The sequence below is a fragment of the Croceicoccus mobilis genome (assembly GCF_001661965.1).
GTDB classification, from domain to species: domain Bacteria; phylum Pseudomonadota; class Alphaproteobacteria; order Sphingomonadales; family Sphingomonadaceae; genus Croceicoccus; species Croceicoccus mobilis.
In genome coordinates this window covers 56,396-112,110 of the sequence record NZ_LYWZ01000002.1, presented here as the reverse complement: position 1 = coordinate 112,110, position 55,715 = coordinate 56,396, and the positions used below count along the sequence as shown (strand labels likewise).

The 55,715-nt window shown below is 64.1% G+C and carries 59 protein-coding genes and 1 tRNA gene (2 of these 60 running past the window's edge); 42 read left to right on the top strand and 18 right to left on the bottom strand.

The window, feature by feature from the left end; translation table 11 throughout:
* The 8 genes from bioB to A9D13_RS00735 form a co-directional block, all read left to right on the top strand.
* Positions 1–426: the 3' end of a biotin synthase BioB gene (gene bioB / locus A9D13_RS00765; protein ID WP_066768707.1), read on the top strand. It extends 591 nt beyond the left edge of the window; 426 of the gene's 1,017 nt are visible here — the last part of the coding sequence; its start codon lies off the left edge, out of view; the stop codon is at positions 424–426.
* Positions 423–716: a hypothetical protein gene (locus A9D13_RS00760; protein ID WP_156521846.1), complete on the top strand. Its 294-nt coding sequence runs from the start codon at positions 423–425 to the stop codon at positions 714–716. Before bioB ends, A9D13_RS00760 begins: the two co-directional genes overlap by 4 nt.
* Complete coding sequence (locus tag A9D13_RS00755; protein ID WP_066768696.1) at positions 706–1,053, top strand: lysozyme inhibitor LprI family protein; 348 nt, start codon at positions 706–708, stop codon at positions 1,051–1,053. Before A9D13_RS00760 ends, A9D13_RS00755 begins: the two co-directional genes overlap by 11 nt.
* A 20-nt stretch (positions 1,054–1,073) precedes the next feature.
* The gene (locus tag A9D13_RS00750; RefSeq protein WP_066768692.1) at positions 1,074–3,116 is read left to right on the top strand and encodes an acetyl-CoA carboxylase biotin carboxylase subunit; all 2,043 of its coding nucleotides are present in this window, start codon (positions 1,074–1,076) and stop codon (positions 3,114–3,116) included.
* A complete protein-coding gene (locus tag A9D13_RS00745; protein ID WP_066768690.1) occupies positions 3,117–3,488 on the top strand; it encodes a tRNA-binding protein in 372 nt (123 codons plus the stop codon).
* A 5-nt stretch (positions 3,489–3,493) separates the two neighbouring features.
* Entirely contained in the window at positions 3,494–3,934 is a 441-nt protein-coding gene (locus A9D13_RS00740; protein WP_066768684.1) for a DUF488 domain-containing protein, read from the top strand.
* A gap of 91 nt (positions 3,935–4,025) precedes the next feature.
* The gene (locus A9D13_RS21220) at positions 4,026–4,160 is read left to right on the top strand and encodes a hypothetical protein (protein WP_268235853.1); all 135 of its coding nucleotides are present in this window, start codon (positions 4,026–4,028) and stop codon (positions 4,158–4,160) included.
* A gap of 90 nt (positions 4,161–4,250) precedes the next feature.
* On the top strand, positions 4,251–4,541 hold the full coding sequence (locus A9D13_RS00735) for a hypothetical protein (RefSeq protein WP_156521845.1): 291 nt from the start codon (positions 4,251–4,253) through the stop codon (positions 4,539–4,541).
* 50 nt (positions 4,542–4,591) lie between these two features.
* Here the strand turns inward: A9D13_RS00735 and aroB are convergent, their stop codons facing one another.
* Both aroB and A9D13_RS00725 read right to left on the bottom strand, forming a co-directional pair.
* Positions 4,592–5,710 carry a 3-dehydroquinate synthase gene (gene aroB, locus A9D13_RS00730; RefSeq protein WP_066768680.1) on the bottom strand — a complete coding sequence of 373 codons (1,119 nt, stop codon included), beginning with the start codon at positions 5,708–5,710 and terminating at the stop codon, positions 4,592–4,594.
* A complete protein-coding gene (locus A9D13_RS00725; protein WP_373288770.1) occupies positions 5,707–6,357 on the bottom strand; it encodes a shikimate kinase in 651 nt (216 codons plus the stop codon). Before A9D13_RS00725 ends, aroB begins: the two co-directional genes overlap by 4 nt.
* A 105-nt stretch (positions 6,358–6,462) precedes the next feature.
* On the opposite strand from A9D13_RS00725, the gene A9D13_RS00720 reads away from it, so the two are divergent.
* The 5 genes from A9D13_RS00720 (at position 6,463) to A9D13_RS00700 (ending at position 12,153) form a co-directional block, all read left to right on the top strand.
* On the top strand, positions 6,463–6,642 hold the full coding sequence (locus A9D13_RS00720; protein ID WP_066768677.1) for a hypothetical protein: 180 nt from the start codon (positions 6,463–6,465) through the stop codon (positions 6,640–6,642).
* Positions 6,639–8,558 (top strand): hypothetical protein, encoded by a 1,920-nt coding sequence (locus A9D13_RS00715; RefSeq protein ID WP_229665535.1) that lies wholly within the window; start codon positions 6,639–6,641, stop codon positions 8,556–8,558. Before A9D13_RS00720 ends, A9D13_RS00715 begins: the two co-directional genes overlap by 4 nt.
* Positions 8,559–8,562: 4 nt before the next feature.
* Positions 8,563–9,465: a tyrosine recombinase gene (locus tag A9D13_RS00710; protein WP_066768675.1), complete on the top strand. Its 903-nt coding sequence runs from the start codon at positions 8,563–8,565 to the stop codon at positions 9,463–9,465.
* A gap of 48 nt (positions 9,466–9,513) precedes the next feature.
* Entirely contained in the window at positions 9,514–10,473 is a 960-nt protein-coding gene (locus A9D13_RS00705) for an acetyl-CoA carboxylase carboxyltransferase subunit alpha (RefSeq protein ID WP_066768673.1), read from the top strand.
* Between the two features lie 162 nt (positions 10,474–10,635).
* Positions 10,636–12,153, top strand: a complete 1,518-nt coding sequence (locus A9D13_RS00700; protein WP_229665536.1) for a M48 family metalloprotease — start codon at positions 10,636–10,638, stop codon at positions 12,151–12,153.
* Positions 12,154–12,284: 131 nt separating this feature from the next.
* On the opposite strand, the gene A9D13_RS00695 is transcribed toward A9D13_RS00700, so the two are convergent.
* Both A9D13_RS00695 and A9D13_RS00690 read right to left on the bottom strand, forming a co-directional pair.
* Entirely contained in the window at positions 12,285–12,458 is a 174-nt protein-coding gene (locus A9D13_RS00695) for a Flp family type IVb pilin (RefSeq protein WP_066768671.1), read from the bottom strand.
* A gap of 132 nt (positions 12,459–12,590) precedes the next feature.
* Complete coding sequence (locus tag A9D13_RS00690) at positions 12,591–12,782, bottom strand: Flp family type IVb pilin (protein ID WP_066768669.1); 192 nt, start codon at positions 12,780–12,782, stop codon at positions 12,591–12,593.
* 113 nt (positions 12,783–12,895) lie between these two features.
* Between A9D13_RS00690 and A9D13_RS00685 the strand changes: the two genes are divergently transcribed.
* Complete coding sequence (locus A9D13_RS00685) at positions 12,896–13,345, top strand: (deoxy)nucleoside triphosphate pyrophosphohydrolase (protein ID WP_066768662.1); 450 nt, start codon at positions 12,896–12,898, stop codon at positions 13,343–13,345.
* A gap of 88 nt (positions 13,346–13,433) precedes the next feature.
* On the opposite strand, the gene A9D13_RS00680 is transcribed toward A9D13_RS00685, so the two are convergent.
* A tRNA-Arg gene (locus A9D13_RS00680) sits at positions 13,434–13,510 on the bottom strand.
* 233 nt (positions 13,511–13,743) lie between these two features.
* On the opposite strand from A9D13_RS00680, the gene A9D13_RS00675 reads away from it, so the two are divergent.
* The 4 genes from A9D13_RS00675 to A9D13_RS00660 all read left to right on the top strand — a co-directional run bounded on the left by A9D13_RS00675 (position 13,744) and on the right by A9D13_RS00660 (position 17,438).
* On the top strand, positions 13,744–14,445 hold the full coding sequence (locus A9D13_RS00675; protein ID WP_066768660.1) for a cytochrome b/b6 domain-containing protein: 702 nt from the start codon (positions 13,744–13,746) through the stop codon (positions 14,443–14,445).
* A complete protein-coding gene (locus A9D13_RS00670; RefSeq protein ID WP_066768658.1) occupies positions 14,442–15,218 on the top strand; it encodes a molybdopterin-binding protein in 777 nt (258 codons plus the stop codon). Before A9D13_RS00675 ends, A9D13_RS00670 begins: the two co-directional genes overlap by 4 nt.
* A 74-nt stretch (positions 15,219–15,292) precedes the next feature.
* A complete protein-coding gene (locus tag A9D13_RS00665; RefSeq protein WP_066769145.1) occupies positions 15,293–15,778 on the top strand; it encodes a hemerythrin domain-containing protein in 486 nt (161 codons plus the stop codon).
* A gap of 64 nt (positions 15,779–15,842) precedes the next feature.
* A complete protein-coding gene (locus A9D13_RS00660; RefSeq protein WP_066768655.1) occupies positions 15,843–17,438 on the top strand; it encodes a phospholipase D-like domain-containing protein in 1,596 nt (531 codons plus the stop codon).
* Between the two features lie 925 nt (positions 17,439–18,363).
* On the opposite strand, the gene A9D13_RS00650 is transcribed toward A9D13_RS00660, so the two are convergent.
* Complete coding sequence (locus A9D13_RS00650) at positions 18,364–18,843, bottom strand: peroxiredoxin (protein ID WP_066768651.1); 480 nt, start codon at positions 18,841–18,843, stop codon at positions 18,364–18,366.
* Between the two features lie 301 nt (positions 18,844–19,144).
* Here A9D13_RS00650 and ahcY point away from each other — a divergent pair, with 301 nt between their 5' ends.
* The 3 genes from ahcY (at position 19,145) to A9D13_RS00635 (ending at position 21,386) form a co-directional block, all read left to right on the top strand.
* Positions 19,145–20,563 (top strand): adenosylhomocysteinase, encoded by a 1,419-nt coding sequence (gene ahcY, locus A9D13_RS00645; protein ID WP_066769141.1) that lies wholly within the window; start codon positions 19,145–19,147, stop codon positions 20,561–20,563.
* Positions 20,564–20,844: 281 nt separating this feature from the next.
* Complete coding sequence (locus tag A9D13_RS00640) at positions 20,845–21,057, top strand: cold-shock protein (protein WP_066768649.1); 213 nt, start codon at positions 20,845–20,847, stop codon at positions 21,055–21,057.
* 65 nt (positions 21,058–21,122) lie between these two features.
* On the top strand, positions 21,123–21,386 hold the full coding sequence (locus tag A9D13_RS00635) for a hypothetical protein (protein ID WP_066768646.1): 264 nt from the start codon (positions 21,123–21,125) through the stop codon (positions 21,384–21,386).
* 13 nt (positions 21,387–21,399) lie between these two features.
* Here the strand turns inward: A9D13_RS00635 and A9D13_RS00630 are convergent, their stop codons facing one another.
* From A9D13_RS00630 to A9D13_RS00590, 9 genes are all read right to left on the bottom strand, one after another.
* Complete coding sequence (locus A9D13_RS00630) at positions 21,400–22,026, bottom strand: DUF2238 domain-containing protein (RefSeq protein WP_066768643.1); 627 nt, start codon at positions 22,024–22,026, stop codon at positions 21,400–21,402.
* Between the two features lie 27 nt (positions 22,027–22,053).
* Entirely contained in the window at positions 22,054–22,263 is a 210-nt protein-coding gene (locus A9D13_RS00625; protein ID WP_066769137.1) for a hypothetical protein, read from the bottom strand.
* Positions 22,264–22,411: 148 nt separating this feature from the next.
* Positions 22,412–23,671, bottom strand: a complete 1,260-nt coding sequence (locus A9D13_RS00620) for an N-succinylarginine dihydrolase (protein WP_373288771.1) — start codon at positions 23,669–23,671, stop codon at positions 22,412–22,414.
* Positions 23,672–23,687: 16 nt separating this feature from the next.
* Positions 23,688–24,707, bottom strand: a complete 1,020-nt coding sequence (locus A9D13_RS00615) for an arginine N-succinyltransferase (RefSeq protein WP_066768640.1) — start codon at positions 24,705–24,707, stop codon at positions 23,688–23,690.
* Complete coding sequence (locus tag A9D13_RS00610; RefSeq protein WP_066768638.1) at positions 24,704–25,951, bottom strand: hydrolase; 1,248 nt, start codon at positions 25,949–25,951, stop codon at positions 24,704–24,706. The genes A9D13_RS00615 and A9D13_RS00610 overlap by 4 nt, the downstream gene beginning before the upstream one ends.
* Positions 25,952–26,000: 49 nt before the next feature.
* Positions 26,001–26,825 (bottom strand): 16S rRNA (adenine(1518)-N(6)/adenine(1519)-N(6))-dimethyltransferase RsmA, encoded by an 825-nt coding sequence (gene rsmA, locus A9D13_RS00605; protein WP_066768636.1) that lies wholly within the window; start codon positions 26,823–26,825, stop codon positions 26,001–26,003.
* Entirely contained in the window at positions 26,822–27,838 is a 1,017-nt protein-coding gene (gene pdxA / locus A9D13_RS00600) for a 4-hydroxythreonine-4-phosphate dehydrogenase PdxA (RefSeq protein WP_066768634.1), read from the bottom strand. The genes rsmA and pdxA overlap by 4 nt, the downstream gene beginning before the upstream one ends.
* 17 nt (positions 27,839–27,855) lie before the next feature.
* A complete protein-coding gene (locus A9D13_RS00595; protein ID WP_172808062.1) occupies positions 27,856–29,226 on the bottom strand; it encodes a peptidylprolyl isomerase in 1,371 nt (456 codons plus the stop codon).
* A gap of 225 nt (positions 29,227–29,451) precedes the next feature.
* Positions 29,452–31,854 (bottom strand): LPS-assembly protein LptD, encoded by a 2,403-nt coding sequence (locus A9D13_RS00590; protein WP_229665537.1) that lies wholly within the window; start codon positions 31,852–31,854, stop codon positions 29,452–29,454.
* Positions 31,855–32,112: 258 nt separating this feature from the next.
* Between A9D13_RS00590 and A9D13_RS00585 the strand changes: the two genes are divergently transcribed.
* The 5 genes from A9D13_RS00585 to A9D13_RS00565 all read left to right on the top strand — a co-directional run bounded on the left by A9D13_RS00585 (position 32,113) and on the right by A9D13_RS00565 (position 35,523).
* Complete coding sequence (locus A9D13_RS00585) at positions 32,113–33,573, top strand: leucyl aminopeptidase (RefSeq protein WP_066768630.1); 1,461 nt, start codon at positions 32,113–32,115, stop codon at positions 33,571–33,573.
* A gap of 22 nt (positions 33,574–33,595) precedes the next feature.
* Positions 33,596–34,039: a DNA polymerase III subunit chi gene (locus A9D13_RS00580; RefSeq protein ID WP_082922005.1), complete on the top strand. Its 444-nt coding sequence runs from the start codon at positions 33,596–33,598 to the stop codon at positions 34,037–34,039.
* Positions 34,040–34,095: 56 nt separating this feature from the next.
* The gene (locus A9D13_RS00575) at positions 34,096–34,575 is read left to right on the top strand and encodes a hypothetical protein (protein WP_066768627.1); all 480 of its coding nucleotides are present in this window, start codon (positions 34,096–34,098) and stop codon (positions 34,573–34,575) included.
* A gap of 131 nt (positions 34,576–34,706) precedes the next feature.
* Positions 34,707–35,129: a nucleoside-diphosphate kinase gene (gene ndk / locus A9D13_RS00570; RefSeq protein WP_066768625.1), complete on the top strand. Its 423-nt coding sequence runs from the start codon at positions 34,707–34,709 to the stop codon at positions 35,127–35,129.
* A gap of 136 nt (positions 35,130–35,265) precedes the next feature.
* Entirely contained in the window at positions 35,266–35,523 is a 258-nt protein-coding gene (locus A9D13_RS00565) for a hypothetical protein (RefSeq protein WP_066768624.1), read from the top strand.
* Position 35,524: 1 nt separating this feature from the next.
* Here the strand turns inward: A9D13_RS00565 and purN are convergent, their stop codons facing one another.
* Positions 35,525–36,499: a phosphoribosylglycinamide formyltransferase gene (purN, locus tag A9D13_RS00560; RefSeq protein ID WP_066768621.1), complete on the bottom strand. Its 975-nt coding sequence runs from the start codon at positions 36,497–36,499 to the stop codon at positions 35,525–35,527.
* A 164-nt stretch (positions 36,500–36,663) separates the two neighbouring features.
* On the opposite strand from purN, the gene A9D13_RS00555 reads away from it, so the two are divergent.
* Together A9D13_RS00555 and A9D13_RS00550 are read left to right on the top strand one after the other, a co-directional pair.
* Positions 36,664–37,731 (top strand): AI-2E family transporter, encoded by a 1,068-nt coding sequence (locus A9D13_RS00555; RefSeq protein WP_066769127.1) that lies wholly within the window; start codon positions 36,664–36,666, stop codon positions 37,729–37,731.
* Between the two features lie 152 nt (positions 37,732–37,883).
* Entirely contained in the window at positions 37,884–38,282 is a 399-nt protein-coding gene (locus A9D13_RS00550; protein ID WP_066768618.1) for a VOC family protein, read from the top strand.
* A gap of 272 nt (positions 38,283–38,554) precedes the next feature.
* On the opposite strand, the gene A9D13_RS00545 is transcribed toward A9D13_RS00550, so the two are convergent.
* On the bottom strand, positions 38,555–38,986 hold the full coding sequence (locus A9D13_RS00545; protein ID WP_066768615.1) for a DUF3806 domain-containing protein: 432 nt from the start codon (positions 38,984–38,986) through the stop codon (positions 38,555–38,557).
* Positions 38,987–39,170: 184 nt separating this feature from the next.
* Between A9D13_RS00545 and ilvD the strand changes: the two genes are divergently transcribed.
* From ilvD to A9D13_RS00530, 3 genes are read left to right on the top strand one after another with little or no spacing between them, the layout of a single operon-like run.
* The gene (ilvD, locus tag A9D13_RS00540; protein WP_066768612.1) at positions 39,171–41,027 is read left to right on the top strand and encodes a dihydroxy-acid dehydratase; all 1,857 of its coding nucleotides are present in this window, start codon (positions 39,171–39,173) and stop codon (positions 41,025–41,027) included.
* Positions 41,027–42,454 (top strand): bifunctional ADP-dependent NAD(P)H-hydrate dehydratase/NAD(P)H-hydrate epimerase, encoded by a 1,428-nt coding sequence (locus A9D13_RS00535; RefSeq protein ID WP_066768609.1) that lies wholly within the window; start codon positions 41,027–41,029, stop codon positions 42,452–42,454. Before ilvD ends, A9D13_RS00535 begins: the two co-directional genes overlap by 1 nt.
* On the top strand, positions 42,451–43,647 hold the full coding sequence (locus A9D13_RS00530; protein ID WP_066768606.1) for a class I SAM-dependent RNA methyltransferase: 1,197 nt from the start codon (positions 42,451–42,453) through the stop codon (positions 43,645–43,647). Before A9D13_RS00535 ends, A9D13_RS00530 begins: the two co-directional genes overlap by 4 nt.
* Before the next feature lie 3 nt (positions 43,648–43,650).
* On the opposite strand, the gene A9D13_RS00525 is transcribed toward A9D13_RS00530, so the two are convergent.
* The gene (locus A9D13_RS00525; RefSeq protein WP_066768603.1) at positions 43,651–44,082 is read right to left on the bottom strand and encodes an MAPEG family protein; all 432 of its coding nucleotides are present in this window, start codon (positions 44,080–44,082) and stop codon (positions 43,651–43,653) included.
* A gap of 147 nt (positions 44,083–44,229) precedes the next feature.
* On the opposite strand from A9D13_RS00525, the gene A9D13_RS00520 reads away from it, so the two are divergent.
* The 11 genes from A9D13_RS00520 to tsaE form a co-directional block, all read left to right on the top strand.
* A complete protein-coding gene (locus A9D13_RS00520) occupies positions 44,230–45,441 on the top strand; it encodes a saccharopine dehydrogenase family protein (protein WP_066768601.1) in 1,212 nt (403 codons plus the stop codon).
* Between the two features lie 28 nt (positions 45,442–45,469).
* Positions 45,470–46,243 carry an alpha/beta fold hydrolase gene (locus A9D13_RS00515; protein ID WP_066768599.1) on the top strand — a complete coding sequence of 258 codons (774 nt, stop codon included), beginning with the start codon at positions 45,470–45,472 and terminating at the stop codon, positions 46,241–46,243.
* A 34-nt stretch (positions 46,244–46,277) separates the two neighbouring features.
* The gene (locus tag A9D13_RS00510) at positions 46,278–46,688 is read left to right on the top strand and encodes a hypothetical protein (RefSeq protein WP_066768596.1); all 411 of its coding nucleotides are present in this window, start codon (positions 46,278–46,280) and stop codon (positions 46,686–46,688) included.
* Positions 46,689–46,692: 4 nt separating this feature from the next.
* On the top strand, positions 46,693–47,232 hold the full coding sequence (locus A9D13_RS00505; RefSeq protein WP_229665538.1) for an O-acetyl-ADP-ribose deacetylase: 540 nt from the start codon (positions 46,693–46,695) through the stop codon (positions 47,230–47,232).
* Positions 47,229–48,224, top strand: a complete 996-nt coding sequence (locus A9D13_RS00500; RefSeq protein ID WP_066768591.1) for an NHL repeat-containing protein — start codon at positions 47,229–47,231, stop codon at positions 48,222–48,224. The genes A9D13_RS00505 and A9D13_RS00500 overlap by 4 nt, the downstream gene beginning before the upstream one ends.
* A complete protein-coding gene (locus A9D13_RS00495) occupies positions 48,224–49,396 on the top strand; it encodes a carboxynorspermidine decarboxylase (protein ID WP_066768589.1) in 1,173 nt (390 codons plus the stop codon). The genes A9D13_RS00500 and A9D13_RS00495 overlap by 1 nt, the downstream gene beginning before the upstream one ends.
* Positions 49,397–49,786: 390 nt before the next feature.
* Positions 49,787–50,680, top strand: coding sequence for a helix-turn-helix domain-containing protein (locus tag A9D13_RS00490; RefSeq protein WP_066768586.1), 894 nt, complete (start codon positions 49,787–49,789; stop codon positions 50,678–50,680).
* A 217-nt stretch (positions 50,681–50,897) separates the two neighbouring features.
* Positions 50,898–52,106 (top strand): type III PLP-dependent enzyme, encoded by a 1,209-nt coding sequence (locus A9D13_RS00485; protein ID WP_066768583.1) that lies wholly within the window; start codon positions 50,898–50,900, stop codon positions 52,104–52,106.
* A gap of 113 nt (positions 52,107–52,219) precedes the next feature.
* Positions 52,220–52,843, top strand: a complete 624-nt coding sequence (locus A9D13_RS00480; protein WP_066768577.1) for a hypothetical protein — start codon at positions 52,220–52,222, stop codon at positions 52,841–52,843.
* A gap of 91 nt (positions 52,844–52,934) precedes the next feature.
* Entirely contained in the window at positions 52,935–55,259 is a 2,325-nt protein-coding gene (locus tag A9D13_RS00475; RefSeq protein WP_066768574.1) for a sensor histidine kinase, read from the top strand.
* Positions 55,259–55,715, top strand: partial view of a tRNA (adenosine(37)-N6)-threonylcarbamoyltransferase complex ATPase subunit type 1 TsaE gene (gene tsaE / locus A9D13_RS00470; RefSeq protein ID WP_066768571.1) — the 5' portion only. Its footprint extends 11 nt past the window's final position; the window shows 457 of its 468 coding nt (coding positions 1–457); its start codon is at positions 55,259–55,261; its stop codon lies off the right edge, out of view. The genes A9D13_RS00475 and tsaE overlap by 1 nt, the downstream gene beginning before the upstream one ends.

Here is a 55,715-nt window from a genome sequence, read left to right as displayed (position 1 = left end):
GTCGGCATGGGCGAGACGCGCGACGATCGCGTCGGCTTCATCCATGTGCTGGCGACGATGGAGGATCACCCCGAAAGCGTGCCGGTCAACGCGCTGGTGCCGGTGAAGGGCACGCCGCTTGGCGACATGCTGGCCGATACGCCGCTGGCTCAGATCGACGAGATCGAATTCGTCCGCACCGTTGCGGTGGCGCGCATCACCATGCCCGAATCCATGGTCCGCCTGTCAGCAGGGCGTGAGAGCATGAGCGCATCGACGCAGGCCCTGTGCTTCCTGTCAGGTGCGAATTCGATCTTCAGCGGCGAAAAGCTGCTGACCGCACCCAATGCGGGCGATGACAGCGACGATGCCCTGTTCGACCGCCTGGGTCTTGAACCCATGCCGGCCGAACATTGCGCGAAGATCCCTGCGGAGGCTGCCGAGTGAAAATTGCTATCGCCCTCCTGCCTATGCTGATGGCCGGTTGCGGTCAGGTGGGCGATGCCGCGCATTATGCCGTTGGCAGCGCGGATGATCTGGGCAAGATGCGCGTTGCCGCGCATGATTGCGGCGCGTCGCAGATGCGGATCGATAAGGTCGACGACACGCAGTGGGTGTTTGTCACCTATGGCGCGTCTGCTGCGGCGAAGGATTGCTTCCGCAAATGGGTGCACGACAATGCGCCCGACATCGAACTGACCGCGCCGCGACTGAAGGAGATGGGCTATGATGCTTAGTCTCCTGCTGCTGGCCGCCGCGCAAGCGGCCAGCCCCTGCGACAATGCCATGACGCAGGCCGACATGAACCAGTGCTCCATGGAAGAGTACGAGGCCGCCGATGGCGCGCTGAACGCCGCGTGGGCCGACGCCCGCGCACAGGCGAAAGCGTCCGGCACCTATGACAGCCTGCTCACCGCGCAGCGCGCGTGGATCGCCTTTCGCGATGCGCACTGCAAGGCGGTGGCCGCGCCCTATGCGGGCGGCTCGATCCTGCCGCTCATCCATAACCGCTGCATGACGCGGCTGACCCAAACGCGGACCGCGCAATTGCGCGAGATGGCCGAAACGAACTGACCCCAGAGAGGAAGCGACACGTGTTCAAGAAGATCCTGATTGCCAATCGCGGCGAAATCGCCTGCCGCGTGATCAAGACTGCCCGTGCCATGGGGATCGAGACCGTGGCCGTCTATTCCGACGCCGACGCCCGCGCGCCTTTCGTGAAAATGGCGGATGAGGCCGTGCATATCGGCCCCGCGACGGCGTCCGAAAGCTATCTGGTCGCCGACAAGATCATCGCCGCCGCTAAGCAGACCGGGGCCGAGGCCGTGCATCCGGGTTATGGCTTCCTGTCCGAACGCGCCAGCTTCGTCGAGGCGCTGGCCGCAGAGAACATCGCCTTCATCGGCCCGCCCGCCAAGGCGATCGCCGCCATGGGCGACAAGATCGAATCCAAGAAGATCGCGCGCGAGGCGGGCGTGAACGTGGTGCCCGGCTTCGTGGGCGAAATCCGCGATACCGAACACGCGGTCGAGATCAGCAATGACATCGGCTATCCGGTGATGATGAAGGCTTCGGCAGGCGGCGGCGGCAAGGGCATGCGCCTCGCCTATAGCGAAAAGGACGTTCGCGAAGGCTTCGAGGCGACCAAGCGCGAAGGCCTGAATTCCTTTGGCGACGACCGCGTCTTCATCGAGAAGTTCATCGAGGACCCGCGCCATATCGAGATCCAGATCCTCGGCGATCAGCACGGCAATGTGCTGTATCTCAACGAACGCGAATGCTCGATCCAGCGCCGCCACCAGAAGGTCGTGGAAGAAGCGCCGTCGCCCTTCGTCACGCCTGCCATGCGCAAGGCGATGGGCGAGCAATGCGTCGCCCTGTCGAAGGCGGTCGGCTATTTCAGCGCGGGCACGGTCGAGCTGATCGTTTCCGGCGCGGACAAGACGGGGGAGAGCTTCTACTTCCTCGAAATGAACACCCGCCTGCAGGTGGAGCACCCCGTGACCGAGGCGATCACCGGTGTCGACCTTGTCGAGCAGATGATCCGCGTCGCCGCTGGCGAAGAACTTTCGTTCACTCAGGACGATGTGAAGATCGACGGCTGGGCCATCGAGAACCGCGTCTATGCCGAAGATCCCTATCGCGGCTTCCTGCCCTCGACGGGCCGCCTTGTCCGCTATGACCCGCCGGTCGATGGCTGGGCGGATGACGGAGCGGAAAATGGCCGCCGCGGCGTCGATGGCATCCGCGTGGACGACGGCGTCTATGAAGGCGGCGAAGTCTCGATGTTCTACGACCCCATGATCGCCAAGCTCGTCACCTGGGCACCCACCCGTGACGAAGCCGCCGACTTGCAGATCGCGGCGCTCGATGCTTTCGACATCGAGGGGCTGGGCCATAATATCGACTTCCTCTCGGCCATCATGCAGCACCCGCGCTTCCGCAGCGGTGAGCTGACGACGGGCTTCATCGCCGAGGAATATCCCGAAGGCTTCGAAGGCGCGGCCACCGGTGACGAGCTGAAGGTGAAGCTTGCCGCCATCGCCGGTTTCATCGCCACCGCCCACGCCGACCGCGCCCGCCGCATCGACGGGCAGCTTGGTCCCCGCCTCGCGCCGCCGTCCGAATGGGTGGTCACGCAGGGCGACGAAACCTATGAAGTCAGCCTGTCGAAGGACAGTGTCAGCGTAAACGGCGCGAGTGTCGATATCTCGATGGAATACACCCCTGGCGAGCGGCTGGTGAACGCGGTCTTCGACAGCGACGAGGAAGGCGAGGGCGGCGATCCTCTGACCGTCAAGGTCGAGCCGGTGCCTGCCGGTTTTGCCCTGACCACCCGCGGCGCACGCCATTCCCTGCGCGTGCTGCCCGCCCATGTGGCGCAGTTCAGCAAGCACATGATCGAGAAGATCCCGCCCGATATGTCGAAGTTCCTCGTCTGCCCGATGCCCGGCCTGCTGGTGTCATTGAACGTGGAAGAGGGCGATTCCGTCGAACTGGGCCAGCCGCTGGCCGTGGTCGAGGCGATGAAGATGGAGAACATCCTGCGGGCGGAGAAGTCCGGAACGGTGAAATCTGTCAACGCAAAGGCTGGGGACAGTCTTGCAGTCGACGCGATCATCCTCGAAATGGAATGAATGCACGTAGATCAAAACGCCCAGACACCGCCTGCCGATGAAATCGCCTTTGACGATTTCCTCAAGGTCGACATTCGCATCGGCACGGTGGTGAAGGCAGAGCCGTTCCCCAAGGCCCGCAAGCCGAGCCTGATCCTCCATATCGACTTCGGCCCCGCGGTTGGCGTGCGCAAGACGAGCGCGCAGATCGCGACGCTTTATACGCCCGAAGATCTGATCGGTCGGCAGCTGGCGGGCGTGGTCAATTTCCCGCCGCGCCAGATCGGCCCGATGAAGTCCGAGGTGCTGACCCTGGGCTTCGCCGATGCGGAGGGGCGGATCACGTTGTTCTCACCCGATCACAAGGTGCCCGATGGGGCGCGCCTGCTCTAATTCCCGTGCAGCGCGTCTGGACCATCGGTTACGAAGGGGCGAGCGTCCCTGCGGTCATTGATGCGCTGAAAGAGGCGGGGGTGGAGGTGCTGGCCGATGTGCGGGCGCTGCCCCTGTCGCGCCGCCCCGGCTTTTCGAAAACCGCGCTGGCGGGCGCGGCGGCAGAGGCGGGCATCGCCTATCGCCACTTCAAGCCATTGGGCACGCCGAAGGAGGGACGCGAGGCGGCGCGAAAAGGCGACCTCGCCGCGCTTCGGCAGATCTATGCGGGACAGTTGGAATTGCCCGAAGCGCTGGCGGCAGCTGCCGAATTGCGCGATCTGGCCGCTGAGCGACCCACGGCGCTGCTGTGCTTTTGCGGGAATGCTGCGAAATGCCACCGCTCGCTTCTACGCGCCGCCATGCTCGACGATTTCGAGGCTGTGGATTTATCGCCCCGGCTCTGAGCGATCAGTGCGGGCCCCTGCTATCTTTACCGAAACGCAACGCTGGCGCGGCCAATGTGACAGCGTGCCTGACACGAAAGGAAACCGCCCCGTGCGCAAGATCGCCATTTGCCTCGCCCTCGTCGCCTGTTCCAGCACATCGGGCTGCATCGCCCTATTGGCAGGCGCTGCCGGCGCGGGCACCGTTGCCTGCACCGAGAAGGAAATCGACTGTCCGGTGGATTGAGCGGGGGGTGGAATGATGAAGCGGGCAGGTCTAGCCTTATCGCTGGGCTTGGTATCTGTGTTGCTCGCGGGCTGCCAAAGGGAAGCGCGCTTGGAGACACCAGCGTTCTTCGAAAGTAAGACTGGCATTCCGCTTTGCGATCGCGCCACGGTCGAGAATGTCAGGATCGGCGAGCATGATTACGAGACGGACTTCACCTATGGCGTTCGGCTAACGCTGCCCGGTGACTGCAAGGCTCGCTTTTTCGACGCGCTGAATAAGCGGCTCGGTGGAGGGTGTACGCCTACAAGCAGGTGCAATTTCATGGACGACAACAGCTGGTCCTATGAAATCGGCAAAATGCAGGACAGACAGCTGAAGTTTGTCCTTCGGGCGACCTGAGCAGTCGCTGTCTAACGGTCAGGCTCTGCGGGAAGGGTGCAGCAATCCCCTCAAACCTCGCGCTTAAGCTCCGCATCCAGAAACTCCGCGACATCATCGAGCGCCACGTCCTTCGCCAGATAGGTTTTCCCGATCCCGCGCATCAGCAGGAACGGCAGTGTGCCCGCGTCCATCTTCTTGTCATGCAGCATGTGATCGGCCAGTCGCCGCCCGTCGCAATCCAGCCCCAGCGCGGCCACATCGGCGATCATGTCGACGCTGCGGAAATGGGCGGCGATGCGCTCTGCGTCTTGGCGGTGCATTTCGCCCCGGCGGACGGAATAGCGCGCGGCCAGCACCATGCCGATAGCGACCGCTTCGCCATGCAGCAGGCGGCCCGAATAGCCCAGTTCCGCTTCCAGCGCGTGGCCGAAGGTATGGCCAAGGTTGAGCAAGGCGCGAGCGCCCGTCGTCTCGCGCTCGTCTTGCGCCACCACGCGGGCCTTGGCCTCCACCGATCGGCGTACGGCTTCGGTGCGAAGTTCCTCGTCGCCTGCCAGCATGTCGGGCCCATGCACCTCGCACCAGTCGAAGAAATCGGCATCGTCGATAAGGCCGTATTTCACCACCTCGGCATAGCCTGCGCGCAGTTCGCGCGGTGGCAGTGTGGCCAGCACGTCGATATCGGCCAGCACGAGGCCCGGCTGATGAAATGCGCCGATCAGGTTCTTGCCCGCCGCCGTATTGATCGCGGTCTTGCCCCCGACCGAGCTATCGACCTGCGCCAGCAAGGTCGTCGGCACCTGGATGAAGCCGCAGCCGCGTTTCAGCACCGATGCGGCAAAGCCGGTGAGGTCGCCGATCACTCCGCCGCCCAGCGCGACGATGTGGTCGCCCCGCTCGACCCCTTCGGCCAGCAGGAAATCGCAGACCTTTTCAAGGTTCGCCCAGCTCTTGGTTGCCTCCCCACTGGGCAGCACGAGCCAGCTGGCCTTCTTGCCCACGGCAGCCAGCGACGCATCCAGCGTATCGCGCCAGAGCGAGGCGACGATTTCGTCCGTCACCACCGGCACGACTGGCTTGCGCAAGAGAGCGCCCGCCTGATGCCCCAGTCCTGCCAAGAGGCCGGTGCCCACGCGCACCTCGTAACTGCGACCGGCAAGCGAAACCGGAAAAACGGCGGCGTTCATGTCAGGTGCTCCTCAAGCGCGGCAAGGATGCGCGCGACGCTGTTTGTCTGGGGTCCGCCATCGCTGACGACGCGGATCGGCGCCTCGGCATAGGCGGGGCCGCGCTTTGCCATGAGATCGGCGAGGACGCTGCGCGCATCCTTGCCTTTCAGCAGCGGGCGGTTCGATTTGCGGCTGACGCGTTCGACCAGGGTGTCGAGATCGCTGTCGAGCCAGATGGCGTATGCCTTGTCGAGGATCAGCGCGCGCGTTTCGTCATCGGCAAAGGCGCCGCCGCCGGTCGCGATGATATAGGGGCGGTTCTGGCTGTCTTCGATCAGGCGGGCGATCACGCGGCGTTCACCGTCGCGGAAATAGGCCTCTCCGAAACGTTCGAAGATTTCGGGGATCGACATCTGTGCCGCTTCCACCACCGCATCGTCGGCATCGACGAATGGCGTGCCCAGCGATTGCGCCAGCCGCCTGCCGATCGTGGATTTGCCCACGCCCATCAGCCCCACCAGCACCACGGGCCGGTCGATCATCTCGCCCAGCTTCGCCAACCCGGCGGCATCGGGCATCGGCGGCGCAGGGGCAAAGGGCGCATCGCCCGATGCGTTCTCGCCGGCCTGTGCCGCGGAAGGCGGTGAATTGCGTCCTTGCGTCATTGAGCCACGCCTATAGTTGGGCTAACCCGTCATGCAAGCGCGCCCTTGCTGCCGCTTCGATCCGGACGGGCCCCGAGGCGATGGGATACGCGCAAAGCAATTGATATGGTGACGGTGATTTCTCCCCGAAGCACGCGAAAGAAATATGTCTGGCTCGCCTTGGCATTGCTGCTGGCGGGGCTGCTGGCTTATGCCTGGTCCGATGGCGGGTATGAGGAAAAGCACCTGATCGAAAAGGATATTCCCATTTCCGGGACAAGCGACAATCTGGAGGGCCGGGCATGAAGATGCGAACGCGCCTGATGCTGGCCGCTGCGGTCGCCGTGACCCCGGTCGCGATGGTGATGGCGCAGCAGGCGCCCGAATCGCTGCTGCCACCCGGTTTCGACGATCCCGCGCCCGCTCCGGCCCCCGCTCCGGCCCCTGCGCCGCGCCCGACGCCCGCGCCGCGCCCCGCGCCGCGACCGACCACGACACCCACGCCCGGTCCCGCGCCGGTACCCGCCCCGGATGGCAATACGGGCGGCTCCTCGCAGCCGGTCGTCCAGCCCCTGCCCGAAGGCCCCGCGGATGAGCGCCCGACCCTGAGCCGGGCCGAGGCCGCGCGCCGCCTGCTCGAACGGCTCCCCTCGATCGAGGAGCTGGACGAGATGGACACCGACGAGCTCGACGAGCTTCTCGGTCTCAAGCCCAGCTTTGACATTCCGCCTGCCGCCCGCCGTTCGACCGCGCGCGTCGGCCTGCTGGATGCAGAAGAAGGCGGCATGGGCAATGACGCGCTCTCGGGCACGCGCGCCGCATTCGTGCGCAATGTTCTGGCAGGCACGAAAGGCCCGCTGGTTTCGCGCTGGGGCCATATACTGCTGCGCCGCGCATTGGCGAGCCGGATGGAAGCGCCGGCCGGCATGGACGGGGTGGAATTTGCCGCCCTGCGCGCTGCTCTCCTCAACCGCATGGGTGAGGCGCAGATCGCGCGCGCCATGGTGCAGGAGGTCGACACCGCGAATTACACGCCGCCGATGATCGATGCCGCCTATGGCGCTTATATCGGCAGCGGCGATTTCATCGGCACCTGCCCGATGATTCGCCTGTTCGGCGCAGACCGGGACACTGACAACTGGAACCTGCTGCGCGGCATCTGCTCGACCTATTCGGGCGAAAGCGGCGGCATGGACCGGATCGAGCGCATGGTCCGCCGCGGCGGCGAGGGGCAGTTCGACGCGCTGCTCGCCCAGAAATTCGCAGGCGCCGCGGGGCAGCAGCGCCGCGCCGTCACGCTGGAGTGGGAGGAGGTCGAGAATCTCACCCCCTGGCGCTTTTCGCTGGCGACGGCCACCGGGGCCGAAATCCCCGAGGGGCTGATGGCGAAGAGCGGTTCGCCTTACCTGCTGATGGCAGCGATTTCGCCGTCGGTCGGCATCGTGCAGCGCGCTGCGGCTGCGGATGTCGCGGGCGGGCGCGGCCTGCTGTCGAGCGCGGCGATGGTCGATCTCTATGCGCAGATCTATGACGATGCAGAGCTTTCGGGCGATGCCGCCACGCGCGCCGTGCAATTGCGCGAAGCCTATGTCGGCACCGGGGCGGAACGCATTGCCGCGCTGCAGGACATCTGGGCCGATGGCGACGAAGCTGGCCGCTATGGCCGTATCGCGCTGACCGCCTATGCCGCGGCGCGCATGCCGGTGGCGGCCGATTACGCCGATGACGCGGGCGATCTGATCGCGGCCATGCTGGCAGCGGGCCTTGATCGTAATGCGATGCGCTGGGCAGGCGTGGTGGAGGAAGGGTCGCTGGGCTGGGCCCAGCTTGCTGTCGCTTCGCCCGGTAGCGATGGGCTGATCGCCGAAAGCGCGGTGCGCAGCTTCATGGACGAGGATCCCTCCGACGGGCAGAGGAAATCGCAGTTCCTTGTTGCCGGTCTTGCCGGGCTTGGCCGCATGACCGATGCGAAGGTGAGTGAATTGTCGGGCGTGATGGGTTTCGACCTTGCCCGCCAGAGCGCGTGGACCCGCGCGATTTCGCGCGCAGGGGATCGTCGCAACCGCGTGTTGGTCAGCTATCTCGCAGGGCTTGGCATGCAGGGGTCGAGCTGGGAAAAAATGACGCCGCTGCATCTCTATCACATCGTCTCCGCCCTCAATGCCGCAGGGCTTGAGGCTGAGGCCCGCATGATCGCCGCAGAGGCGGTCGCGCGCGGATAAGCCCATGAACGCGGCACCCACGACGCGGGCCGTGATCGACGAATTCATCGCCCATCTCGCGGCAGAGCGCGGCGCGGCGCTGAATACGCTGGCCGCCTATCGCCGCGATCTCGATGCGGCGAGGGAGGCGGTTCCCGATCTCGTTCATGCCGATGGCGATGCGCTCTCGGGTCTTGGCGGCGAATGGGCGGAGCTTGCGCCCAGCAGCCTTGCCCGCCGCTGTTCGGCCTTGCGGCAATTCTTCGGTTTCCTCGTCGATGAAGGGCTGCGCGAGGATGACCCGTCCGACGCCCTGCCGCGCCCGCGAACCCGCCGCCCATTGCCCCGGGTGCTGACTCACGCGCAGGTCGAGACCCTGTTCGCGACGGCCGAAGAAGAAGCACAAAGCGAAAAGCCCGAAGCGGTGCGGATGCTCGCGCTTCTCGAAATGCTTTATGGATCGGGCCTGCGCGCGACAGAGCTGGTGTCGATGCCCATGGCCGCCGTTCCGCGCGATGCGCCGCTGCTCACCATCACGGGCAAGGGCGGGAAACAGCGCATGGTCCCGGTATCTACCCGCGCGCGGCAGGCGCTGTCGCGCTGGCTGGCGGTGCGCGTCGTGCCAGCGAATAGTGAAAAGGGGGCGCGTTACCTGTTCCCGTCGCGCACCGGACATATCAGCCGGGTTCGCCTGTTCCAGCTGCTGAAGGCGCTGGCCGGACGGGCCGGCATTCCGCCATCGGCGATCAGCCCGCATGTGCTGCGCCATGCCTTTGCCACCCATCTGCTGGAGGGCGGAGCGGATCTGCGCGTACTCCAGACATTGCTGGGCCATGCCGATATCTCGACAACGCAGATATACACCCATGTCGATGCCGCGCGGCTGGTGCAGCTGGTGAACCAGCGCCACCCGCTCGCACGGGGGTAATGGCCGCAGCCTCTTGCCCAGCGCGGCGAGTGAGGCTAGCGCGAGGCGATGATTTCCTATCTTGAATTCGAAAAGCCGCTGGCCGAGCTGGAAGCGCAGATCAAGTCGCTGCGCGACACCGCCGCAAAGGGCGATGTCGATGTCGATATCGACGGCGAGGTCGCACGGCTTGAGGAAAAGGCGTCCGCGCAGTTGGCGCAGATCTATCGCAACCTGTCCCCCTGGCAGAAAACGCAGGTCGCCCGGCACCCGCAGCGCCCGCATTTTCGCGATTACGTCGCGCATTTATGCGACGATTTCGTCGCGCTGGGCGGCGACCGCAATTATGGCGACGACCAAGCGATCCTGGGTGGCTTCGCCACGCTGAAGGACGGGCCCAAGGTCATGCTGATCGGGCATGAAAAAGGGAATGACGTCCAGTCGCGGCTCAAGCACAACTTCGGCATGGGCAAGCCCGAAGGCTATCGCAAGGCCGCACGCCTGATGGAGATGGCAGGGCGTTTCGGCCTGCCGGTCGTCACGCTGGTCGATACCTCGGGCGCGTTTCCGGGGATCGAGGCGGAGGAGCGCGGACAGGCCGAGGCCATCGCCCGCGCGACGCAGGCCTGCCTTGACCTGCCGGTCCCGATGGTCGCGACCATCGTGGGTGAAGGCGGATCGGGCGGCGCGGTCGCGCTGGCGGCTGCCGAACGCGTGCTGATGCTGGAAAACGCCGTCTATTCCGTGATCTCGCCGGAAGGCTGCGCCTCGATCCTGTGGCGCACTGCCGAAAGGGCGCCCGAAGCGGCCGAAGCCATGAAGGTGACGGCGCAGGACCTGAAGAAGCTGGGCGTGATCGACCGCATCGTGAACGAACCGCTGGGCGGCGCGCATCGCGATCCGGCGGCGACCGCGCTGGGGCTGGGCGCTGCGATCCGGGAAGAGCTGGCGGGGCTTTCGGGCCTTGATGCGGCCGATCTGCGCAGCCGCCGGGCGGAGCGTTTCCTCAAGATCGGCGAGAGTTTCTAAGCCGCGCGTTCGACCTGCCGTTCACGGCCGGTTCGGGAACAAAGCCGCTCATATTCCTGTTCTATGGGTCACTGGGGACTAATGGCGCCGCCCGCATTCGCATGCGGGCGCATGTGCGCCATGGCCCCTGCCTGAACACAAGAGCAAGAGGAGCCGCTCCCGATGAACCGCCAGAACGAAATGCGACATTCGAACGCCCGAACCCGTATCCGCAGGGGAGGGGCGCTGGCTTCCGTGGGTGCGCTGGCGATGGCGCTGACAGGCTGTGTGGGCGCGACAACCGCGCCGGTCACGCCGGGTCAGGCGCCGACCATGTCATCGGCCGAACGCCAGCAGGGGGCACAGGCCCATCCGCAGCTTCTGGCTGAATTCGGCGGGGCCTATAGCGGGCCGCAGGCCAATTACGTCGAACGCGTCGGCAAGCGCATCGCCATGCAGTCGGGCCTCGCCAATGCGAGCGACGCCTATACGGTGACCCTGCTCAATTCCAACGTCAATAATGCCTTCGCCATCCCCGGCGGCTATATCTACACCACGCGCCAGCTTGTCGCGCTGATGGATAACGAGGCTGAGCTTGCCGGCGTGCTGGGCCACGAAGTCGGCCATGTCGCTGCCCGCCATTCGCAGCAGCGCCAGCAGGCGGCGCAGCAGAATTCGATCCTGGGCGCGGTGGGTGCGATCCTGTCGGGCGTGCTGCTGGGCGATTCGGCATTGGGGCAGGCGGGCCAGAAGCTCGCCATGCAGGGTTCGCAGCTTCTCACTCTCAAATATTCGCGTAGCCAGGAATCGCAGGCCGATGATCTGGGCATCGCCTATCTGTCGGGTGCGGGATACGACCCGATAGCGATGTCGACCGTGCTGCAAAGCCTTGCCCAGCAGAATGCGCTCGACGCGCAGATGATGGGTTCATCGAATCAGGTCCCCGAATGGGCCAGCACCCACCCCGACCCCGCCAGCCGCGTTTCGGCGGCGCGGCAGGATGCGCAGGGCATGCCCGGCACGACGCTCAATCGCGATGCTTTCCTGACTGCCATCGATGGCATGATGTATGGCGATGATCCGCAGCAAGGCATCGTCGATGGCGGCAGCTTCATCCATCCGGTGATGCGATTCGCGTTTCAGGCGCCCAATGGCTATTTCCTCGTGAACGGCACGCAGGCGGTGTCGATCAGCGGCCAGTCGGGCAAGGGGCAGCTGACCAGCCGTGCCTATTCCGGCAATCTCGACAGCTATGTGAGTGCCGCATTCGCCGATGTCACGGGCGATTCGCAGCAGCAGATCCAGCCAAGTTCTGTCAGCAAGACCACGGTGAACGGTCTTCCCGCCGCCTATGGCACCGCGCGGGTCAATTCCGGGAATGGTCAGGTCGATGTAACGGTTTTCGCCTATGAGCTTTCCAGTAGCCAGGCGGTGCATTTCGTCACCATCACCCAGGCTGGGAACGCGGGTATCTTCAATTCGATGTATTCATCGATGCGCCGGATTTCGGCCAGCGAAGCATCGGCGGTGAAGGCGCGCAAGATCGACGTGATAACCGTAAGATCGGGCGACACGCTGCAGGGCATCGCCAACCGCATGGCCTATGACGATTACAAGCTGGAGCGCTTCCTCGTCCTGAACTCGCTTACGACCAATTCGACCCTGCAGGCCGGGCAGAAGGTCAAGATCGTCACCTATTGATATGCGAAAAGGGGGCAGGTCCCTGACCGACCGCCCCCCAACTGCCGCCCCCCATATCGCAGGGCCAACCAGCACAAAGGGGCGGCAGTTTCCTGCCGCCCCTCCGCTCAGTAACCTGAAGTCAGAACGACTTAGGCGGTCGCACCGGCGAGGCTGGTGTCAACTTCGTCGAAGGTGTTCGACAGCGAGTTGCCAACAGCGGTCAGTGCGGTGATGCAAGCCACGGCGATCAGAGCAGCGATCAGGCCGTATTCGATTGCGGTCGCGCCGGATTCGTCGTTCAGGATTTCGTTGAAAAGCTTCATGGTAGGTCTCCTGGTCAAAATTACGTTACGTTCACCCAGCTTTTTCCTTGTTTGGCGGAAATAATTCCGGTGCCCCCAAAGTCTGGATCAAGCCACTTGCTTCCTATGCGAAAACACTGAATTTTTCGTAAACTAGGCCGAAGCCGCGTTGCCCGAAGCATCCAGGGTCTTGCTAGAAACGGACATCCACATGAAGATCGTCGAGTCAGCGAAGGCGCTGATTGCCGACATTGCCGAAATGGCGATAAGCGCAGCGATCAGGCCATATTCAATGGCAGTCGCCCCGGTCTCGTCTTGGCAAAGATCTGCAATGGTGTTTCGCATTGTCGAACGGGCCTCCTCATGTGGTCCGATATTGAAAATGTGCCCGAGGGATTAAAATTTAGTTGATGGCGTCACCGGAACTGAAAAAAGCACCGACACCCTCATCCAGATCCATGGCTGAAGCGGGGGCCGAGATGCCGATGCTGGTGGTCGCGGGCGCGCTGTTGGACGGGGAAGGGCGCGTGCTGATGCATCGCCGTCCGCCGGGTAAGCATCTGGCAGACAAGTGGGAATTTCCCGGCGGTAAGGTCGATCCGGGCGAAATGCCCGATCAGGCGCTGGTGCGCGAGCTGGCCGAGGAGCTGGGTGTCACGATCGCGGTGCAAGCCCTGAGCCCGGTCGGTTTCGTGCATGAAATGCGGGGCGGCGAAGCCGGAAACGGACCGCGCGCAATTGTATTGCTGCTTTACACCTGCCGAATCTGGGACGGGATTCCCGCCGCGCTGGAGGGTGGGGGAATCGGCTGGGTCGAAATCGACAGGGCCGATTCGCTCGATCTCGCGCCGCTCGACCGCGGACTGCTGGCGCAATTACAGGCGGGGTTTGCGGCGGGGCGCGACTGATTTTCGGGGGAAGCGGCCTGATATCGAGGCGATCGGGGGCCCAGAAAGCAACTACCCCGCCCCTCTAGTCAAAGAGGAGCGGGGTAGTTGGCGCGCCCGGAAGGATTCGAACCTCCGACCACCTGATTCGTAGTCAGGTACTCTATCCAGCTGAGCTACGGGCGCGCTCTGGAGGGCGCCAAATAGGGGTGGGTTTCGATTCTGGCAACCCCCTGAAATGCCCTTTCTAAGAAAGTTTTCAGATTTCTTGGCTCCAGCCGGGGCGAACTGCGTTGGGGTGACGTATCCCGCGCGGCCCTCTAGGCTGTATCATGCACGGGGCACGCGCCCATAAGGAGAGCATCTTGGCCGAAGACGAATCATACGGGGGTGCCCGCCCCTCCGCCCGAGCGGGCGAAATGATTCGCCGCCACCGGCTGCCGACGCGGATCTGGCACTGGGTCAACGTGCTCGCCATCGTCATCATGATCGGCAGCGGGCTGATGATCTCCAACGCGCATGCGCATCTGTATTGGGGTATCTATGGCGCGAACTACGATCCTTCGTGGCTCGATCCGCCGCGCTTTCCCGGCTGGATGACGATCCCGACCGATTACAATCTCGCCCTTGCGCGGCGCTGGCACCTGACCTTTGCCTTATTGTTCGCGTTCAACCTCGCCCTGTTCATGCTGCTCAGCCTGATGAACGGTCACGTCATCCGCGACCTGCGCATCCGCGCGCGCGAGGTTTCGCCCCGTCATTTGTGGGCCGACGTCAGGGCGCATCTGAAACTGCGTTTTCACGATGCCGACAATCCGGCAGCCTATAATATCCTGCAGAAGCTGTCCTATGTCGGCGTGATCTTCATTGTGCTGCCGCTGCTGGTGTTCACCGGCCTCACCATGTCGCCGGGCATGAACGCGGCGTTCCCGTTCCTGCTGGACGTGTTTGGCGGCAGGCAGAGCGCGCGGAGCATTCATTTCATCTGCTGCTGGCTGGTGGTCGCATTCATCGTCGTGCACCTGCTGCTGGTGGTGCTGGCAGGCCCGATCAACGAGATCCGGTCCATGATCACCGGCAAATGGCGCGTGCCAGCCGAAAAGCGGGGAGAGGGCGCATGAGCGACAAGAAAAACCCGGGCGATAAGGCCAGCCTCACCCGCCGCGCCCTGATCGGCGGCATGGCGGGCACGGTGCTGACCGGCTGTGACGCGTTTCAGGAAAGCGAGACGGGGCGCTCCATCCTGTTCTCTGGCGAGAAGATCAATATGGGGCTGCAGCGCGCGCTGATGGACCGCGATGCGCTGGCGCGGGAATATAGCGAAGCGCAGATGTCGCCCCGCTTCCGCGCCAATGGCACGCGCGATCCCGGCACCCCCGATTATGCCGCCCATGTGGCGAACGGGTTCGCCGACTGGCGGCTCACCATCGATGGCAGGGTCGACAGGCCCATGTCCCTCTCCATCGCTGAACTGCGCGCCATGCCCGCGCGTACCCAGATTACCCGCCATGATTGCGTGGAGGGGTGGAGCGCCATCGGCAAATGGCACGGGCCGCAATTGGCGACCCTTTTGAAGGCGGCGGGGCTGAAGAGCGACGCGCGCTATGCGGTGTTTCGCTGCGCCGATCTGTATCGCGGCACGCCCTATTACGAATCGATCGACCTGATCGACGCGTTCCACCCGCAGACAATCCTGGCCTGGGCCATGAACGGAGAGATGCTGCCCGTCGCCCATGGCGCGCCAATCCGGCTGCGCGTGGAGCGGCAGCTTGGCTATAAGCATGCGAAATATGTGACGGGGATCGAGATCGTGCCTTCGCTGAAACCCATCGGGCAGGGGCAGGGCGGATATTGGGAGGACCGCATCGGTTACGACTGGTACGCCGGGATCTGACGCCCGTTGCTGCGATCCATGTGCAAGAGGAACCGGGCGCGGGCTGGGCTGTTGAACCTGCAAAGGAGACAGAAATGGCCCATCAGATTTTCGACCGACTGATTGAAGACCACAACAAGCACCGCGAGCTTTTGAAGAAGATGTCGCAGACGAGCGGGGAGAGCGAGGAGCGTAAGGCGCTGCTCGAGGAATTCACCAAGGAAGTGAAGAGCCACGCCGCCGCCGAGGAAATGGCGCTTTACTCGACCATGCTCCGTAAGCCCGACACCAATGACGAGACCCGTCATTCGGTTGCCGAGCACAAGGAGATCGAGGACATGCTCGACGACCTTGCCGCGACCGATATGTCGTCGAGCGCGTGGAAGTCGAAGTTCGACCACCTCGAGCACCGCTACAACCACCATATCGACGAGGAAGAGGAAGAGAACTTCCCCGATTACGAAAAATATCTCGACGAGGACGACCTTGCGTACATGAAGAAGGTGTTCGAGCGCCGCAAGCGCGAGGAATTCAAGGAGGCGGAAGTGACCCCCGTCGCCATGGAGGACGCGAAGGAGTAACCTCGGGCTCCCGCAAGGCGCTCGGCACTGACCCGCTTTGCCCTATTGATTAAGTGAGGCGAGTTTGACGAGCGACGGGAACGAGAACAATGCCGGGCCGCAGACCACCCCGCCATGGCGCGGGGTGGCGCGGCCCGACACGCATGAGGAAAACCTGGCCGAACCCGCCGCGCATGAACCGCGCAGCGTGGAGCCGGGCATCTGGCGTTACGAACATGCCGCGCGTGCCCGCGTCGTGATCGACGCCGCTGATTATTTCAGCCTGATGCAGCAGGCGATGATGAAGGCGCAGCGCCGCATCATGCTGATCGGCTGGGATTTCGACACGCGCATCGCGCTGGGGCGCGGGCGCAGCTGGTTCAACGTCTTCAAACGCCACCACCCGCCGCGCAGGCTCGGCGCTTTCATCGTCTGGCTGACGAAGCTCAATCCCGACCTCAAGATCCGCGTGCTGAAATGGAATTTCGCCGCGATCAAGATGTTCCTGCGCGGATCCATGGTGTTTGACATGTGGCGCTGGTTTAAAAACCACCGCATCGATTTCAAATTCGATTCCGCCCATCCGGTCGGCTGCAGCCATCACCAGAAAATCGTGATCATCGACGACCGCTTTGCCGTGTGCGGCGGCATCGACATGACCGCAGACCGCTGGGACACGCGTCTGCATCGCCATGGCGACCGCCTGCGCCGCGCGCCGGGCGGGCGCAAATACATGCCATGGCACGACATGACGATGCTGGTGGAGGGCGAGGTCGCCACTGCATTGGACGAATTGGGCCGCGAGCGCTGGCAGATCGCGGGCGGCAATTACATTCCGCCGCTGGAAACGCAGCCGCATTCGATCTGGCCCGAAGGGCTGGAGGCCGATTTCGAGGATATCGAGATCGGCATCGCCCGCACCCGCGCCGAATACAAGGATATCGCCCCGATCAACGAGATCGAGACACTCTATCTCGACCTGATCAAGCGTGCGAAAAAGTTCATCTATGCCGAAAACCAGTATTTCGCTTCGCGCAAGATCGCCGAGGCGATCGTGGAGCGGATGAAGGAAGAGAACCCGCCGGAAATCGTCATCGTCGGCCCGCTTTTCGCCGATGGCTGGCTGGAGCAGGCAGCGATGGACACCGCGCGCGCCCGGCTGATTGCCAGTATCGAGAAGTTCGACAAGGCCGGAAAGATGCGCCATTACGTGCCGCATACGACGGGCGATGGCCCCATCTATGTCCATGCCAAGCTGATGATCGTGGATGACGAGATCCTGAAAGTCGGCTCTGCCAATATGAACAATCGCTCGCTGGGGCTGGACAGCGAATGCGACCTTTTGGTCGATGCCACGCGCCCCGCCAATCGCGGGATCGAGCCTGCCATCACCCGCATCCGCCATTCCCTGCTGGCCGAACATCTGGGCCTTGAGCTGGAGGAGGTGGAGCCGCTGCTGCACAAATACGGATCGATGCACGCGCTGATCGAACAACACCCCCAGCCCGGCCGCCGCCTGAAACGCCTGCCGCCGCTGGAGATGAACGACATCGAGAAGCACCTCGCCGATCAGGAATGGCTCGATCCCGAACACCCGGATGACTTCTTCGAACCCATCGTCGGCGCGAAAAAGGAAAAGAAGCGATACGGCCTCTTCAGGCGGCTGCGGCGGCCACACTGAGGGCGACCGTTTCTGGGCTGGCTAAGACAAAAGCGGACTGTCTGTTAACGACCGATTGCGGACGTTGATCGAAAAGTCTCAAGGGGCATGATAATTAGATGCAAAGAAGGTGTTCTCGGTCCGCTTTTATGATTGCGATTACTCTGCTGACCGGCTGCACCAACATAGCCGATCGGGCGCCACCTTCAGATCAACCGCTACCCCCAACTGACGTTGTAGCGGTTGGAAAACTCGAAAACTTGACGAGTGACCCCATTCAATTCGATCCCAATGACTTACTTGGTCATGGCTGGTTCTCTGCCAATTTCCACGTGTCAAACGTCGAAGTAGGGGACCTGCCAGAGAGCGTGATCCCCGTTCGATATTTTGGGCACACTCAGTTCCGTGATGATATCAGCTTTCGGTTTCGCCTGCGGCCGAATGAAAAAGGCGGCTACATAATTTGCAAAGCGCCAGGCGCATCCGGATATAACTGCGACTGAGGGAATGTGGCTTACGGCAGCATCCCACCCCGTTTCGGTCATAAGCGGGGAAAATCCACAAGCCCGAAAGCTGCCGCGGCATTAGCAGATCCGCAGTTGGCGCGTCGAATAGCACTTGCGGGCCCGTCGCTCTCAGCTCGGCCTGCCTGTCCGATTTAATTGTCCTACGCCGGTTATATCGGCCATGACGCAGGCTGGCGTCTTGACGCGCCCGGCTCTTTGTCATCCGTTGAATTTTCCCTTTTGCAGCCATGTGTGACCCTGACCCATGGAGGCCCAGCGTTTCTGCGGGTTTCGGCCGGGTGACGCCATCTGTAGGACATGTCACTTATGTCACCTTGGCCGCCCGTGCAGGGTGACGGCTGCCCATCGAATGGCGCGCCCCAACGAAAAAGGGGCGCCCCGTCAGGAGCGCCCCTTTGCATGTCAGTCGATCGAAGCGATCAGAGCTGGCCGAGCATGTATTCCGCGCTCGACTTCTCAAATGCGCCGGGGTCTTCCACGTTCAGTTCCGTGATGGTGTTGTCGTCAATCACCATCGACCAGCGCTGACCGCGCTGACCCAGGCCAAAGCCCGAACCGTCCATGGTCAGGCCCAGCGCCTGCGCGAAATCGCCATTGCCGTCGGCCAGCATGGTGATCGCCTCGCTGCCGTCACGGTCGTTCCATGCCTTCATCACAAAGGGGTCGTTGACCGCGGTGCAGGCGATTTCCTCAATGCCCTTGGCCTTCAGATCGTCGGCCTTTTCGACGAAGCCCGGCAGGTGCTTGGCCGAGCAGGTCGGGGTGAAGGCACCCGGAACCGAGAAAAGCGCGACCTTTTTCCCTGCGAAATATTCGGCGCTCTGCACCTTTTCCGGGCCATCGGCGGTCGGCTTGATCAGAGTGACGTCGGGAAGCTTGTCGCCCTTGTTGATGCTCATGTCTCGGGATCCTTTCGGCTTTCGTATGGCACCGGCGCCGCTTTGGCCCCGGTGTTCGCGGATCAAGCTAGGGTGCGCGGGTCCGGTGTTCAATGGGCGGCGCTTTTCAATGGTGGCGACTTCCATGGGCGCGCACTCACCGCGATCCGTCGCGGTCGCGGGGCAGCATGACGCAAAAGGATATAAAGCTTCCTTTATATTTGCCCTCACGGCCCAGAAACGCTAGGCACCACGGCACGAGCATGGACGCTCACCCTGCGTCCGGGACATGCACAACGAGAATTTTGACAGGAGCTTCGCCTTGGCCACCGCCGCAGCCGAACACGATTACGTCATTGCCGACATTTCCCTCGCCGATTACGGCCGGGACGAGATCGCGATCGCCGAAACCGAAATGCCGGGCCTGATGGCCCTGCGCGCCGAATATGGCGAGGCGCAGCCTTTGAAGGGCGCGCGCATCACCGGATCGCTGCACATGACGATCCAGACCGCCGTGCTGATCGAAACGCTGGTCGCGCTGGGCGCAGAGGTTCGCTGGGCGACCTGCAACATCTTTTCGACGCAGGACCACGCTGCCGCAGCCATGGCCGCAAGCGGCGTGCCGATCTTTGCGGTGAAGGGCGAGAGCCTGGCCGATTACTGGGATTACGTGGGCAAGATCTTCGATTGGGGCGCCAGCGACGATAGCGGCCTTACCGCCAACATGATCCTCGACGACGGCGGCGATGCGACCATGTTCGCCCTGTGGGGCGCGCGTCTGGATGCGGGCGAAACCATGCCCGATCCCGAAAACGCCGAAGAGATCGAGATGCAGCGCGCGCTGAAGGCTTTCGTCGCCAAGCACCCCGGTTACCTGATGAAGACCGTCGCCAATATCCGCGGCGTGTCGGAAGAGACCACCACCGGCGTCCACCGCCTGTATCACATCGCCAAGAACGGCAAGCTGCCGTTCCCCGCGATCAATGTGAACGACAGCGTCACCAAGTCGAAGTTCGACAACCTCTATGGCTGCAAGGAATCGCTGGTCGACGCGATCCGCCGCGCCACCGACGTGATGCTGGCCGGCAAGGTCGCCTGCGTCGCCGGCTTCGGCGATGTCGGCAAGGGCAGCGCGGATTCGCTGCGCAATGGCGGCGCGCGCGTGATGGTAACCGAAGTCGATCCGATCTGCGCCCTGCAGGCCGCGATGGAAGGCTATGAAGTCGTCACCATGGAAGAGGCCGTGCAGCGCTGCGACATCTTCGTCACCGCCACCGGCAACGAAGGCGTGATCAAGGGCGAGCACATGGAAGCCATGAAGAACATGGCGATCGTGTGCAACATCGGCCACTTCGACTCTGAGATCCAGATCAGCGCGCTCGACAATTACGAGTGGAAGGAAGTGAAGCCGGGCACCGATCTCGTCACCTTCCCCGATGGCAAGCAGATCATCGTGCTGGCCAAGGGCCGCCTCGTGAACCTGGGCTGCGCCACCGGCCACCCGAGCTTCGTGATGTCGTCCAGCTTCACCAACCAGACGCTGGCGCAGATCGAGCTGTTCACCAAGGCAGGCGAATATTCGAACGCGGTGCACATCCTGCCCAAGCACCTCGACGAGAAGGTCGCGGCGCTTCACCTCGACAAGCTGGGCGTCAAGCTGACCAAGCTGTCGCAGCGCCAGGCCGATTACATCGGCGTGCCGGTCGAAGGGCCGTTCAAGCCCGAGCATTACCGTTACTGATGCGTGATCTCCGGTCGCCCTTTGACGGGGCGGCCGGGGCACCGGGGCCAGAGCTGAAAATGGCAGGCCCGAATAAATTGGCGCAAACAGCTTTAGTTTGCTAGAAGGCCGATGCTGACGTCGAATTTTGCGACGGACTTCGGCATTTGACGACCGCCTTTCGTTGCCACGCAGCACCGGCGTAACTTAGACGGCGACTTCCTTTCATTGGACGACTTTACGCACGACCGTGCCGCGATGTTCGCGGTGCGGCAACCTTACGTTCTTGAAAGGAACATATCATGTCGAAGACCGGCACCGTAAAATTCTTCAACACCGACAAGGGCTACGGCTTCATCCAGCCCGACGATGGTTCGGCTGACAGCTTCGTGCACATTTCGGCCGTGCAGGCCGCTGGCATGCACTCGCTCGATAAGGAGCAGCGCCTGAACTACGAAGTCGAGATGGGCCGCAATGGCAAGGCCAGCGCCGTCAACCTGTCGGCTGCCGACTGATTGATGCAGCGCCTCCGTGCCCTTCAGCGGGTACGGGGGCGCTCACCCCTCTTGCCGGAGTTGCCATGAGCCAGACCTTCGAATTCTATGACGCGCGTGCCCGCGAAGCTGCCGCAGAGGCGGAAAAGGCAACCCTCGACAACGTGCGCGACCGCAATCTTCGCGCCGAAAAAACATGGCGCAAGCTGGCCGATCAGGCAAGCCGCGTGCTGGCCGAGCGCCACAAGGCGGAGCAGGAACGCACCGCTCGCCGTGAAGCAGAAGCGGAAGCAGAGGCAGAAGCACTAGCAGAAGCGACAGCCGAGGCCGATGCGCGGACCATCGATTAGTCCGCTTCGGGGTTCAGCCTGCGCCCGTTGACGGCAGGCCGCGCATCTGGCCGTCATGCAGGCGGGTCAGCAGCGCAAGCGCCGTGATTGCTCCGATCAGGCACATCAGCATGTCCCATTGGGTGTCCCACGGATCCCCCTGCGTGCCGAGAAATTCGTCCGCCCCCTGGCCCAGCGCCATGGCTGCGCCGAATTCAACCAGCTCGTAAGCTGCGCTGACGGCAAGACAGCAGGCGACGACCAGCACGGCGCAGAGCCAGCAGGGCCGGAGTGCGGATAGGCGCAGCAGCAGTTCACGCAGCACGATTGCGGGGACGAAACCCTGCATGAAATGACCGAAGCGGTCATAGGGATTGCGAGCAAGGCCAAGCCAGTCCTGCACCTCGAACCCGATCGGCACGCGTGCATAGGTGTAGGCCCCGCCCAGCATCAGCACGAGGCCGTGAAGGCCGATCAGCACCAGCGCCAGCATGGTCAGCGGAAATGCGCGATGCGTAGCCCAAAGCACCGGGAGCGCGATCAGCGCAGGCGCGACCTCCATCCACCACGTCGCGCGGTCATAGGGCATCCAGCCCGACGCGATCAGGCCCAAGAGCCATGCAATGGTCAGAATGATCAGGGTGGGCGGCGCGGATCGCATGACGCATGCTAGCGCGCTGCAGTCCGGTCAGGAAGCGCGTTCGCTTTCGACCGGCATCGGTTGCGCTGAATCGGCTTCCTTCTTCTCAAACTTCAGGCAGTCGAGCATTTTCGCACCTGCCATGAAAACCGAGCCGGTGCAGGCCGCGAACAGCAGATATCCGCCATAGCCGGGATAGACTTCGAGGTAATGGGTGCCACGCTCCGCCGCGCCCAGCCCGAGGGCGTAGATGACCATGTAAGCCTCGATCTTCGTCTTGATGACGAAAAGCCTTCCCAGCTTCCTGAGTTTGGCGGCGATCAAGGTCGTGGTTCTCCTTACGGCGGTGGGGCGAATCCTCGTGTTAAGAACTTGGTAAGCTTTACTTCGGTTCCCGGCAAAAGCGTTAACCTAATTCGTTAAGACCTGTCGCATTTCGGAGCGCCTTGTGCGCGGCGATTACCCGTACGGTCAGCTCGTCACTGCCGATTTCGGCAGGGGCGATCGTCTCGGGCCAATGCTCGGCGATGACGGATTCCAGCAGGTCGGCTTTTTCGCCTGTCAGCAGGAAGCGCGGGTCGACAGTGGCCGGATCTGCAACCACGCGCAAACGCAGGCAGGCCGGGCCTCCGCCATTGGCCATGGACTGGCGCACGTCCACCGGCAGCACCTTGCGGATCGGGCCGTTGCCGGCAAGCATGTCGTCAAGAAAAGCGCGTACCTTCGGATGCTCCCAGCTTTCGGTCGGCACGATCAGCGCCTGCACGCCCCCTGAGTTTTCGGCTGGCAAAGTCAGCAGCTGCGCGTTGAAGAGGTAGCTCGAAATCGCATCCTCAAGGCTGACCGCAGCGGCCGGAACCTCGACGATCTGCGCGCCGGTAACCTGATCGCGGATCGCAGCGTAAAGCGCCGCCGGGTCGGCAAATGCCTGTTCGTGGCAGAACAGCACGTTTTCATTGGCGACGGCGACGACATCGTTGTGAAAGGCACCGGCGGCAATCGCTTCGGGTGCCTGTTCGGCAAAGATGCAGCGCGCCGGGTCGAGGCCATGGCGGCGGGCGATGGCGCGAAAGGCCTGCTCGTGCTGGCGGGCGGGGAAGCGGCCACCGGGACGTCCGTAAATGAAGATCTCGGTGCAGGCGTCATCGTGCGATGCGCCCATGCGCATATGGTTGGCCGCGCCTTCGTCGCCAAATGTCGGGGGCACGGGACCATGCACGGCGAAATGGGCTTCATCGGCAAAGGCGGTGCGCAGCTGCCGCAAAGTGCCGGGCCATTCGATAGAGCGATGCGGCATGGTGACGAGGTTCGCGACCGTCAGATGGCAGCGCCCGTCGGCCGTATCGGGGGCGGGGCTGACCGTGGCGGCATTGGCCGTCCACATCGAACTGGCCGACCATGCCATCGCGGTCAAAGCCGGATCGAAATCTCCGCTTGCCGCCATGTCGTCTAGAAACGCCATATTTGGACGCGGCAAAGGCAGGAAGAACCCCTGCGCCAGCCCCAACCCCATGTTGTGCCGCATCTTGGCAATGCCCTGCAGCGCAGCTTCACGCGGGAAGGCGGTGTTGCCTGCATGGCGCGTGGCCGCCAGATTGCCGAGGCTGAGGCCCGCATAATTATGCGTCGGCCCGACAATCCCGTCGAAGTTGATTTCGCGCAGCATTATCTCGTCCTTGGTTTTAACGGGGCGCCCAGCAGAGCGTGTCGCCGGGGGAAAGTTTGAGCGCTGCCGCAGTCTCGGCATTGAGCGCCAGTGTGCCGTCCTCCAGCATTTCGGCACGGCCCATGGCGCAGCGGAAATCAGTGAGTTCGCCTGCCGCGATCAAAGCGCGGGTCGATCCGGTCGGTTCCGTGCCTGCCAGAGTGGTGGTCTGCGTGTCCGCGATGGTCTTCACCTGGTCCGTGCGGGCAATCATCGTGGGGCCGCCGTCGAAGATATCGACGTAGTTTTCGAATGCGAAGCCCTCGGCCTCCAGCATGCGCATCGCGGGGCGGCCGGTTTCATGCGGCACGGCAATGGCGTCGCGCGCTTCCTCGCTGATCATGGAGACATAGATCGGGTTGCGCGGCATGAGGTCGGCGATGAACTGGTTGCCGTTCAGGGCATTGAACTCGTCCGCCTCGCGGAAGCTCATGCCAAAGAACCGGCCCGCCACGCCATCCCAGAACGGCGCATTCCCCTGTGCATCGACCACGCCGCGCAGTTCCGCCAGCAGCTTTTCGCCGAATTTCGCGCGGTGCATGGCGATGAACAGATAGCGGCTGCGCGCCAGCAGCAGGCCCAGCCCGCCCGCGCGCGCATTGGGGTGAAGGAACAACCCGCCCACCTCGCTGGAGCCTTCGAGGTCGGTGACGAGATTGAGCATCTTGTTGCGGAAGGTGCGATTAAGTTCGCGGCTATGCGTGGTGAGCATGGCGATGCGATAGGAATAGAACGGCAGTTCGCCGCCGATATGGCTGAAGATCTGGCAGGTACCGCGTACCTTGCCGGTCTCCGCATCCTCCAGCATCAGCACGAACAAATCATGGCCGAAACCGCTGTCCATCGGGCGGGCAAAGGCAGTGGCGCTGGCCTCGAGCTTGGCGGTCAGCGCGTCGCGGTCGGGCGGCAGGTTGGTAAAGCCGCCGCCAGTCAGCTTCGCCATCTCATAAACGGCTTCCAGATCGTCAAGGCGGGAGGGGCGGATGATATGGGTCATGTCAGCTCTCCCAGCACGGCGGCGAGTTCGCCCGCGGCAATGCGGTGCAGCACCAGTGCGGACAGGCGCGCGCGTTCGGCAAGCGATTCGACGATCAGGAATTCCTCTGGCGAGTGGATCGAGCCGCCACGCACGCCCATGGTATCGACCACCGGCACCCCGCATGCGGCGATATTATTGCCATCGCAAACCCCGCCCGTGTCGCGCCGCCCGGCGACAAGGCCCAATGCACGCGAACTGTCATCGACCAGCGCAAACAGGCTGGCAGCGGCCGGATCGATCGGTTTGGGCGGGCGGGAAATCGCGCCGTGGAGATGGGCGGAAACGCCGTGCTCGGTTTCGATTTCTTGCAGCAGCGCGGGCAGGGCGGCCTCGAACGCGGCGGCGGCCTCGCGGCTCTTGGGGCGGATGTTGAAGCGCAGCACCGCATGGTCGGGCACGACATTATTGGCGCTGCCGCCCTCGATCTTGGCCGGGTTGATCGGGATCTCGGCGCTCTGCATCTGTTTCAGCCGCAGCACGAGATCGCTGGCCGCGACAATGGCGTTGCGCCCGTCCTGCGGATTGCGCCCGGCATGGGCGGACTGGCCTTTGATGGTGACCGAGTAATTGCCCGAACCCCCGCGCGCACCTGCCAGAGTGCCATCGGGCGCGGTCGCCGGTTCATAGGTCAGCGCGGCATGCTTGCCCTTGGCCAGACGTTCGATCAGCGCGGCGGAGGATTGGCTGCCCACTTCCTCATCCGCATTGATCATGACGTCATAGCCGAGCTGGGGCGCGAGCGAGCTGGTCTCGAACGCCATCAGCGCTTCGGCGATGACCGCGATGCCGCCCTTCATGTCGGCAAGGCCGGGGCCATTGAGGACGCCGGGTTCAATCTCAGAGATGTCCTGAAACGCGCTGTCCTTTGGAAACACCGTGTCCATATGGCCCGTCAGCAGCACGCGTCGCGGCGCGTCGGGGCGCACGGAGAGGACGAGGTGCTGGCCGCGCTGCAATGCGATCTCCGCGCCGCTCGCGTCAATGGCCGACACCGGGCCGGGATCTTCCAGACGGACCTCACCCGGCAGCATGGCGAAACATTCGGCCAGCATGTCGGCCTGCCGCGCCAGTCCCTCCAGATTGGCGGTGCCGGTGTTGAGGCGGCTCCACTCGCAGCTTCGCTCCAGCATGCGCGCGGCATCGACCGCGTCCAGCATGGCGGATTGTTCGGGGGTGATCGCTGTGGTCTGTGCTTGTTGCATTCGAAACCGATCTAGTGCGGTCGGTCCCGAATATCCACCCATGGCGCGATCAGGACAGGGCTTTGGCCACCGCGACGAACTCGTCAATGGTCAAGGTCTCGGCCCGGCGGGTGGATTCGATGCCCAGCCTCTCCAGCGCCTCGAGCGCGCCGGGCACGCCCTTCAGCGACTGGCGCAGCATCTTGCGCCGCTGACCAAAGGCGGCCTCGGTTACGCGCGCCAGCACTTTCATCGACACGCCTTCCGGAGCTTCTCCGGGGGTGACGTGGACGATGGCGCTCATCACCTTGGGCGGCGGGGTGAAGGCGCTTCGGTGCACCTTCATCGCGATTTTCGCATGGGCGCGCCACTGGCCCAGCACGGCCAATCGGCCATAGGCGCCGGTGTCTGGCTGCGCGGCGATGCGCTGCGCGACCTCCTGCTGGAACATCAGCGTAAGCGAAGTCCACTTGGGCGGCCATCCCTCTGCCCCCATCCAGCGGGTGAAGAGCGCGGTGCCGACATTATAGGGAAGGTTCGCGGCAACCGCGTAGGGGCCGGGGAACAGGCTATCGTGGTCGATCCCCATCGCATCCCCCTCGATCACGCGCAGCTTGCCGGGGAATGCGGCCTCCACCTCTGCCAAAGCGGGAAGGCAGCGGCGGTCCATCTCGATCGCGGTGACATTCGCGCCTGCGCGCAGCAGGGCGCGGGTAAGGCCGCCGGGGCCGGGCCCGATCTCCAGCACGTCATGCCCTTCCAGCGATCCGGGGATGGCAGCGATGCGGTCCAGCAATTGTTCGTCGAACAGGAAGTTCTGGCCCAGCGCTTTCGATGCGGAAAGGCCATGCGTGGCGATCACTTCGCGCAAGGGGGGAAGGGTGGCGCCGGTCATGCCGCGTAGCTGTTCGCGTGGCGGCGCGCGGCGCAATCGCCCGCCATGCGGATCGCGGCGAGCATCGGCCCCACCGAGGGGCGGCCTGTGCCCGCAATGTCGAAAGCGGTGCCATGATCGGGCGAGGTGCGGATGATCGGCAGGCCAAGCGTCACGTTCACCCCCTGATCGAAATCCAGCGCCTTCAGCGGGATCAGCGCCTGATCGTGATACATGCACACGGCGAGATCATATTTCTCCCGCGCGGCGGCATGGAACATGGTGTCGGCAGGCAGCGGGCCGCGCACGGCGAAGCCTTGCGCCTGCAATTGCCGGACAGCGGGTACGATGATCTCGGCCTCCTCATGCCCCATCCGGCCATCTTCGCCTGCATGGGGGTTGAGGCCGGTGAGTGCGATGCGCGGCGACGACAGGCCATAGTCGCTTTGCAGCGCGCGGGCGGCGATGGCGGTGCGGCGCACGATCAGTTCGGTCGAAAGCAGCGAGGGCACCTTTGCCAGCGCCACATGCACGGTAAGCGGCACGACCCGGAGCGAGGGGCCGGCCAGCATCATTACCGCGTCTTCGGCGGGAATGCCGCAGGCCTCGGCCACGAATTCGGTCTGGCCGGGATGGTTGAAGCCGACTTTGGCAAGCTCCGCCTTGGCAATGGGGGCGGTGACCATGGCAGATGCCTCGCCTCTGACCGCCAATGCCGAAGCGCGGTCGAGCGCGGCCAGTGCGAGGCTGGCCCCGGCCTCGCTCGGGCGGCCGGGCGTGTAGTCGACATCGGCAAGGTCGATCACCGGCAACGCTTCGCCAAAAGCATCACGCGCTTCTGCCATCGTGGAAATGCGCGCCACGGGCAGGTCGATGCCATCCTTCATCGCGGCCGCCTGCATCAGCGCGGCACTGCCCACGCAGGCGAAATCGGGCATCGGATCTGCGCGCCGCATGTCCCAGATGCGCGCGATCAGCTCCGGCCCGATGCCAGCGGGGTCTCCGATGGAGATGGCCAGCGGCGCAATTGCCATGCGCTCGCCCTTTCGGATCAGTTGTATTCGACGATGGCGTCGCGGCGCAGGTCGCGCAGATAGTTCTGGGCGCGGCGCTCGATACGCTCGTTCTCGATCTGGTTCATCACCTGGTCGAAGGTCGGGCCGTTCAGCATCGGCGGATCCTCACGCGAACAGACCATCATTGCGCGCAGCGGCTGGCTCGCATCCGATGCAGCCACGCCATAGGGGCGCGTCACGCCGCCATCGGGAGTCTGGAGCACCATCTCCTGCAGCTGCTGCGGAAGCTGGCGGATCGAGACCGAGGGGGCGAGCACGGCTTCGGCGCCGATTGCCTTCGCATCCGCCTCCACCGTCGCGCAGCCGCCGGTAAAGGCCTGCGTATCCGTTCCGAACTTGGCGGCGAACTGGTTCATCTGCGGCATGGTGAGGCCGGCCGGCATGTCGATCGAAATCTGCGCGAGGCTGACGATGCCGTCACGCGGATCGGCGACCATCACCTGCCGCTTGTCGCGCAGGTACAGGACCGAATAGCCGCCGCAGCACGGAATCGGGCCCTGAAGCTGCCCGACTTCCATCGTCGGCACGACCTGCGCCAGTTCGGGCGGCAGCCGATCAAGGCGCACGAAGCCCAGATCGCCGCCCCGCGCGGCAGTCGACGCCTGCGAATATTTCGCAGCCGTGGCGGAAAAGTCCTGCGTTTCCTGCAGGTACTTCATGATCTCTTCCAGCTTCTGGCCGGTCTGCTCGTCCTGCCCTGCGGGCGCGGCGACATAGATCTCGCCAAGGCGGTACTCGTTCGTGCCCTTGTCGGCCTTCATGCGGTCGATCTGCTCGTTCACCTCACGCGCGGAGACATTGACCATCGGCGCGACATTCTGGCGCAGCAGCTGCTGCCAGGCGATCTGGGCCTTCAGCATGTTCTTGATCGCGGCGGGCGACGAACCGATCTGGCGCGTCAGCTTGTCGAGCTCGTCCTTGCCCATGCCCAGCTCCTGCTGCGCATAGCGTTCGTAAGTCTGCTCGATCTGTTCGGAGGGGATGGTGATTTCCAGATCGCGCGCTGCCTGCATCTGGATCATCTCGTCCACCAGCTGCTGCACCACCTGCTGGCGTTCGGCAGGAGTGAGCTTGCGCTGGCTGGTCGCTTCCACCCATGCGACGCGCTGGTCGATGTCAGTGCCCGTAATGATCTCGCCGTTCACCTTGGCATTGGCGGAGCGCACGCCATTGTCGGCGGGCGCGGCGGTGGCCTGCGCGTCGAGATCGATCGAGGGCGCGGCATTGCTCGCAGCGTTCTGCGCAAGGGCCGCGCCGGGCATTGCCAGGGCAGAGGCCAGCAAGGCCATCGCACCTGCACGCAGCATCCGCTTATGGGCATTGGCCATGATCGCAACTGAACTCATCGTATTCGCATCCCTCACCGCGCGGGCCGCCGCGAAAATGCGAACGGCATGGCGCTGACTAATCATCTGCATGGCCCCGACATGTCCGCATGCCAAGAACCGGCGCACAGTCCCATCGGGCTTGTCCACCACGCGCTTGCCCGTTTCATGCTTAACCGGGGCTGAGCCGGGCGGGGTTTAGGAGGGCTGAGGCCCAAGGGCAATGGCTGCGTTTGCCCTTGGGCTTTAGTTGAAGCCGATGTTCTTGAGCCGGAAGCGGAACAGGAAGGTATTACCCTTGCGCGCATCGCCGTTGGCCTGCGCATCGCGGCGCCAGGTCACGCCAAGCTCAAGGCAGTCGTCCTCATACGCAAGGCCGAGGCGCGTGCGCAGCGGATCGAACCCGTCCGAGGTATTGGTCGGATCCTCGTTCTTGTCGGTGAGGTTGATGACAGCGGCGCCGAACAGCGACCAGTATCTCTGGAATCCCAGCCGCCCCGCGATGCGCAATTCCTCGCGGTCGCGCAGATCCTCCAGCGTATCGGGAATGTCGCGGTTGAGCCTGAGATAGCCCGCCTCGACATAGGTGCGGTTCGAACCGACGGTGAAGTCCAGTTCGTTGCGGCGCACGGCAAGATTATCCTTGTCGAGCCGGAAGCGGTGCGCGACCTTGATGAAATTGCGCCAGCGCACTTCGGTGCGGCCCACGATGTCGCTGGTGCGGCTGGTGAGGCCGGTGCCGTCGGGGAACAGGATCGGCGCGTCGGACAGGCGGTAGCTTTGCCCCAATGTCGCGTCGATCTGCCAGCCCGGCGCATTCCAGCGCCAGTCGAAGCCATAGGTGAAGCGCACGCCTTCCTCGACCCGGTCATATCCGGGGAAGCGATTGAGCGCGAAAAGATTCGAATCCTCAAGATCAATGGCGCGCGCGTCCTCGTTCGGGATGTCGAGATTCTTGATGTCGGGGGTCGCCACCAGCTGGACGCGGGGGGTGAATACCTGCGTTCCCCCGAATATCGCGCCGGTCAGCGGATATTTGACGTCGATCGCGCCGATCGCCACGCCGCGCGCCTGCCAGCCCTGTGTCCCGCGATAAAGTTCGACGCTGGTCAGCGCGTTTTCATCCGAGTGATAGACATCGGCGCGGCCCAGCGCGGTCAATTCGACGACCTGTCCCCATGGGGTGTAGCGGCGAAGGTTCCACTCCGCCTTGGCAAAGGCGCGCTGCGTATCCTGCCCGTCGGTGCGGGTAAGCGCGAGCGAGTTCGCCTGCAGCATGATCTGGCCGCCCAGCACCGGATCGGCGATGCGGCGGCGGTAGTCGATCACCGGCAGCGCCAGCGGCACCAGCCCCTGTTCGTCGCCGGCGCGCAAGGTCTGCGTCATCCAGCCTGAGAAGGAGAGGTAGGAATCGTCGTCGATCCGCTCGACATTGATCATCGAGCGCAGGCGGTCGTCGCGGCTGATGTCATAGCGGCGAAGGAACGTCCGGTCGCTTGCTACCCGGATCGATGCGGTGACCGACCAGTTGTCATCAAGGTTGAAGCGGCCATTGGCATCGAAATAGCCGCGCAGGTCCTTTTGCGAGGTCTGCACGGTCGAATCGCCGATGGGAATGCGCGTGGATGACGTCGCATATCCGGTGATCTGATAGGCGCCATCTGCGGTCAGCGCCTTGTAGCTGGCCGAGAGCATGGGCCAGACATCGGTGTAGATGTTCGCGCCGAGCGTCAGTTCGCGATTGGCCGCGATCCGCCAGTAATAGCTGTTCTCGATCTCCACCCCGTTGCTCGCGGAGAAGCGCAGGTTCGGCGTGCCGATGCCCGATACCGGCTGCCCGTCGGCGCGCACCGAAAGGCCGGGCAGCGGGATCAGTGGCGCGCCGAACAGTTCCAGCATCGCGCCGCGAAAGCGAATGACCTGCGTTTCGGGATCGTAATCGACGCGGGTCGCCGTAAAGCGCCAGCTCGGGTCCTTGGCGCAGCCTTCGTCGGTGGTGACGGGGCAAGGCGAATAGGCCGCATCGGTCAGGCGTATGCGCCCATCTTCCATGCGCTGTCCCGTGCGGGCGGCCATGCGCTGCCCCTCTGTCAGCACCAGCAGCAGGTTTTCCATCGCGCCCGCCGCCAGTTCGTCGGTCAGCGTCAGCTCTTCGGTATAGAGCTTGTTGCCGCCCGTATCGGTAAGGCGGACATTGCCGCTGGCGACGATCTCGCCTGTATTGCGGTTCCAGCGGACCGTATCCGCGTGCAGTTCCTGATCGGCACGGCGCAGCACGACATTGCCGCTGGCAGAGATGATCTCGTCATCCATCTCATAGCCGAGTTCGTCGGCCTCGAACGCGATCTGGTCGTCGCTTTCGGGCGCGGCAATTGAGAAGGGAGAGCCCGGTTCGCCCGCCTCGGGCACCGTTTCTTCTTCGCTGATGCCGTCATAGCTGGCCCAGAAATCCTCTGCCGCGCCGGACTGCGCCTTACGCTCCAGCGCGGCGCCTGGCTCGCTCTCGCGCAGCATTTCGGGCGTTTCGATGGGACCGGTCACATCCTGCGCGAACGCAGGGGCAGCCAGCAGCGCAAAGGGGCTGATGGCGGCGCCAAGCAGGAAGTTGGCGGAGCGGCGGAAGGGCATCTGGCAGGGCAAGTCGGGCAATCTGTCGGCTTTTGTCTCGGCTCTGGCCGGCCATCCGGCAATTGTTCATGGCATATGCGATGCGACCTGTCGGCAGCATGGCTTGCCTATCGCACCGCCGCCCCCTAACTGCAATCGCACAATACGCCAAAGCCCCTTCAAGCGTTTTCGATCCCGCACGGATGCGAACGCACGAAACGCGGATACCCTTGGCGCACGGTCCCTGCCGCACTTTCCCCCCGAACGGCAGGCGAAAGAGAAAAACAGGAAGACGCCCATATGAAATTCACCTTCGCCGAATCGCTTTCCCCGGAAATCCGCACCAGTGTCGTGCCTGTGGCCGAGGACAGCCTGCCCGCTTTCCTGCCCAACGCCCTGAAGGAAGGGGCGAAGGAAAACCGCTTCAAGGGCAAGCCCGGCCAGATCTTCGAAGGCTTTGCCGAAATTGACGGCGCGGTGCGCCAGATCGTGCTGGCGGGCACCGGCAAGGCAGGCGCTGCCGACCGTCAGGCCGCGCTGGAAAAGGCGGGCGCTGCGGTGATCGCGCGCTACCTTACTTCTGGCAAGAAGAGCGTGGGCGTCGATTTCTCCGAAGCCAATGTCGATGCGGCTGGTGCTGCCGCTTTCCTGATGGGCATGCGTCTGCGCAGCTGGCGGATCGACACCTATCGCACGAAGCTGAAGGAAGAGCAGAAGCCTTCGCTGACCGAAGCGGTCGTCATCGGCGCGCCCGCGGGCACTGACGCGGCATGGGACGATGCCGCCGCCGTCGCCACCGGGGTCGAGTTCACCCGCGAACTGGTAAGCGAGCCTGCCAACAAGATCTATCCCGAAACCTTTGTCGAGCGTTGCAAAGAGCGCCTGGAAGGCACCGGTATCGAAATCACCGTGCTCACGGTCGAGGAAATGTCGGCGTTGGGCATGGGCGCGCTGCTGGGCGTGGGGCAGGGTTCGATCGACCGGCCCGCGCGCATCATCGCCATGCACTGGAAGGGCGGCGGCTCGGAAGCGCCGCTGGCTTTCGTGGGCAAGGGCGTGACCTTCGATTCGGGCGGTATCAGCATCAAGCCGGCTGCCGGCATGGAAGAGATGAAGTGGGACATGGGCGGCGCAGGTGCGGTCGCGGGCACGATGCTCGCGCTCGCCGCCCGCAAGGCGAAGGCCAATATCGTGGGCATCTGCGGCCTGACCGAGAACATGCCCGACGGCAATGCGCAGCGTCCCGGTGACGTCGTCACCTCGATGTCGGGCCAGACGATCGAGGTCATCAACACCGACGCCGAAGGCCGCCTCGTCCTGTGCGATGCGCTGCACTGGTGCCAGGAAACCTTCAAGCCTTCGAAGATCGTCGATCTCGCCACGCTGACCGGCGCGATCCTGGTCTCGCTGGGCAAGGAGCATGCGGGCCTGTTCTCGAACAATGACGAGCTGTCCGACGCGCTCACCGCTGCGGGCAAGAGCGTGGGCGAGAAGCTGTGGCGCATGCCGCTTGCGCCCGAATACGACCGCCTGATGGATTCGCAGATCGCCGACATGAAGAACGCGGGCCCGCGTTTCGGCGGCTCGATCACGGCGGCGCAGTTCCTGCAGCGTTTCATCATGAACGATACGCCGTGGGCGCATCTTGACGTTGCGGGCATGGTCTGGGCCGACAAGCCCGGCGCGACCTGGGACAAGGGCGCGACCGGCTATGGCGTGCGCCTGCTCGACCGTCTTGTTCGCGACACGCTGAACGGCTGATCCAGACCGAAGGGGGCGCTTCGTGGCGCGGGTCGATTTCTATCACCTCACGCGCGATGGCGCCCCCACGGCGCTCGCCATGCTGGCGGGCAAGGTATTGGGCGCAGGGCAGCGCCTGCTGGCCGTCGATGGCGAGGAAGCGGGGCGCGAGGCGCTGTCGCGCGCTTTGTGGGAGGCCGACGGCTTCCTCGCCAACGGCATCGCTAGCGATACCGCGAACGATCCACGCCAGCCGGTGCTGATCTCCGCCACTGCCACAAGCGCCGCCAATGGCGCGACAATCGTAGCGCTGGCCGATGGGCAGTGGCGCGAAGAGGCGCTTTCCTTCGACCGCGTGCTGTTGCTGTTTGACGAAGCCAATATCGCGGGCGCCCGTCAGTGCTGGCGCGACCTGGGGCAGGCCGATGGCGTGGAGCGCCATTACTGGAGCCAGGACGAACGCGGCCGCTGGCGCGAGGGCCCCTGAAGGCCTATCCTTCCCTCCTGCATGAACGAAGGGGGAAGCGTTTCATGAGAAGACTGATGATAGCGGCGGCAGCGTTTGCGCTGGCAGGATGCGGCGGGTCTGACGACGAGGGTGCCACCACCCGTACCGATGACGGCACCGTCCATGTTTCCGATGACGATGGGGCCATGACGATCAAGGCCGATGACGGTAGCGCCACCATCCGAACGGGCAAGGGCAGCGAGGCCGACGTGTCCCTGCCCGGTGGGATCACGCTCTATCCCGGCGCCGAAGTCGTGATGACCATGAATGGCAAGGACGGCAGCGGCGGCGGCGGACTGACCGTGATGGAAAGCGCGGACAGCGTGGATAGGGTCGAGGCGTTCTATCGCAAGCAGTTCGAGGATGCGGGCCTGGCCATTCATACAGACGGCATGTTTTCGGGCGCGCAGACCATCGGCGCGCGCGACGATGGCAGCGGGCTTGCCGTCAATGTCGTCGTCACCGATAGCGGCGGCAAGACGCAGATACACCTGACCCACGCCAGCGACCGCTGACAGGCAGGGCGCCCGACCTTCAACAGGGGTTGCCCAGTCGCGCCCGCGCCGCTAGGGGCGCTGCCGATAAGCGCGGGCGTGTTTGATGCCGCCTGATGCGCTGACGAATTCACGCATAAGGAAGACATATCATGGCGGTTACCCGCACCTTTTCGATCATCAAGCCCGATGCCACCCGCCGCAACCTGACCGGCGGCGTCACCAAGATGCTGGAAGACGCCGGCCTGCGCGTCGTCGCTTCGAAGCGCATCCAGATGACCAAGGAACAGGCCGAGGGCTTCTACGCCGTTCACAGCGAACGTCCGTTCTTCAACGATCTGGTCTCCTTCATGATCTCCGGCCCCGTCGTCGTGCAGGTTCTGGAAGGCGAAGACGCCGTGAAGGCGAACCGCGACATCATGGGCGCGACCAACCCCGCCGATGCGGCCGAAGGCACCATTCGCAAGACCTATGCCGAGTCGATCGAGGCCAACTCGGTCCACGGTTCGGACAGCGACGAAAATGCCAAGATCGAGATTGATTATTTCTTCAAGCCCGAAGAAATCGTCGGCTGATCCATGCCCGCCATGGTCGGAAAGCCCCACGCCGGGGATGACTGACCTCAAACGGGTTTTGTAATTTCGAAATCCCCTTCTTTCCCGCTATTGTTCCCACGCCTGTGGGGGCAGGCGGGGAAGAGGGGGATTTCTTTTGGTTCGCGCGTTTTCGCTGGTCTATCTTGCCATTGGCATTGTGCTGTGCGCGCTGGTTGTACTGGGGGTTGCGCAGGTGACCCAGCCACCAAATCCGATGGTGCCGCAGGCGCTGAACTGGCTAGCCATGCCCGGCGCGCTGCTGCAACGCTTCGTGTTCGACGATCAGCCCTGGATGCAATTGCTGGTGTGGGGCGGATCGGTGCTCATCAATTTCGGCCTGCTCGCCTGGCTGGCGGACAATATGGACAAATAGCTCAGAACTCGCTGGCGACGGCGCGAAGCCCAGCGAGCCGTTTCGGCGCGACCGACAGCCAGCTTCTTTCCAGCCATTCACTCACGTGATCCCAGTCGACCCGCGGGCGATTGAGGATCAGGCCAGCCCATCCGGCAGCGCCATAATAGGCGGGACGGAACCAGATGTCGGGATCGCGCGCGACCATCTCTTCCAGCTCGTCGGGGCCCGAGGTTTTTACCAGCACGGCGACATGCGGCTCCCCATGGTGCCGGTCGTTGAAATGGGCGAAGAACTTGCCGCTCTTCCCGCCGGTGTGGAACGCGGGCGCGCCGTGGCTCTCGCGCATTTCCGCTTCCGGCAGGGCGAGCGCGATCTCGCGGACCCGCTCCAGCAGCCAGTCGGCGCGATAGGGGCGGGTGACCAGCTCCTCCAGCGCGCGGGGGTATAGCTGATGCTCGGCAAACAGCACCCGGCCCGCCAGCGTTTCGGGGGTGTCGCCGGGCAGGATCGCGACCGGCGTCTGGCCAAGGATCGGGCCATCGTCCAGCTCTGCCGTGACCAGATGCACCGAGCAGCCGCCATGGCTGTCGCCTGCCTCGATCGCGCGGGCATGGGTGTCGAGCCCTTTGTATTTCGGCAGCAGCGAGGGGTGGATGTTGAGCATGCGCCCCTCCCACTTCCCCACGAATTCGGGGGAGAGGATGCGCATGTATCCGGCCAGCGCCACGTGGGTCGCGCCCGATTTCACGATTTCTGCATCCATCGCGGCATCGTGTTCGGCGCGCTTCATGCCCTTGTGCGGCAAAGCGAATGTCGGCACGCCTTCGGCATCTGCCAGCGCCAACCCCCTGGCATCGGGGTTGTTCGAGGCGACGAGCACGATTTCATAGGGGCAATCCGGCCGCTTTGCGCCATAGAGCAGGGCGGCCATATTGGTGCCGGTGCCGCTGATCAGCACTGCCACGCGGGCCTTTTCCGGTATGCTCACGCTCATTCGCCAGCCTTTAGTGTCCCACGGTCAGGAACGTCATGCCCCTTCCGATGGTTTCGTGAATCGATGAACCGCCGCCAGCAATATCAAGCGCCGACCGCGCCAGCCCCCTCTATGCGCGCATGCGAATGGCGGCAAGCACCCGTCATGCCGATGGGGCAAACGCGATGAGCGCCCCCATCTTCCAGCCCCGCGAAGAGGACCGCGCTTACCTCAGGCGCATCGCCTATACCATCGCCATTGCGGCGCTGTTGCTGGTGATCTGGCGCGCGGCGGATCTGCTGATGCTGGTCTTCGGATCGGTGCTGGGGGCGGTGGCCTTCCGCTCGACCGCGGGTCTTTTCCGGCGGGCGGGCATCAGGAACAAGAGTGCTTCGCTTAGTCTTGGCATTCTCACCTGCCTCGCGGTGATCGGGGTGATGGGCTATCTGCTGACGGTGCAGTTCGGCACGCAACTGGCGGGCATGCTCGACAATCTTCCCGGCACATTGGCGACGCTGGAGGCGGAGCTTTCGCGCACTCCCGTTGGCGATGCTGTCGTGCGCGCGGCGCAGGCGGCGCTGGCGGGCAGTACGATTGCCGACAGGCTGGGCTCGCTGGCGGCAGGCGCGGGCGAGGTGGCGCTGAATTTCCTCATCGTGCTGGTGGGAGCGATGTTCATCGCTGCCGATACCGGCCCCTATCGCCGGGGCATCCTCCTCCTCACACCCGCAAAGGGCCGCGAGACCATGGCCCGCGCCATCGACGAGATGAGCCTTGCCCTCAGGCTGTGGCTCAAGGCGAAGCTGATTTCGATGACGGCGATGACGCTGCTGATCGGCTTTTCGCTGTGGCTTGCAGGAGTCGAGCATTATGTGGCGCTGGGGCTGCTGGGCGGGCTTTCCGAATTCGTGCCCTATGTCGGCCCGGCGCTCGCCATGTTGCCGTCGATCGGCATTGCGGCCAGCCAGGGGGGCGACGTGCTGACCTATGCGCTGATCGCTTATGTCGTCGTGCGCGTGCTGGAAGCATGGCTCGTCACCCCGCTCATCAACCGCGAGGTGGTGAGCATTCCGCCTGCGCTGACTTTGTTCGTGATCCTTGGCGCGGGCGCGGTGTTCGGGGCCTATGGGCTGTTCTTTGCAGGTGCCCTGCTGGTCGTCGCCTTCGTCGGCGTGCGCGAACTATATCTGCGCGATACGCTGGGCGAGGATGTGGAAGGCGTGCCGCGTCCGGTGAAAGAGGGGGCTGCCTAGAGCTGCTTCTGCTGGTCATGCGTCAGAAGCGGACGGTCTGCAAACGACCGGTTTCGGACATTCTGAGAGCCGGGAGTGACTGCGGATTACAAGCCTGTTGGATGTTGCCGCTAATGGTGATCTGAATTCGATCACCCTTCAGGAGAGTATGCGTGCTTTTTCACACCATGGTCGGATCGAACGACATTGAACGATCCAAGCGCTTCTACGACACGGTGCTCAGCACCTTGGGTGCAGGGGAAGGGACGCGGAACATCGCCGACAGCGGACATACACGTCTGATCTACAATAACGGAAACGGAACCAACTTCATCGTCAGCCAGCCGATCAACAACGAACCGGCTAGCGTCGCTAACGGCAGCACCGTCGCCTTTTCCTGCGACTCGCCCGAGCAGGTGAAGCAGCTTCACGATACCGCCGTTGCCGCTGGCGGAACCTCGATCGAAGCTCCGCCCGGGCCGCGCGAAACTGCCTCGATGGGCACCATCGAACTGGCCTATTTTCGTGATCCCGACGGCAACAAATTGTGCGGAATTCATTTCCCTGCCTGATCCGTCCGGCACGGGTCTGTTTCTAAACCTAGCGGACTTCGATCACGCTATCCCGCTGACATCCGCTTCCCACCCCATTCCGGTCATCAGCGGGCATTATCGAAACGCCTGAAAGCTTCGGCAGCCACGACAAAGCCGAGGCTGTCACGTTGAACGGATCGCTGCGGACAGTCGCCCCTTTTGCCACTGGCCGGATTGGCCAGCCGGGGCTGCGCGTCTGGCAAATCAGCTCTCTGCTGGCGGCGCGATGCTCGCCCTGACCAGCGGGCGGCTTACTCCGCATTCCCCGAAAACGCGATTTTGTTCAGCTGCTCGCGCGTCTGTTCGTACATCACGTCGATATCGACCCGCTCGCCATCCTCGATCCGTTTCGAGATCATGGTGACCGGAAACAGCAGGATCGACGTGCCCGGCCAGTTCAGCGCGGGCTGGCGGCCATATTCGTCGTCGATCGTCACCCAGTTCAGCATCAGATCCTGCGCCAGCGCATCGCCCATGGCGATCCCCAGCGATTGCAGCTTCCAGGTGTCGTCCGGCCCGACCCATCCGCCCGACAGATTGGCGCGGATAACGGCCATCTTGCCCTCGATCGTGGCATAGCCCTCATCGGCGTCGGTGGCGAAATGGCCCTTCAGCCATTTGCGCGCTTCTTCCAGCCACTCGACCTCATTGGCCTCGAGCGTGAAGGGTTGCTCGTGCTCCATACAAGGGAGCATAAAGGGAGGCGAGGCCCCTGCGTCAAGGGTTCTGCTCCTGTTGGATAGCCCAATGGAGGCCAACCCGGCGCAATTGTCGCTTAGCTTTTGCCCGCGCATGCGCTAGGGGGCGGCCCGAGTCCTCTCGTGGCGTTCACGGGTGGAAACACGCAATTTTTGGAAAGTCTGTATCATGCCTGCCTATCGTTCCCGCACTTCGACCCATGGCCGCAACATGGCAGGCGCGCGCGGTCTATGGCGCGCGACCGGCATGAAGGACGGCGATTTCGGCAAGCCGATCATCGCCATCGCCAACAGCTTCACCCAGTTCGTGCCGGGGCATGTGCATCTGAAAGACCTCGGCCAGCTGGTCGCGCGGGAGATCGAGGACGCGGGCGGCGTTGCCAAGGAATTCAACACCATCGCGGTCGATGACGGCATCGCCATGGGCCATGACGGCATGCTCTATTCGCTGCCCAGCCGCGATCTGATCGCCGATAGCGTCGAATTCATGGTCAATGCGCATTGCGCCGATGCCATCGTCTGCATTTCCAACTGCGATAAGATCACGCCCGGCATGCTGATGGCAGCGATGCGGATCAACATCCCCGTCGTCTTCGTCTCGGGCGGCCCGATGGAGGCTGGCAAGGTCGTCATCAAGGGCAAGGAGCACGCGCTCGACCTCGTGGACGCGATGGTCGCCGCCGCCGACGAAAGCTACACCGACGAGGAAGTGACCGCCATCGAGCAGGCCGCGTGCCCCACCTGCGGCTCGTGCTCCGGCATGTTCACGGCCAATTCGATGAACTGCCTGACCGAGGCGCTGGGCCTCTCGCTTCCCGGCAATGGCTCGGTGCTGGCCACCCATGCCGACCGCGAGCTGCTGTTCCGTGAGGCGGGCCGTCTCGCCGTCGATCTGTGCAAGCGTTATTACGAGCAGGACGACGACAGCGTCTTGCCCCGCTCCATCGCGACGTTCGAGGCGTTCGAGAATGCGATGAGCCTTGACATCGCCATGGGCGGATCGACCAACACCGTGCTGCACCTGCTGGCCGCTGCCCATGAAGCGGGCGTCGATTTCACCATGACCGATATCGACCGCCTCAGCCGCAAAGTGCCGTGCCTGTCCAAGGTCGCGCCCGCGAAATCGGACGTGCACATGGAAGACGTGCACCGCGCCGGCGGCATCATGGCGATCCTGGGCGAGCTGGAAATGGCGGGCCTGCTGAACGGCGATTGCTCCACCGTCCATAGCCCCACGCTGGCCGAGGCGCTCAACTATTGGGACATCGGCCGCAGCCCGTCGAACAAGGTCCGCGAATTCTATGCCGCTGCGCCCGGCGGCGTGCCGACGCAGACCGCCTTTAGCCAGAACCGCCGCTGGGAAGAGCTGGACATCGACCGCGAGGGCGGCGTGATCCGCAATGCCGAAAACGCGTTTTCCAAGGATGGCGGCCTTGCCGTGCTGACCGGCAATATCGCCCTCGATGGCTGCATCGTGAAGACCGCGGGCGTCGATGAGAAGATCCTGAATTTCACCGGCCCCGCGCGCGTCTATGAAAGCCAGGAGGCTTCGGTCGCGGGCATTCTGGCAGGCGACGTCAAGGCCGGCGAAGTCGTGGTGATCCGCTATGAAGGTCCGCGCGGCGGGCCGGGCATGCAGGAAATGCTCTACCCGACCAGCTACCTCAAATCGAAGGGGCTGGGCGCGGCTTGCGCTCTTATCACCGACGGGCGTTTTTCGGGCGGCACCAGCGGGCTTTCCATCGGCCACGCCTCGCCCGAAGCGGCAGAGGGCGGCGCGATCGGTCTGGTCGAGACGGGCGACATCATCGCCATCGACATCCCCAATCGCACCATCGACCTGCAGATCAGCGATGCCGAGATGATGGCCCGCCGTGAGGCGATGGAGGCCAAGGGCAAGGATGCGTGGAAGCCCTCGCACCCGCGTCCGCGCAAGGTGTCCGATGCCCTTCGCGCCTATGCCGCGATGACGACCAGCGCGTCGCGCGGCGCGGTGCGGGATGTCGACCAGCTTTATCGCAAGTAATGGAGCATCGCTTCGGCCCCATCGCTCCCGATCAGGTCCTGACGGTCAGCCAGATGCAGGCCGCGGAACAGCGGCTGATGGATGCCGGGCACGATGTCCATGAGCTGATGCAGCGGGCAGGGCGCGGCGCTGCCGAATGGGTCTGGCGCATCGCCGCCCATGCGCCCGTCACCGTGCTGTGCGGACCGGGCAATAATGGCGGCGATGGCTATGTGATTGCCGAAACCCTGCGGCAGAGGGGCTATGCCGTCGCGGTGGTCGCCGCGCTGCCGCCCGGCACCGATGCAGCGAAGCGGGCGGCATCGCTTTACAGCGGCGAAACCGTCTCGGCTGCCGAGGCCGAAGGCGCGGTGCTGGTCGATTGCCTGTTCGGATCGGGCCTCAACCGGCAGGTGGAGGGCGCGCTTCGCCAGACCCTGCTCGATCTTGCCGCGCGGCATCATCGCCGCATCGCCATCGACCTTCCCACCGGAGTCGAAAGCGACAGCGGCGCGCTGCTGATCGATGGACTGCCGCATTACGATCTGTGCGTCGCACTGGGCGCGTGGAAGCGGGCGCATTTCCTGATGCCCGCCGCATCGCACTGGCGCATGGCGCAGCTGGTCGACATTGGCGCGGACGACGAAGGCGTGCGCGCCCGTGTCATTACCCAGCCCGCCTTGAACGCCCCGGCGGCGGACGCGCATAAATACACCCGCGGCCTTGTCACCGTGGTCGGCGGCGCGATGGAGGGGGCCTCGATCCTTGCCTCTCGCGCCGTGGCGCTGGCGGGGGCGGGCTATGTGAAGCTGCTATCCCACGAACCGGTCACCAATGCGCCCGCCGATCTCGTCGTGCTGCGCTCTCCCGGAGAGATCACGCTGGCCGATGCGCTGGGCGATGATCGCATCGCCGCCGTGCTGTGCGGCCCCGGTCTTGGCCGCGACCACCAGGCGCGTGAGCGGATGGAGGCTGCGATTGCCAGTCGCCAGCCGCTGGTGCTCGACGCCGACGCCTTGGTGATGCTGCACGCCGATGGGCTGGCCCAGCGCGAGACGACCATGGTGCTGACCCCGCACGCGGGCGAGATGGCGAAGCTGGAGGAACGTTTCGGCCTGACCGGCGAGGGCACGAAACCCGAGCGCGCCGCCGCCTTGGCCGAAGCGACCGGCGCAGTCGTGGTGTTCAAGGGGCCGGACACGGTGATCGCATCCCCCGCTGGCACTCTGGCCTTTACGCCGCCTGCCTCCAGCTGGCTTTCGGTCGCGGGATCGGGCGATGTATTGGCTGGGATCATCGCGGCAAGGCTTGCAGTTACGGGCGATCCGATGCAGGCGGCGGAAGAGGCCGTGGCGATCCATGGCCGCGCCGCGCAAATTGCCGGCCCCGCCTTTACAGCCGCGATGCTGGCCGAGGCGGTTCACACCGTCATGGCAGAGTTTTCATGAGCACGATCATCCGCATCGCCGCCAAGGGCGATGGCGTTACCGAAGATGGCCGCTTCGCCCCGCTGACCGCGCCCGGCGATACGCTGGCCGCCGATGGCGCCGTGACCCCCGGTCCGCATCACGCGCAGCCCGCCTGCCGCCATTTCCCCGCCTGCGGCGGCTGCCAGCTCCAGCAGCTGGACGAGGAAAGCTGGCGCGATTTCGTGACCCAGCGCGTGGCCAATGCCGCCGAAGGACAGGGGCTGGAGCCTGGCGCATTGGAACCGGCCGAACTATCCCCGCCTGCCAGCCGGCGCCGTGTGACCTTGCATGCAGAGGCTCGCGGAAAATCCGTCCGCATCGGTTTTCGCGCAGGGCGTTCGCATGACATTGTCGACATGGCCGAATGTCCGGTCATGGCGCCCGAACTATTCGCGCGGGTCGGCCCGCTCAAGCGCTTGCTCGCCGCGACAAAGCGCAAGAAACTGTCCGCCGACATCCAGATGACGCTCTGCGATCAGGGGGTGGACTGCAACATCAAGGGCTACACTCCCGATGGACTGGCTGAGACCGAGGGGCTGATCGCCTTTGCGCAGGAAAACGGGCTGGCGCGGCTGACACTGGACGATGGCTATGGCCCCGAAACCCATTGGGAACCCGATCCCGTCACCGTGACACTGTCGGGCGTTCCGGTCGGCCTGCCGCCCGGCAGCTTCCTTCAGCCCACGCTGGAAGGCGAGGCGGCGCTGGTCGGAGCGGCGCGCGAATGGCTGGCGGGCGCGAAGACGGCGGCGGACCTGTTCTCAGGCCTTGGCACATTCGCTTTCGCGCTGGCGCAGGACGGCGGCAAGGTGCTGGCGGTGGAAGCTGCGCGCGATGCCTTTATGTCCTGCAAGGCGGCGGCGGGCATTTCCCGGCGCGAGCTATTCGCCATGCACCGCGACCTGTTCCGCAATCCGCTGCAGGCCGAAGAGCTGAACAGGTTTCAGGCCGTGCTGCTCGACCCCCCGCGTGCCGGAGCGAAGGAGCAGGTGGCGCGGCTTGCCGAAAGCACGGTGCCGCGCATCTGTTACATCAGCTGCAATCCATCCAGCTGGGCCAAGGACGCCGCGATGCTGGTCGCGGCGGGGTACCGGCTGGAGAAACTGCGCCCCGTCGGCCAGTTCCGCTGGTCGACGCATGTGGAACTGGCCAGCCTGTTCGTGCGGGGCTGACGGTCAGCCCAGCACCGAAAGCAGCGAGCGGATCGCCAGCAGCACCATCACCACGCTCGACGCCATGAACAGCATCGCGCGGATGGACACGACATTGACCTTCGCCTGATAGATCGAATGCGCGATGCGCAAGGCCACGTAAGCCCAAGCCAGCCCGATGTCATATCCGCTCGCCCCGCCCAGCGCGAGGAAGACGAGCGCGGCGTAGAAGATCGTCGGCTGCTCCATCAGATGCGCGTAATTATGCGCGGGCCAGTCCTTGATGTCTTTTGAGATGGCGGCGATGTCGGTGCCGCGCGACCCCGGCTCGACCTTGGCGAGGTTGATCTTGTGCTTGCGGAACGTGCCCATCCGGTCGACCAGCATCCACACCAGCATCACTGCGGTCCAGACCACCAGCACCGCACCGGGCACGAGAATCGATGTGTCGGGCATGATCTTGAAAGCTCCCCCTTGGCCGTTCAGCGTGTTGCTGTGCCCACATGACAGGCCGCTGTCAAAACGCCCGTGACGGTTGCTTGTGCGGCAGCGGGGACTATATCGGCGCTTTCGCTGATTTCGTTACAGGTAGGAGAGTTCGTCTTGGGCAAGGTTCTGGTCATCGGCGCAGGCGGTGTAGGTTCGGTCGCGGTGCACAAGATGGCGATGAACGCGGACATCTTTACCGAGATCACGCTGGCAAGCCGCACGGTTTCGAAATGCGACGCCATCGCCAAGAGTGTGAAAGAGCGCACCGGCGTTACCGTGCCCACCCATGCGATCGATGCCGACGATGTCGATGCGACGACCGCTCTTATCAAGCAGGTCGGCCCCGATCTCGTCGTGAACCTCGCGCTCCCTTATCAGGACCTGTCGATCATGGATGCCTGCCTCAACGCGGGCGTGCATTACATGGACACGGCGAATTACGAGCCGAAGGATGTCGCCAGGTTCGAATATCACTGGCAGTGGGCCTATCAGGATCGCTTCAAGGAAGCCGGCTTGATGGCGCTGCTGGGCAGCGGTTTCGATCCGGGCGTGACCAGCGTGTTCGCGATGTGGCTCAAGAAGCACAAGCTCAAGACCATCCGCACGCTCGACATCCTCGACTGCAATGGCGGCGATCACGGGCAAGCGTTCGCCACCAACTTCAATCCCGAAATCAATATTCGCGAAGTGACCGCGCCCGCCCGGCATTGGGAGAACGGCGAGTTCGTCGAGACCCCGGCAATGGGCGTGAAGCAGCAGTTCGACTTTGAAGAAGTCGGGCCGAAGAACATGTACATGATGTACCATGAGGAGCTGGAAAGCCTCGCCAGGTTCCTGCCCGAGATGGAGCGTGGCCGCTTCTGGATGACCTTTGGCGATGAGTATATCAAGCACCTCACCGTGCTGCAGAACGTGGGCATGACCCGCATCGACCCGGTGATGTACAACGGGCAGGAAATCATCCCGCTCCAGTTCCTGAAGGCCGTGCTGCCCGAACCGTCGAGCCTGGGCGAGACGACCAAGGGCAAGACCAATATCGGCGACATCGCCACGGGTGAGGCGCTGGATGGCAGCGGCGAGAAGACGTTCTACATCAAGAACATCTGCGACCACGAAGACGCGTATGAGGAAACCGGCAACCAGGCGGTGAGCTATACCACCGGCGTTCCGGCAATGATCGGCGCGGCCATGATCCTGACCGGTACCTGGACGGGTGATGGCGTCTTCAACATGGAACAGTTCGATCCCGATCCCTTCATGGACATGCTGAACAAGCATGGCCTGCCGTGGAAGGTCGAGGAACTCGACGGACCGCTGCCGTTCTGATCGGCGTCGCCATGACGGGGCCGGTGGCATGAGCCACCCGGTCCTGTTCGTGCATGGCGCGCTGGGCGATGCGCGCACGTGGAGCCCGGTGATCGACGCGCTGCAATGCTGCATGCCCGCCGGGATCGACGCGCGGGCGATCACGCTGTCATGCTTTGGCAAGCGCGACGGGAGTGGTGAGTTCACCACGGCGCGCCACGCCCTTGATATCGAGGAATTCGCGGAAGCCTTGATGGAGCCGCCGGTGACCGTGGTCGCATGGTCCTATGGCACGCATCCCGCCCTTTGTGCCGCGCTGCGCAGGCCTGACCTTTTTGCGGGGCTTTTCCTGTATGAACCCGCCTTTGCGACATGGGTCGACGACGATGATGCCCGCGCCGCCTATCGCGCCGACGCGGGCGATCTTTATGGTCCTGTGCGCGAAGCGCTGGAGTGCGGTGACGAAGAAGCCGCCGCCATCGCCCTGTTCGATGGCACGGGCGCTCCCGGTTTCATCCCGGCGCTGCGCCCTGATCGCCAGCGCATCGCGTTTGACAATGCGCATACGCTGAGGCTGATGATGGGCGAGGGCACTCCGCCTGCCAAGATCACTGCCGCCGAAGTCGCCGATCTCACCATGCCGCTGACCGTGGCGATGGGAGAGGCGACGCGCCCGGCCTTTGCCGTGCCCGCGCGCGGTCTGGCACAGGCCGTGCGCACCGCGCGTCTGGAAGTCGCCCGCAATGCAGGGCATATGTTGCCCGAAGAAGACCCGGCCCGGTTAGCCGCCATGGTCGCCAAATGGCTGACCCAAGAGCTTTGAACCGCCCGGCAGCGCATATCAGGAGGGACGGGCCATGCGATGGATTACGGCAATCACCGGCAGCGCGGCCATCGCGGCGGCAACCGGCGCCCTGATCGCCTGCGCGCCGATCAGCGAAGCCCAGCCTGCCGCGCCGCAGCCGGTCGCGCCCGATATCCTGGATCGAACCGACCCCGCGCCGCAGCCCGATGCAGCCTCGTGCAAGGCCTCTGGCGGGGTCCTTGACCGGCGCGGGCGGGCGCAGACGGCCATGTGCGTCCACCCCTATTCCGATGCGGGCAAGGCTTGCCGCGACAATCTGGAATGCGAAGGCAAATGCATCGCGCCTGTCGATCATGGTCCCGATGGCCAGATCGTGGGCCAGTGCCAGGCCGACGATGCGCTGTTCGGCTGCTATGCCGAGGTGGTCGACGGCAAGTCCGTGCGCGCGATCTGCGTGGATTGATTTGGTGAGCGATCTGGACGCCATCCAAATCTGGCGCGGCGACATCACGACGCTTGGCGTCGATGCCATCGTCAATGCCGCCAATAGCTCGCTGCTTGGCGGGGGCGGCGTTGATGGCGCGATCCACCGCGCCGCAGGGCCTCAGCTGGTGGAGGAATGCCGCCTGCTGGGCGGATGCAAGACGGGGCAGGCGAAGATCACCGGCGGCTACGACCTCCCGGCAAGGCACGTCATTCACACGGTCGGCCCGGTCTGGCACGGCGGCACGCAGGGAGAGCCGGAGCTGCTGGCCGATTGCTATCGCAGTTCCCTGAATATCGCGCGGGAGCGGGGGCTGCGCTCCATCGCCTTTCCCGCGATCTCGACCGGGATTTTCGGCTATCCTGCCGATGCGGCGGCGCAGATTGCCCTGCGCACCATTGCCGAGGAACTGCACCGCACGCCGGACGCGTTCGAGAGCATCGTCCTCGTCTGTTTCGACGAACGGGCGGAGGACGCTCTGAGGGCCGCATTGGCCGATTTGCAGGCGGGAAATGCGCGATGACGCGCCTTCGCTTCGTCCTTGCCTTGATCGCCTGCGGCGTGCTGACGGCCTGCGGTTCCGCCCCGGAAGGGCCAGCCGCCTTGCCGCTGGCATCGGTCGCAGGCTGGCCGCAATGGCCTGACGGGCAGGCCGCCGGGCAGGTGACGGCTGTCGATGTGGATGCAGACAATCGCGTTTTCGTCCTGCACCGTCCGGGCCGCGACTGGCCGGTCGGCGATTTTCCGACCGATCCGATTCCGGCCGATACGGTCACGGTCTTCGATGGACCCACCGGCGCGCTGCTCGATGCGTGGGGATCTGGCGAGATGGTCATGCCGCACGGCCTCTCCATCGCGCCCGACGGCAGCGTCTGGATTACCGATGCAGGGCGCGAACAGGTCCTTCACTACACGCCGGATGGTGATCTGATCGGCACCATCGGGACGATGGGCGAGACGGGTGACGACGACACCCATTTCGGCCGCGCCACCGATGTCGGTTTCGATCGCGGCGACATATTGGTGGGCGACGGCTATCTCAACGCCCGTATCGCCCGCTTCATGTCCGATGGCGGCTACGTCTCTCAATTCGGTGGGCATGGGGGCGGGGCCGGGCAATTCCGCCTGCCTCATTCTGTCGAGGTTAGCGAGCAGGCAGGCGATATCATCGTCGCCGACCGGGAGAACATGCGCGTCCTCGTGATGGACCGGGCAGGAGAGGTTTCCCGCACCGTGAACCTTGCGCCTTTCCAATATCCCTATGCGGCAAAGCGGATGCAGGATGGCAGCCTGTTGATCGCGCAAGGCCGCGACGGGCAGAACATGGGGACGGCAAGGCTGATCCACGTGGCGGCGAACAGCGATGCCCCCACGCTTTTTGATCTCGCCCCCGGCGATGATGGCCCGCACCGCGCGCATGATCTTGCCATCGGCCCCGATGGTGCCATCTATGTGGCCGATGTCATGGCCGAGCGCGTCTATAAGGTCGCGCCCGGTGCACTGGAGAAGAATTGATGGAAACCCGCGCCGGCGATCCCGGACGTTTTGCCGATTTCGACCTCAACCTCGTCGACAGCCCCGCCTTTGTCGTGGATGCCGCGAAGCTCAGGTCGAACCTTCGCATCCTTGCCGACATCCGCGACCGTTCGGGATGCAAGGTGCTGTCCGCATTGAAGGCGTTTTCCATGTGGTCGGTCGCGCCGATGATCGGCGAATATCTCGACGGCGTGTGCACGTCGGGATTGTGGGAAGCGATGCTGGCGGGCGAATATTACGATGGCGAGATCGCAACCTATTGCGCGGCCTACAAGGAAGAGGACATGGAGGAGATCCTGCGCCTTTCCGACCATGTCATCTTCAACACGCCGATGCAGCGTGAACGCTTTGCCGAGCATATCGAGATGGCCCGCAATCGCGGCGAGACGTTCGATATCGGCCTGCGCGTCAATCCGCTCCATGCAGAGGGCGAAGTGCCGCGCTATGACCCCTGCGCCCCGCATTCGCGGCTGGGCTTCCCGGTCGACCAGCTGACCGAGGAGCATATCGAGGGATTGGACGGCCTCCACTTTCACTCCTTGTGCGAACAGGACCTGGAGCCGCTGAAGCGCACGTGGGACGCGCTGCTGCCGCATATCGAATATGTCATCCCCGACCTGAAATGGCTGAATTTCGGCGGCGGTCATCACATCACCCGCAGCGATTACCAGCGCGACGAGCTGGTGCAGTTCCTGATCGACGTGCGCGATACGACAGGGTGCGAGGTTTACCTTGAGCCGGGTGAGGCGGTGGCGCTGGATGCGGGCATTCTTGTCGGCACTTTGCTCGACACGCATTACAACGGCATGCCTCTGGGCATCACCGATATCTCGGCCACTTGCCACATGCCCGACGTGCTGGAAGCGCCCTATCGCCCCGCCATGCTGAACGAGCGGCCCGAGATGGAGCCGATCCGATTGGGCGGTCCGTCCTGCCTCGCCGGCGATGTCATCGGCGATTACGGATTTCCGACAGAGCCCGAAGTCGGCGCGCGTTTCGCCTTCCTCGACCAGGCGCATTATTCGATGGTGAAGACCACGACCTTCAACGGCGTGCCGCTCCCCTCGATCTGGCTGTGGGACAGCGACAGCGGTCTGCTCGAAAAGGTGAAGGGCTTTGGCTATCGCGATTTCCGCGACCGGCTCAGCTGATCTGGCGATGAACTGGATGGTGAGCAATCCGCGTGGGGCCGCGTGCATTCGGATCCCCACGCGGATTGCTGCCATGGCCGCAGAGATCGTATTGGCTGTATGGAGGGACGGAAGACCCCACACGGCCAGCGCGACCTTTAGCTTTGCGACTGTGGTGCAACGGTGAGGCGGCGCCCGGACCTGGCGCCACCCCCCCGGCGCGACCCGCAGCAGAGCTAGTCCTCTACGGGTATGTGACATCCAGCGCCTATCCCCCAACAGGAACCGGGTCACTGCACGTTTTATTGCAGCCCCGCATGAATACGGGCAGTTGCACCAAGATGCGCATCCAGTTGCAACTTCGTGCAACCGGGTTGCAATTTCAAATTTGAAAGGGCATTCGGCATAAATATGCAAAAAGTGTCGGGTCTTCCTTCCAAATTGGACATGCTGCTCAAGGCTTCCAGCCTGAGCCGCGTCGCACTTGCGCACAAGGTGGGCGTCGACAAATCGCTTGTGGGCCGCTGGGTGAAGGGGTCGATCCATCCGGGCGAACATAATCTTTCGCGCCTGACCGCCGTCTTTCAGGATCATTTCGCCCATCTGACGCTGGCGGACTGGTATCTGGAGGAAGCCGAAATGGCCGAGCGGCTGGGCATCTCCCGTCGTTCGCTCGACAAGAGCCCGAACGAGGTCTGCGCCGACAGCCCCTTCGCCCGCATCGCGGAGGCTTCCGGACCTGAGCTTGCCCTGCGCGCCGAGTGCTATGAGGGTTTCTGGCGCACCGCGCGCCCGTCGGTGCTGATGCCCGACCAGGTATTCCACGACTATGGCCTGTTCCGCCGGCGTGAGGACGGAATGATGGAAGTGATCATGGAGGGGGCGGGGCTGAGATTCGAGGGCTGGCTCTTTCCGATGTCGGGCAATCTTTATGTCTTCCTGTTCGATCCGGTGGGCCGCACCCCGCTGATCGTGCTGATGAAGGGCGTCAGCCTGCCGCGCGCCATTTCCATGGACGGGCTGCTGCTGCTGTCGGCATTGGATGGCAATCGCACGCCCGCCGCCCTGCCCATCGTGGTCGAGCGTCTGGGCGATCTGTCCGGCGACCGGCAAGCGGATGATGAGGCGATTCGCCGCATGGTCGATGAAAAGCCCGAGCCGATGGACCCGGTGCCCTCCGATCGGCTGCGCGAAAAGCTCTATGCCGATGTCGGCCCTGCGGCAAAGGATGCAGGCAAGGACTTGTTCCTGATCGCCACCGGCGCCCTGTCGCGCGGCACGACGCAGGCCGGGCTGCTCGGTTAGCGCACTTTTCCGCGCTTTTCCGTGGGTTTCGCGTCTGGCAGTGGAACGGCCTGTCGAAACTCTCTCCCGGCTCATCGCGCTATGGTTGGCCCCATGGAACCGCGAAATTAACTTGCAGTTTCATCACTGAGGTTTATATGCGCCCCCTCGCTGCCCCATGGGGACTTCCAAACCGCAAGGCAGCCTCGTTCGAAATTACCTTTGGGGGTCCCTTGAATTGTCCATTCACCCAGACGCCACTGCTGTAGTTCGCGCAATCTCGCCCGACGAGCCGGTGATCCTCAACCGCCCGCATGCCGCGCGGCGCGCTGCGCGTTTCTTTGTCGAGAAATTTCCCGGCAAGGTGCTCTATGCGGTGAAGGCCAATCCCTCGGCGGACCTGCTGGAAATCCTGCATGATGCGGGCGTGACGCATTACGATGTCGCCTCGATCGCGGAAGTCCGCCTTGTTCGCGAAACCCTCGGGAACGAGCCGGTGTTGTGCTTCATGCACCCGGTAAAGACCGAGCGCGCCATCGCCGAGGCTTACCACCAGCACGGCTGCCGCACTTTCAGCCTCGACAGCCATGAAGAGCTGGAGAAGATCGTGCGCGCCACGTCGAAGGACGGCGAGCCGGCGACCGATTTGCGCCTGTGCGTGCGCCTGCGCGTGTCGTCCGAATATTCGGAACTCTCGCTGGCTGCGAAATTCGGCGTCGACCTGATCGACGCGCCCGCCCTGCTGCAGGCCGTGCGTCAGCGCGCGGACTGGCTGGGCGTGTGTTTCCATGTCGGCAGCCAGGCGATGACCCCTTTCGCCTATGTGCAGGGGCTGGAGCGCGTGCGTGCCGCCATTGCCGAGGCCAGCGTCGTGATCGACATGATCGACGTGGGCGGCGGCTTCCCCTCGATCTATCCCGGCATGGAGCCGCCGCCGCTTGAAGATTACTTCGGCGTCATCCACCGTCATTTCTACGAACTGCCCATCGCCTATAACGCAGAGCTGTGGTGCGAACCCGGCCGTGCGCTGTGCGCGGAATATAACTCGCTGGTGGTGCGCGTCGAAAAGCGCCGCGGGAACGAGCTGTTCATCAATGACGGCGCCTATGGCGCGTTGTTCGATGCGGCCCATATCGGCTGGCGCTTTCCCGTCCGCCGGGTGGGTGGGCCCGAAAACGACGCAGAGGCCGAGGGTTTCTCCTTCTACGGCCCGACCTGCGACGATGCCGATTTCATGGAAGGTCCCTTCCAGCTTCCCGCCGACATGCGTGCGGGCGACTATATCGAGATCGGCATGCTGGGCGCCTATGGCGCGGCGATGAAGACCGGCTTTAACGGCTTTGGCGATGGTCCTGTCGAGACCGTGGCGGACGAGCCGATGGCCAGCCTGTATCGCGGTGACCGCGACGATCCGCGCATCTCCGATAATGTCGTTTCGCTGCGCTAAGCTTTGGGTCGTTTCGCTGCGCTGAGCGGCTTGCCGGTCCTGCGCGCCCTTTCGCGCGGGGCGCAAACCATGGCACTCCCTTTCCCGATCCGGGGAAGGGGGCGCGGTTTTTCATGATTCGCTTTATCGTCGTTCTGGCGCTCGCCGTGTTTGCTTCCGGTGCGTTCACCGCCGCCGCTGCGCAGGACGAAGGGGATGATGGCCCGCCCGCATGGCTGACGCCCGATGCCGGGGCGAAAGTCCTTGAATCGCAGCAGCGTCTTGGCATTTCGGCCTATGACTGGATGCAGGGCGACTGGCGCGGCATCGCCACGGTGCATACGCCCGATGGTCCCTACCGCTATACCCAGACCATGCGCGCCCGCTTCCGCAAATCGGCGACGCTGATGGTGGTGGAGGGCACGGGTAAGGATGCCGATGGCATCACCGTGTTCGAAAGCTATGGCGTGCTCACCTATGAGCCCGTCAGCGAGCTTTACGAGATCGAGAGCTTTGCCGCGGCCAAACGCGCGCGTTATCCGATCCGCTTTGAAGGGCTGGCCGCAAGCTGGGACGTGCCCGACGGGCGAAGGGGCAAGGAGGCGGTCACCTTCACCATGTGGCAGGACGAAGCGGGCCAGTGGCGCGAAACCGGCGTGCGCCATGCGCCGGGCAAGGATCCCCAGACCGTGTTCGAGATGACGCTGACCCGTCTGCCGGTGCCGGTCATTCCCGATGGCAGCCTGCCGCCCGAATAGGGCTGCCTGGCGCGGAGGGGCCGTTACAACCGCGTATAACCGGCCTAAATGCGTTTGCCCTTTGCCCCCCAACTAATCTAGCGCTTTACCGATGGACGCCGCCGCCTTGGAACAGGGTTTCACGATTGGGCTTCCCGCCCTTTTGCTGATCGCTTTGCTGCTGGCCGCCTGGACGGCCGGGGCGGGCTGGTCGCTCTATGTCTCCAGCAAGCGGCTGCGCCGTGCGACACGCGACCGCCGCGCCAATCTGCGCCTGTCGCGCATGATCGACGAATCTCCGGCGCTGCCGCTGCTGGTCCGCGCCAACGGGCGGATAGAGGGGCCTGAAAGGCTGGCCGCATGGTTTGGCTGTTCGTCGATGCCGCAATTCCTGCACGGGCTTGCCGGACCGGAGTCGGGCCTGCCGGTAGAGGAAGCCGAGGCGCTTTGGGATGCGGTCGAGAAAACCCGCTCCTCTGCCGCGCCGCTGCGCATGCTGCTGCATCCGGGCAGCAGGAACCATGCCCTCAATGTCATCGGCCATCTTGCCGATCCGCAGATCGCGCCGGGCGGTTCGGTCATGCTCTGGGTGTTCGACGCCAGCGACAGCGCCGCCGAAATCGCCCGTCTTTCGGGTGAGGCGGAGCGGCTGCGCGGCGATTTCCATGCGCTTGTCGGGCTGATCGAGGCGGCGCCGGTTCCGATGTGGTTCCGCGATGCCGATGGGCACCTGCGCCTCGTCAATTCGGCCTATGTCGCCGCCGTGGGCGCGCAAAGCGCCGATGAGGTTGTGACAGGCGAGATCGAGCTGGTGGAGGCGGTCGAGGGGCTGACCGCGCCCGAAGTCGCCGCGCAGGCCCGCAGTTCGCAGCGGCCCATCGAACGCAATGCGATGATCACCATCGACGGCAACCGCCGCGCCTTTCGCGTATCCGACCTGCCGGTGGGCGAGGACGGGGTGGCGGGCTATGCCGTCGATGTCGAGGATCTCGAACAGCTCCACCGCGAATACCGCGCCTTCCGCGCGGCGCAGCGCGCGCTGCTGGACCAGATGTCGAGCGGCGTCGCCCAGTTCGACCATGCGCGCAACCTCATCTTCACGAATCTTCCGATGCAGCGCATCTTCAAGCTGCCTGCCGGGATCGGGCAGGAAGCGATGCCGGTGGGCCGCGTCTTCGACCTGATGCGCGATCAGGGCCGCCTGCCCGAAGTCCGCGATTTCCCCGCATGGCGCGACGAACATCTGGGCTGGTTCACCGCAAGCGAGGTTAAGGACGAGGAGTGGGCGCTGCCCGACGGCACCCATTTGCGCGTCGTCGCCCAGCCCATGCCCGATGGCGGCCTTGTCATGATTTTCGAGGACCGGACCGAGCAGCTGAAGCTTGCCAGCGCGCGCGACACGCTGCTGCGCACGCGCAACGCCACCTTCGACAATCTGTTCGAGGGTCTGGTCGTGCTCGCTCCCGATGGCCGCCTGCAGATCTGGAACCGCCGTTTCGCAGGGGAATGGAACCTGCGCGAAAAGCTGCTGGCCGATCACCCGCACATTGATGCGCTCTTGGACGCGATGAGCCCGAGCCTTGAAAACTCCGCCGATACCTCGCGCATCCGGCTGGTGGTCGAGGCGGCGACATTGCAGCGCGAACAGACCGGCGGGCGCGTCAACCTCGCCGACGGGCGCGTGCTGGCGCTGATGGGCGTGCCGCTGCCCGACGGGAACGGCATGCTGACCAGCCTCGACATCACCGATTCGCAGAAAGCAGAGGCCGCGCTGCGCGACCGCAATGCCGCGCTGGTCGAGGCCGATGCGATGAAGACGCGCTTTCTTGCGAACATGAGCTATGAGTTCCGCACGCCTTTGACCTCTATCGCCGGTTTTGCCGAGATGCTGCGCGTGGGCGTGGCGGGTGACCTGACCGATGTGGGCCAGGAATATGTGACCGCCATCCTCGATTCCACCGAACGCCTGTCGCAGCAGATCGAGGCGGTGCTGGATCTCACCCAGTCCGAAGCCGGGCTGATGCCGCTGGCCGAGGAAGAGGTCGAGCTGATGCCGCTGGTCACGGGAATCGTGCAGGAGCGGGAGAAGAAGATCGAGGCATCGGGCCTGACCTTCAACCTGCGCGGCGACAGGTCGTCGGGCAGCGTCAGGGGCGATGCGCGCCAGCTGGGCCGCGCGATCGGCAATCTCATCGACCACGCCATCGCCAGTTCCGCCCGCGAGGGGCGGATCAACATGGACCTTCGCCGCCGCCGTCAGGGCGTGTCCATCACCATTGCCCATGAAAACTCGGCCAAGGGGGTGAGCGGCAATGCCCAGACCAGCGCCGGCCTCAACCTGCCGCTCGCGCGCGAGCTGATCGAGGCGCATTCCGGATCGCTTGATTATGCGGAGGATTCGCGCGGACGCGTCACCGCGACTATCGTGCTGCCGTGATGGCGACAGAAACCCGACACGATCTGCCCGACCTCGACGCGACGAGGGCTTTGGGCCGCCGCATCGCCATGCTGCTGCGCGCAGGCGACGTGGTCGCGCTGGAAGGCGGGCTGGGCGCGGGCAAGACCACGCTGGCGCGCGCGATCATCGCCGCGCTGGGCCACAAGGGCGAGGTGCCGAGCCCGACCTTCGCCATCATCCAGACATACGACCCCCCTTCCGTTCGCCTGCCGCTGGTCCATGCCGATTTCTACCGGCTGGAAGACCCGATGGAGGCCGAGGAGCTGGGACTTGACGATTACCGCATGGGCGCGGCGCTGATCGCCGAATGGCCCGATCATGCGGGCGGATTCGATTACGATCCGGCCTGCCTTTCGATTGCCATCGAAAACGCCTCGGAATCTGGTGGAGATGGCCGCATCGCCATTGTGCGCCCCGGCCCCGATTGGCTAGAGC

Coding starts and splice junctions, on each gene's coding strand:
- A9D13_RS00755 (WP_066768696.1), top strand. CDS start 706: ATGATGCTTAGTCTCCTGCTGCTGGCCGCCGCGCAAGCGGCCAGCCCC.
- A9D13_RS00745 (WP_066768690.1), top strand. CDS start 3,117: ATGCACGTAGATCAAAACGCCCAGACACCGCCTGCCGATGAAATCGCC.
- aroB (WP_066768680.1), bottom strand. CDS start 5,710: ATGAACGCCGCCGTTTTTCCGGTTTCGCTTGCCGGTCGCAGTTACGAG.
- A9D13_RS00725 (WP_373288770.1), bottom strand. CDS start 6,357: ATGACGCAAGGACGCAATTCACCGCCTTCCGCGGCACAGGCCGGCGAG.
- A9D13_RS00720 (WP_066768677.1), top strand. CDS start 6,463: ATGGTGACGGTGATTTCTCCCCGAAGCACGCGAAAGAAATATGTCTGG.
- A9D13_RS00715 (WP_229665535.1), top strand. CDS start 6,639: ATGAAGATGCGAACGCGCCTGATGCTGGCCGCTGCGGTCGCCGTGACC.
- A9D13_RS00710 (WP_066768675.1), top strand. CDS start 8,563: ATGAACGCGGCACCCACGACGCGGGCCGTGATCGACGAATTCATCGCC.
- A9D13_RS00705 (WP_066768673.1), top strand. CDS start 9,514: ATGATTTCCTATCTTGAATTCGAAAAGCCGCTGGCCGAGCTGGAAGCG.
- A9D13_RS00700 (WP_229665536.1), top strand. CDS start 10,636: ATGAACCGCCAGAACGAAATGCGACATTCGAACGCCCGAACCCGTATC.
- A9D13_RS00695 (WP_066768671.1), bottom strand. CDS start 12,458: ATGAAGCTTTTCAACGAAATCCTGAACGACGAATCCGGCGCGACCGCA.
- A9D13_RS00690 (WP_066768669.1), bottom strand. CDS start 12,782: ATGCGAAACACCATTGCAGATCTTTGCCAAGACGAGACCGGGGCGACT.
- A9D13_RS00685 (WP_066768662.1), top strand. CDS start 12,896: ATGGCTGAAGCGGGGGCCGAGATGCCGATGCTGGTGGTCGCGGGCGCG.
- A9D13_RS00675 (WP_066768660.1), top strand. CDS start 13,744: ATGATTCGCCGCCACCGGCTGCCGACGCGGATCTGGCACTGGGTCAAC.
- A9D13_RS00670 (WP_066768658.1), top strand. CDS start 14,442: ATGAGCGACAAGAAAAACCCGGGCGATAAGGCCAGCCTCACCCGCCGC.
- A9D13_RS00665 (WP_066769145.1), top strand. CDS start 15,293: ATGGCCCATCAGATTTTCGACCGACTGATTGAAGACCACAACAAGCAC.
- A9D13_RS00650 (WP_066768651.1), bottom strand. CDS start 18,843: ATGAGCATCAACAAGGGCGACAAGCTTCCCGACGTCACTCTGATCAAG.
- A9D13_RS00640 (WP_066768649.1), top strand. CDS start 20,845: ATGTCGAAGACCGGCACCGTAAAATTCTTCAACACCGACAAGGGCTAC.
- A9D13_RS00635 (WP_066768646.1), top strand. CDS start 21,123: ATGAGCCAGACCTTCGAATTCTATGACGCGCGTGCCCGCGAAGCTGCC.
- A9D13_RS00630 (WP_066768643.1), bottom strand. CDS start 22,026: ATGCGATCCGCGCCGCCCACCCTGATCATTCTGACCATTGCATGGCTC.
- A9D13_RS00625 (WP_066769137.1), bottom strand. CDS start 22,263: ATGGTCATCTACGCCCTCGGGCTGGGCGCGGCGGAGCGTGGCACCCAT.
- A9D13_RS00620 (WP_373288771.1), bottom strand. CDS start 23,671: ATGCTGCGCGAAATCAACTTCGACGGGATTGTCGGGCCGACGCATAAT.
- A9D13_RS00615 (WP_066768640.1), bottom strand. CDS start 24,707: ATGACCCATATCATCCGCCCCTCCCGCCTTGACGATCTGGAAGCCGTT.
- A9D13_RS00610 (WP_066768638.1), bottom strand. CDS start 25,951: ATGCAACAAGCACAGACCACAGCGATCACCCCCGAACAATCCGCCATG.
- rsmA (WP_066768636.1), bottom strand. CDS start 26,825: ATGACCGGCGCCACCCTTCCCCCCTTGCGCGAAGTGATCGCCACGCAT.
- pdxA (WP_066768634.1), bottom strand. CDS start 27,838: ATGGCAATTGCGCCGCTGGCCATCTCCATCGGAGACCCCGCTGGCATC.
- A9D13_RS00595 (WP_172808062.1), bottom strand. CDS start 29,226: ATGAGTTCAGTTGCGATCATGGCCAATGCCCATAAGCGGATGCTGCGT.
- A9D13_RS00585 (WP_066768630.1), top strand. CDS start 32,113: ATGAAATTCACCTTCGCCGAATCGCTTTCCCCGGAAATCCGCACCAGT.
- A9D13_RS00575 (WP_066768627.1), top strand. CDS start 34,096: ATGATAGCGGCGGCAGCGTTTGCGCTGGCAGGATGCGGCGGGTCTGAC.
- ndk (WP_066768625.1), top strand. CDS start 34,707: ATGGCGGTTACCCGCACCTTTTCGATCATCAAGCCCGATGCCACCCGC.
- purN (WP_066768621.1), bottom strand. CDS start 36,499: ATGAGCGTGAGCATACCGGAAAAGGCCCGCGTGGCAGTGCTGATCAGC.
- A9D13_RS00555 (WP_066769127.1), top strand. CDS start 36,664: ATGAGCGCCCCCATCTTCCAGCCCCGCGAAGAGGACCGCGCTTACCTC.
- A9D13_RS00545 (WP_066768615.1), bottom strand. CDS start 38,986: ATGGAGCACGAGCAACCCTTCACGCTCGAGGCCAATGAGGTCGAGTGG.
- ilvD (WP_066768612.1), top strand. CDS start 39,171: ATGCCTGCCTATCGTTCCCGCACTTCGACCCATGGCCGCAACATGGCA.
- A9D13_RS00535 (WP_066768609.1), top strand. CDS start 41,027: ATGGAGCATCGCTTCGGCCCCATCGCTCCCGATCAGGTCCTGACGGTC.
- A9D13_RS00530 (WP_066768606.1), top strand. CDS start 42,451: ATGAGCACGATCATCCGCATCGCCGCCAAGGGCGATGGCGTTACCGAA.
- A9D13_RS00525 (WP_066768603.1), bottom strand. CDS start 44,082: ATGCCCGACACATCGATTCTCGTGCCCGGTGCGGTGCTGGTGGTCTGG.
- A9D13_RS00515 (WP_066768599.1), top strand. CDS start 45,470: ATGAGCCACCCGGTCCTGTTCGTGCATGGCGCGCTGGGCGATGCGCGC.
- A9D13_RS00510 (WP_066768596.1), top strand. CDS start 46,278: ATGCGATGGATTACGGCAATCACCGGCAGCGCGGCCATCGCGGCGGCA.
- A9D13_RS00500 (WP_066768591.1), top strand. CDS start 47,229: ATGACGCGCCTTCGCTTCGTCCTTGCCTTGATCGCCTGCGGCGTGCTG.
- A9D13_RS00495 (WP_066768589.1), top strand. CDS start 48,224: ATGGAAACCCGCGCCGGCGATCCCGGACGTTTTGCCGATTTCGACCTC.
- A9D13_RS00490 (WP_066768586.1), top strand. CDS start 49,787: ATGCAAAAAGTGTCGGGTCTTCCTTCCAAATTGGACATGCTGCTCAAG.
- A9D13_RS00480 (WP_066768577.1), top strand. CDS start 52,220: ATGATTCGCTTTATCGTCGTTCTGGCGCTCGCCGTGTTTGCTTCCGGT.
- A9D13_RS00475 (WP_066768574.1), top strand. CDS start 52,935: ATGGACGCCGCCGCCTTGGAACAGGGTTTCACGATTGGGCTTCCCGCC.